This window comes from Aeromicrobium jepli, assembly GCF_047246605.1.
GTDB lineage: Bacteria > Actinomycetota > Actinomycetes > Propionibacteriales > Nocardioidaceae > Aeromicrobium.
Genome location: NZ_JBFOKO010000002.1, coordinates 562,640 through 617,136, shown reverse-complemented (window position 1 = coordinate 617,136; position 54,497 = coordinate 562,640). Strand labels below are relative to the sequence as shown.

Below are 54,497 nucleotides of genomic sequence, written 5' to 3'. Positions count from 1 at the left end.
ACACTGGACGACGCCACACAGCCCTCGAAGGACTACCCCCGATCAGCCGACTGTCATGAACGTCTCAGCCGAGTACACCTAGCAGCTGCAGTCCGATCGCGACGCCCTCGCGCACGCGCCACCGGTCGTCCGCGGCGAGGAGCCGCGTCGTCCGCTCGGACGCCGGGTCGTCCGCCCGGCGACCGGCCGCCGCGGCGGCGCACATCGTCGCGTACTCGCCGCCGTGCGCCAGGAGGGCCTCGACGACCTCCGCGTCTGCGGACTCGGCCGCGGCCTGCACGAGGGAGAGATCGGCCCGGGGCCCGGGCAGGCCGGAGCGCGCGGTCAGGAACGCCGGCCACGCGGCGGGCTCGAGCGCCTCGAGCTCCCTGCGCCAGGCGTCGACGGCCGTCACGTTTCGAACCTACGCCGGGTCCGGGGTCGGCCGCGTGGAGCAGGACCGGGGCACCCGGCTCAGGCCTACGCTGGAGGAACGACCCGCTGAGCAGCGCCCGACCCGGAAGGGACACCATGATCACCGCCACCCGTGACCGTCGAGGCATCGTCCTGCACCTGCTGGCGATCGCCGTCCTCGCGCTGGCGGGATGCGGTGCCGCACCGGACGACGCGGACGAGGGCGCGCCCGGAGGACTGCTCGCCGCGCACGGACTCGCGGGCCTGGACGCGCGTGAGGTGATCGAGCGCCTCGACACGATGGCGGTGGAGGGACGCCCGAAGGACCTCATGGCGTCGGTCCGTCCCGACGAGCTCGTCCTGAGCGACCCCGCCGGCCGGGAGGAGCGCCTCCCGATGCCGCGCGACGAGATCTACGTGGCCGTGGCCCCGTACGTGGAGCAGACGCATGAGTGCCACTTCCACAGCCTCACGACGTGCCTGGGCGAGCTGCGGGGCGCGGCGGTCACCGTGCGACTGACGGGCGCCGACGGGTCGGTGCTGCTGGACGAGACGCGGCGGACGTACGACAACGGGTTCGTCGGCCTGTGGGTGCCGCGGGGCACGCGGGCCACGCTGACGATCGGGCACGAGGACCGGCAGTCCACCGCGGCGATCTCGACGAGCTCGCCCGACGACGCCACGTGCGTCACCACGATGAAGCTGACCTGAGGAGGGGCCATGCCCGCGGACGCCGCTCGGGACGAGGTCGCCGCGCGGATCCGCCGCGCGATCGCCCACCACGACCCGCGCGAGGTCATGATGTTCGGCAGCCTCACGTTCATGGTGGACGGGTCGATCGCGGTGGCGGCGCGGCGCGGCGGCGCCCTGCTGGTGCGCATCGACCCCCGGCGGCGCGCCGAGCTGCTGGCGCGTCCCGGCGTGGGACCGGCGCTCATCGGTCCGACGCGGACGATGGAGGCCAACTGGATCGAGGTCGCGGCCGAGGCGATCGCGGACGACGAGAGCCTGGCGTACTGGCTCGAGATCTCCCTGCAGCGTCACCACCGCTGAGCGGGGCTGTGGACGGCCCGGAACGCTTGTCGGACCCGCCTGTCACGATCGGGGCATGACCGCGATCGCGACCGAGACCGCCCATGACGCCCTGCAGCGACTCCGCGCCCTGACCGGGCGCGAGGACGCTCGGTTCCACGACGGCCAGCTCGAGGCGATCTCCGCGCTCGTCGACGAGGGCCGCCGCGCGCTGGTCGTCCAGCGGACCGGCTGGGGCAAGTCCGCGGTGTACTTCGTCGCGACGGCCCTGCTGCGAGCGCGCGGCGCCGGGCCCACGGTGCTCGTGTCGCCGCTGCTGGCGCTCATGCGCGACCAGGTCGCCGCCGCCGAGCGCGCGGGCGTGCGTGCCGCGGCGATCAACTCCGCCACGGTCGAGGAGTGGGACGACATCGAGGCACGGCTCGCCGCCGACACGGTGGACGTCCTGCTCGTCTCGCCCGAGCGGCTCAACAACCCCACGTTCCGCGAGCAGCAGCTGCCGCGCCTGCTCCAGCGCATGGGCCTGCTCGTCGTCGACGAGGCGCACTGCATCTCGGACTGGGGTCACGACTTCCGTCCCGACTACCGCCGGCTGGCCCACCTGATCGAGTCGCTCGGCCGCGACGTGCCGGTGCTGGCCACCACGGCCACCGCGAACGCGCGCGTGGTCGCGGACGTCGCCGAGCAGCTGGGCGGCGACGTGCTGACGCTGCGCGGGTCGCTGGCCCGCGACTCGCTGCGGCTCGGCAGCCTCACGCTGCCCACCGCCAAGCAGCGTCTCGGCTGGCTCGTGGCGCACCTCACGGACCTGCCCGGCAGCGGCATCGTCTACGCGCTCACCGTCTCGGCGGCCGAGGACACGGCGCGGCTGCTGCGCGAGGCGGGGCACGAGGTGCAGGCGTACACGGGCCGCACCGACCCGGCCGAGCGCGAGCAGCTCGAGCAGGCCCTGAAGGACAACCGGGTCAAGGCGCTCGTCGCCACGAGCGCGCTCGGCATGGGCTTCGACAAGCCCGACCTCGGCTTCGTGGTGCACCTGGGCGCGCCGTCGTCGCCCGTGGCGTACTACCAGCAGGTCGGCCGCGCGGGCCGCGCCACGGACAAGGCCGAGGTGCTGCTGCTGCCCGGCGCCGAGGACCGCGAGATCTGGCGGTACTTCGCGACCGCGTCGATGCCCGACCCGGAGCGCGCGAACCGGGTGATCGGCCAGCTCGGGGCCGAGCCGGTCTCCACGCCGGCGCTCGAGGCGCTCGTCGACATCAAGCGCACCCAGCTCGAGCTGCTGCTCAAGGTGCTGGACGTCGACGGAGCCGTCCAGAAGGTGCGCGGGGGATGGGTCGCCACGGGCCGGCCGTGGACGTACGACGCGGAGCGGTACGCGCGGATCGCCGCCGCCCGCGAGCACGAGCAGCAGGCGATGCTCACCTATCAGGCGGGCGAGACCTGCCGGATGGAGCTGTTGCAGCGCGAGCTGGACGACCCCTCGGCTGCCCCGTGCGGGCGGTGCGACGTGTGCGCCAGCCCCTGGTATCCCACGGACGTCCCCGAGGCGACGGTCGGCGCCGCCACCGAGGCGCTCGATCGCGTCGGCGTCCCGATCGAGCCGCGTGGTCAGTGGCCCACCGGTGCGGACCGGCGCGGAGTCGAGGTCAAGGGACGCATCGCCGTCGAGGAGCGCGCCGAGACCGGCCGCGTGGTCGCGCGCCTGACCGACCTGGGCTGGGGCGGCACGCTGCGCGAGCTGTTCGCGGCCGGAGCGCCCGACCGCGAGATTCCCGAGCCGCTCGTCGGGGCCGTCGTGCGCGCGCTGCGCGACTGGCCGTGGGAGCAGCGGCCCGCGGGGGTCGTGGCGATGCCCTCGGTGACCCGGCCGCTGCTGGTCGCCTCGACCGCCGCGGCGATCGCGCGCCTGGGCCGGCTGCCGATGCTCGGCACGCTCGACCTCGACCCGCACGTGCCGCGCGCCGAGACCGGGGGCAACAGCGCCTTCCGGCTCGCCTCGGTGTGGGGACGGTTCGCGGTCGGCCCCGAGTTGCGGCAGGCGGTGGCCGATGTCGGGGGACCGGTGCTGCTGGTCGACGACCTGGTCGACAGCCGGTGGACGCTCACCGTGGCCGCGCGCGAGCTGCGCCGCGCGGGCGCTCCGGCGGTCCTGCCGTTCGCCCTGGCCTCCGTCGCCTGAGGCTGGGCCTGATGGAGTCCAGGAGCCGCGCCGAGCGCGGCGCGTGGCGGCGCGCCGTCAGCGGACTGTTCCCCGTCTGGGCGTGGGGCTTCCTCGCCGCCGTCGTGTCCGGGCTGCTGCCGCAGGTGCCGTACGCCGTGGCCGGCCCGCTCACGCTCGTGCTCTTCGCGCTGGCGCTCGTGCGCCCGCCACGCCGCGACGACGTCCCGCCGGTCGAGATCGAGAGCCCCGTCCGCGGGCGGTGGACCGTGGTGCACAGTCCCGCGTCCGCGGTCCCCAGCCACGGCGTGCGCGGCTACGGGCAGTCGCACGCCGTCGACATCATCCATCCCCGGCCCGAGGGCACGACGCCGTCGTACCCCCTGCTCGGCGGGTTCGAGCGACCCGAGGGCTTCTCGTCCTTCGGCGAGCCGATCCACGCGGTGGCCGACGGCACGGTCGTCAGCGTTGTCGACGGCCGGCGTGACCATCGCTCGCGCACGTCGTGGCTCGCGTTCGCGTACATGATGGTGATCGACGGGCTGCGCGATCTCGGCGGCCCCGCGGCGGTGGTCGGCAACCACGTCGTGATCGACCACGGCGGCACCCTGTTCTCGCTCTCCGCGCACCTTCGGCGCGGCTCCGCGCGCGTGGCCGTGGGGGACCGGGTCGCCGCGGGCGACGTCATCGGCGAGGTCGGCAACTCGGGCAACACGTCCGAGCCGCACCTGCACGTCCAGCTCATGGACCGGGCCCGCCCGCTGCGCGCGGCGGGACTGCCGTTCCGCCTGCGCGGCATCCGCCAGGCGCCCGGCGACGTCGACCGCGGGTGGTCGGCGAAGGAGCCGGCCGCCGCGGTCGAGCCGGGGCTGCCGGCGAACTTCCAGGTGTTCGAGGCGTGAGCACGACGCGTGCCAGACTCGGGGGCATGCCTGCGTTGCGTGACGTGATCGCCGTCCTCGATGAGCTCTACGACCCGCGCTGGGCCGACGACTGGGACGCCGTCGGCACGGTGGCCGGCGACCCGGACGCCGAGGTCTCCACGATCCTGTTCGCGGTCGACCCCGTGCAGGCGGTCGCCGACGAGGCCGTGCGGATCGGCGCCGACCTCGTCGTGACCCACCACCCGCTCTACCTCAAGGGCACGACGTCGGTCGCCGCCACCACGCCCAAGGGCAGGGTGATCCACACGCTCATCTCCAACGGGATCGCGCTGCACACGTGCCACACCAACGCCGACAGCGCCCCGCGGGGCGTCAGCGAGTCGATGGCGCTCGCCCTCGGGCTGTCCGACCTGCGCCCGCTGGAGACGGACCAGGAGTCGCCGCTGGACAAGTGGATCGTCTACGTCCCGCGCGAGGACGCGGCGAAGGTCGCGGCGGCGATGCACGAGGCGGGTGCCGGCAAGCTCGGCGACTACGACCTCGCGCAGTTCCAGAGCGACGGGCGCGGCTCGTTCCGCCCGCTCGAGGGCGCGGACCCCGCGATCGGCTCGGTCGGTGAGGTCGAGTGGGTCGAGGAGACCGCCGTCGAGGTCATCGCCGACGAGCGCATCCGCGAGCAGGTGCGGGCCGCGATGATCGCGGCGCACCCCTACGAGGAGGTCGCGTACGACCTGTGGCCGCTCGCCGCGCAGCCTAGCGAGCGCGGCACGGGCCGCATCGGACGGCTCAACACGCCCATGGCGCTCTCGGCGTTCGCCGACCACGTCCGCGCCTCGCTGCCGGCGCACCACGGCGCCACGCGCGTCGCCGGCGACCTCGACCGCGTCGTCGAGACCGTCGCGCTGTGCGGCGGGTCCGGCGACTTCCTGCTCGGCACCGCCCAGGCCGAGGGCGCGGACGTGTACGTGACCTCCGACCTGCGCCACCACCCGGTCAGCGAGCACCTCGAGCGACCCGGCGCGTGCGCCGTCGTGGACGTGCCGCACTGGGCCGCCGAGTGGACCTGGCTGCCCACCGTGGCGGCGGCGGTCCGCGACGCGCTGGGCGATACGGTGAAGACCCACGTCTCGCAGATCGTCACCGATCCGTGGAGCCGCACATTGTCATGAGGAGTCACACGTGAAGGCTGACCCGTCCGCGCAGCAGGCCCTGCTCGATCTGCAGGAGCAGGACTCGGTCCTGGCGCAGCTCAACCACCGCCGCGCCCACCTGCCCGAGCTGGCCCAGATCGCCGCCGCCGACGAGCGCATCCGCGCCCTCGACGGTCAGCGCATCGCGGCGCAGACGCGCGTGTCCGACCTCGAGCGGGCGCAGTCCAAGGCCGAGAACGAGGTCGAGCTGGTCAAGGCGCGCCGCACCCGTGACGAGGACCGGATGGCGTCCGGGGCGATCACCAACCCGAAGGAGCTGTCGAGCCTGCAGAGCGAGCTCGAGGCCCTCGCCCGCCGCATCTCGGTCCTCGAGGACGAGGAGATCGAGGTGATGGAGGAGCTCGAGACCGCGCAGGCCGAGCTCGCCCGGGTCCAGTCCGAGCTCGACGCCGAGAACGCCGCCCGCGACGAGCTCGTGGCCGCGCGCGACGAGAAGGTCACCGCGATCGAGGCCGAGGCCGCGCAGGCGTCCGCCGCCCGCGGTGACGTGCTGCCGCGCGTGCCCGAGGACCTGTTCACGCTCTACCAGAAGGTCGCGGGCAGTCACGGCGGCCTGGGTGCCGCCGAGCTGCGCGACCGCCGCTGCGGGGGCTGTCACCTCGAGATCAACGGTGCCGACCTGCGCGAGCTCGCCGCCGAGCCGGCCGACACGGTGCTGCGCTGCCCCGAGTGCAGCCGCATCCTCGTGCGCACGGCCGAGTCCAGCATCTGATGGGCTGGGTCGCCGAGGCCGACGGAGGATCGCGCGGCAACCCGGGGCCGGCCGCCTACGGGTCCGCGCTGCTGCGCGACGGCGTGCTGGTCGCGGACCGTGGCGAGACGATCGGCATCGCCACGAACAACGTCGCGGAGTACCGCGGGCTGATCTGCGCGCTCGAGCTGGCGCGCGAGCACGCCCCCGGCGAGCCGCTCGAGGTCCGCATGGACTCCAAGCTGGTCATCGAGCAGATGGCGGGCCGCTGGCGGATCAAGCACCCCGACATGAAGCCGCTCGCGATGCGGGCGCAGGCGATCGTGCGCGACCTCGGCCCGGTCACGTGGACCTGGGTCCCGCGAGCCCAGAACGCGCGCGCCGACGCGCTGGCCAACAAGGCGCTCGACGCCGAGAAGGCCGGCCGATCGGGGCTGGTGAGCTCGTTCGACTCCGCCGCGCCCGTGCAGCTGGCCGACGAGCCGCCGGAGGCGCCTGCCGCGTTCACCGAGCCGCGCGACCGCAAGGCCGCGACGCCCGGGTGGCGCGGCGCGATGCAGGGCGACCCGACCACCGTGATCCTGCTGCGGCACGGCGTCACCTCGCACACGCAGAAGAAGCTGTTCAGCGGCTCCGGGGGAGCGGACCTGCCGCTCGTCGACGAGGGCGTCGAGCAGGCCCGGCGCGCCGCCGCGTGGATCGCCGAGCGCGGGGGAGCGGACGCGATCGTGGCGTCGCCGCTGCTGCGCACCCGCCAGACCGCGGCGCACGTCGCCGAGCGGCTCGGGCTGCCGGTCGAGGTCGACGAGGGCTTCGCCGAGGCCGCGTTCGGCGAGTGGGACGGCTCCTCGTTCGCCGAGATCATGAAGGCGTTCCCCGCCGAGCTGGACGCCTGGCTGGGCTCGACGGCCGTCGCCCCGCCCGGAGGCGAGTCGTTCGACGCCGTCGCCCAGCGGGTCGCGGCGGCGCGGGACCGGCTGCTCGAGCGTCACGCCGGGCGCACGGTGGTCGTGGTCAGCCATGTCACGCCCATCAAGCTCATGGTGCGCGACGCGCTGCAGGCGGACATGGGCGTCCTGCACCGCATGGAGCTCGCGCCTGCGGCGATCACGACGATCACGTGGTGGCCCGACGGCACGCCCAGCCTGCGCAACTTCTCCGTCGTCCCGTAGCGCTGAGGTCAGCGCAGGATCACGTCGAGGCGCGCGGGGCCCGAGGACTCGATCTCCCAGCCGAGGTCGCGCAAGGCGTCGGCGAGGCCGTCGGCGTCCTTGGCCTCGACGCCCTCGGCCAGCAGCTGGCCGACGATGCGGCCCTTCGTGGCCTTGTTGCTGTGGCTGACGATCGAGCGCCGGCCTTCAGTCTCGGTGATCACGCGCATCGTCACCGAGCCGGCCGGCGCCGCGCCCAGTGCGACGTACGTGCCCGAGCGCAGGTCGACGACGAGCTCACCGGCGGCCAGCTCCTCGATCGCGCGGGGGACGACCGGCTTCCACCGGCTCGCGACGGTGCCCAGGCGCGGCAGCGTGACCGAGCCGCTCATCCGGTACGCGGGGATGAGATCGTGCGGCCGGACGAGCCCGAACAGCGCCGAGGCGATCGCGAGCGTCTCGCGGCCACGCTCCCGCGCGTCGGCGTCGAGGCCGGCCCAGTCGAGCTCGCCGTAGAGGACTCCGGTGTAGACCTCGATGGCCGGGGCGGACGGCTCCTCGCGCAGCCGCGCGTTGCGCTCGATGTCGGCGGCCTGCTGCGGCCCGAGGCCCAGGATCTCGGCCGCGCGCCTTGTCGAGCTGAGCCGCACCAGGGCATTCAGCAGCTGCTCGCGCGTGCGGCGCAGGACGGGCGAGGACAGCGCCTCGAGGTCGAGCGCGGGACCGTTCTCGGGAGCCGTCTTGCCCTCGGACGGCGGCAGCAGGATCAGCACCGAACCACCCTAGTCAGCCGACCAGCATCCAGATGCCGAGGGCCGCGAACAGCACGGCGGCCAAGGCGTGCACCGCGCGCACGGGCATCACCTTGAGGATCTGCTTGCCCAGCAGCACCGCGAGCGTGATCGACACGACCATGCCCGCGGTGCTGCCGATCCAGACCCACCACCACGGGTACTGGGTCGCGAGCGTCATCGTGGCGAACATCGTCTTGTCGCCCAGCTCGGCCAGCGAGAACGCCAGGCCGACCGCGAGCAGCGCCTGGCCGCTGTGGGGGACGATCGCCAGCTCCTCCTCGTGCTCCTCGCCGCGCAGGGACCAGGCGGTCAGCGCGGCGAAGGCCAGGAAGACGACGCCCGCGACGATGCGCAGGGCGTCCTCGGGGATGAAGCGCCCGAGCGCCTCGCCGATCAGCGCGGACGCCAGGTTGATGACGGCGCACGCGATGCCCATGCCGATGATCACCGTCCGCGCGCGGTAGCGCGTCGCGAACGTCATGGCCATGAGCTGGCTCTTGTCGCCGAGCTCGGCGACGAACACCAGGGCGGCAGCGATGAACACTGCTTCCATCAGAAAAGCTCCTCGTCCACCCGGACGAGGAGCCTGGGTGTGCGACGAGCCTCGACCGGGCTCGTCGTACACGAATCCGGTCGAAAGTCTCGTCCGCCAGTGGCCTGGCCCGCTGCACCGGAGCCGGGGCTCAGTGTGTCGATGCAGCGATTGGGGACTACTCCCTTTCGATGCCTCAACCCTAGCGGGCGTGGTGTGACAGCCGTGACCGAGGGTCCGTACGATGGACCCGCGAATGAGTCGGCCGGGCGGCCGCGGCGCCTTCGGGGCGTCGAGGAAAGTCCGGACTCCACAGAGCGACGGTGGTGGCCAACAGCCACCCACGGCGACGTGCGGGACAGTGCCACAGAGAACAGACCGCCAGCGGCCACCCTCGGGTGGTGCGGGTAAGGGTGAAACGGTGAGGTAAGAGCTCACCAGCACGGCGGGTGACCGTCGTGGCTCGGTAAACCCCACCGGGAGCAAGACCAAGATGGCCCTCACGGGCTGTGCCGCAGGGCTGCTCGTCCGACGCGGCAGGTAGGTCGCACCGAGGTGTCCAGCAATGGGCATCCCAGATGGATGGCCGCCCCTGCTCCGGCAGGACAGAATCCGGCTTACAGGCCGGCTCATTCGCCCCTAGGCTCTGGCCGTGCCCTCCCTGACCCTGATGACGCGGATCGCCGCGCCCGTCGCGGCGTGCTTCGAGCTGAGCCTGACCGTCGAGGCGCACACCGCCTCGATGGGGGACTCGGGCGAGCAGGCGATCGGCGGGGTCACGACCGGCGTCATGGGGCCCGGGGACCGGGTCACGTGGCGGGCGCGGCACTTCGGCGTGCCGTTCACGATGACCTCGGCGATCACGGAGTACGACTCGCCACACCGATTCGTGGACGAGCAGGTCCGCGGGCCGTTCCGCTCGTGGCGCCACGAGCACGTCTTCGCGCCGGTGCCGGACGGGACGCTGATGACCGATCGCGTCGAGTTCGCCTCGCCCGCCGGTCCGATCGGCCGGCTCGTGAACCGCCTCGTGCTGACCCGGTACATGACCGGGCTGCTCGAGGAGCGGAACGCGTGGCTCAGGGCCGAGCTCGAGCGCTCGTGACGCCCCTCCGGCCATGCCGACCGGCCTAGACTTCGGGCACCATGACCACACGCCCGCCGGGTCGCGGCACGGACCGCTCGCGCGAGACGCTGCGCATCCTGACCGAGAACATCACGTCGGGTCGGTGGCCGCTGAACAGCCGGATCCCCACGGAGTCGCAGCTCATGGCCGAGCTCGGCGTCGGGCGCAGCACGATCCGTGAGGCCGTCAGCTCGCTCGCCGCGATGGGCATGCTCGAGCCCGCCCGCAGTCGCGGCACGTTCGTCCGCTCGGTCAACCCGGTCAGCTCGGTGCTGTCGGAGTTCCTCGGCCAGCACGACGCGGCCGAGGTCCTCCAGGTGCGGCGCATGCTCGAGGTCGAGGCGACCGGGCTGGCGGCGCTGCTGCGCACCGTCGACCAGCTCGCCCGGCTCAGGGCGGCGCACGAGCGCGACGTCGCCGGCGACGCCTCGCAGGGGATCGTCCGCGGAGAGACGCCCGGCGAGTTCCACGCGATCGTCGTGGAGGCGGCGGGCAACTCGCTGCTCGCGGACCTGTACGCGGGGCTGCTGCGCGGCATCCGCTCCTCGATGCGCCGCGGCGCGTTGCGCTCGTCCATCACGCGGGCCGAGCGGCTCGCCGACCACGCGCGCATCCTCGAGGCCATCGCCGATCGCGACCCGGAGCGAGCCCGGCGGGCCGCGGCCGACCACGCCGATCGCGACCTGACGATCGCATGATGACCGGAGCGACCGCTGACGGCGACCGCCCCGCGCCGTCCGCGGCCCGGTGTGTGCCACCCGACGCCCGCCCGCCGTGCCTCGCGAGGTCGCGGCCCGTAGCGTCGGAGTCATGACCGTTCCCACACTCACGCTCAACAACGGCGTCCAGATCCCGCAGTTCGGCTACGGCACGTGGCAGGTCCCGCCGGAGACGGCCCAGGACCGCGTCGCCGAGGCCCTCGAGATCGGCTACCGCCACATCGACACCGCGCAGATGTACGGCAACGAGGCCGGCGTCGGCGCCGCGATCGCCGCGTCGGGCCTGGCCCGTGACGAGGTATTCGTGACCACCAAGCTCAACAACAACCGCCACGACCCCGCCGTCGTGGCGAAGGCCCTCGACGAGTCGCTGGAGAAGCTGCAGCTCGACCAGGTCGACCTGTTCCTCATCCACTGGCCGCTGCCGACGATCGACATCGACTTCGTCGACACGTGGAAGGCGATGGAGGAGGCCTACTCGGCGGGCAAGGCGCGCGCGATCGGCGTCTCGAACTTCCAGTCCTCGCACCTGCGCCGCGTCGTGCAGGAGGCCACCGTCGTCCCGGCCGTGAACCAGATCGAGGTCCACCCCTACTTCACGCAGGACGACCTGCGCGCCGTCAACGCCGAGCACGGCGTCGCCACCGAGGCGTGGTCGCCGCTCGCGCAGGGCCAGGTCTTCGAGGACCCGGCGCTGCAGGCGATCGCGACCAGCACGGGCCGCAGCGTCTCGCAGGTCGTGCTGCGCTGGCACCTGCAGCGCGGCGACATCGTGTTCCCGAAGGCGTCCTCGGTCGAGCGCCTGAAGCAGAACTTCGACGTGTTCGACTTCGAGCTCTCCGACGCCGACATGGGGGCCATCTCGGCCCTCGACGCCGGCCGCCGGATCGGCCCGGACCCGGACGAGATGGCCTGGGTGCCGCAGGGCTGATCTGCCCCTAGGCTGACGCGCATGAGCTACTTCTTCTGCCTCAAGCACCACACGGTCGAGGGTCAGGACGGGTGCCGTGCGTCGGACCGCCTCGGCCCCTATGAGACGGAGGCCGAGGCGGCCCGAGCCCTCGAGAAGGTCGAGGAGCGCAACGAGGCGTGGGACGACGACCCGAAGTGGAACGACGACCCGGACGCCTGAGCGTCAGCTGTCGAACGTGTGCTCCGGGCCCGGGAACGTGCCCTGCGCGACGTCGTCGATGAACTCGCGGGTGGCCTCGAGCATGATCGAGTGCAGGTCCGCGTAGCGCTTGACGAAGCGCGGGGCGCGTCCCGTGCGCAGGCCCATCATGTCCTGCCACACGAGCACCTGGGCGTCGCAGTCCGGCCCGGCGCCGATGCCGATCGTGGGGATGTGCAGCGTCTGCGTGATCTCCTTGGCGATCGGCGCGGGCACCATCTCCATCACCACGGAGAACGCGCCGGCCTCCTGGACCGCGAGCGCGTCGTCCATGAGCTTGCTCGCCGCGTCGCCGCGCCCCTGGACGCGGTAGCCGCCGAGGTTGTGCTCGGACTGGGGCGTGAAGCCGATGTGCGCCATGACCGGGATGCCGCCGTCGGTCATCTTCTTGATCTGCGGGGCCATCTCGGCGCCGCCCTCGAGCTTGACGGCGTGCGCCAGGCCCTCCTTCATGAACCGCACGGCGGTGTCGTAGCCCTGCTCGGGGGAGCGCTGGTACGAGCCGAACGGCAGGTCCGCCACCACGAGCGCCCGCTTCGCGGTGCGCGTCACGGCCTTCACGAGCGGCAGCATCTCGTCGACCGTGATCGGCAGCGACGACTCGTAGCCGTAGACGTTGTTGGCGGCCGAGTCCCCGATGAACAGGACGGGGACGCCCGCCTCCTCGAAGATCTGGGCGCTGTACTGGTCGTACGTGGTCAGCATGACCCACGGGTGACCCTGCTGCTTCCACTGCTGCAGGTGGTGGGTGCGCACCCGCCGGATCGACGGGTCGGTGGTCGGGCCCGAGCCGTACGGCGACGGCTCCTCGGGCAGGGCGGAATCGGTCGAGGTGGGATCAGCCACGGTGCTCTCCTTGTCATCTCGCGGCCTCGGCGAGGTCCACGGACGCGGCCATGCTAGCGCGCTGGATCAGAGGTGCTCGCGCCACCGGTTGGTGATCGGGACGCGGCGGTCGCGGCCGAAGTTGCGCTTGCTGATCTTGGGTCCCGGCGGGTACTGGCGGCGCTTGTACTCGGCCCGGTCGACCAACGTGATGACCTTCTCGACGATCTCGGTGTCGAAGCCCAGCGCCACGACGTCGTCCGAGCCGAGGTCCTGCTCGACGTAGGCGTCGAGGATGCCGTCCAGCACGGGGTAGGGCGGCAGGCTGTCGGAGTCGCGCTGGCCGGGACGCAGCTCGGCGGACGGCTCCTTCGAGATCGTGTTCGGCGGGATCGGCGGCGTCTCGCCCTGCGACTCGGCCCAGGCGTTGCGCCACTTCGCCAGCTCCCACACGATCGTCTTCGGCACGTCCTTGATGGGGGCGTAGCCGCCCACCGCGTCGCCGTAGATCGTCGAGTAGCCGGTGGCCAGCTCGGACTTGTTGCCGCACGCCAGCACGAGGTGGTTCTCGGCGTTGGACAGGCCCATCCAGATGACGGCGCGGATGCGGGCCTGCAGGTTCTCCTCCGCGACGCCCTCGAGGCTCAGCGCGTCCTGGTAGGCGTCGAAGATCGGCGCGATAGGGACGGTGCGCAGGTCCAGGCCCGTGCGCTTGGCCTGGTCCTCGGCGTCGGTGCGCGAGTGCTCGGTGGACCACTCGCTGGGGTTCGAGACGCCGAAGACGCGGTCGGGGCCGAGGGCGTCCACCGCGATGGCCGCCACGAGCGTGGAGTCGATGCCGCCGGACATGCCCAGCAGGACCGAGGGGAAGCCGTTCTTCTCGACGTAGTCCCGCAGGCCCAGCACGATGGCCTGCCAGCGCTCGCCGAGGTCGTCCCAGCGCTCGGCGACGCTGCCCTCGATCGGCTCGTACGCCGGGAGGGGGTCGCTGCTGATGACGGTGCGCTCGACGAGCAGGCCCTCGAAGCGCGTGCCCGGCTCGGGCATCTGCGCCGTCGCGGCCTGCAGGTCCAGGTCGGCCACGAGCAGCTCGGACTCGAACTGACGCGCGCGGGCGATGACCTCGCCGCGGGAGTCGACGACGATCGAGTCGCCGTCGAAGACCAGCTCGTCCTGGCCGCCGACGAGGTTGGCGTAGGCGACGACGCACTCGCCCTCGCGGGCGCGCCGCGCGCACAGCTCGAACCGGTCGTCGTCCTTGGCGGCCTCGTACGGCGAGCCGTTGAGCACGACGAGCAGGCCGGCCTCGGCCTCCTTGGCGGCCTTCGACGGGCCCTCCTGCCAGATGTCCTCGCAGATGGCGATCGCGATGTCGACGCCGTGGACCTGGATGATCTGGGTGCGGTCGCCGGGCACGAAGTGGCGGAACTCGTCGAACACGCCGTAGTTCGGCAGGTGGTGCTTGTCGTAGCGGGTGACGACCTCGCCGCCGGTGATGACCGAGGCCGCGTTCACGGGGGCGTTCTTGGGGACGCCGAGGCGGTCCGGCACGTCCCGGGAGCGGTCGAGGTGGCCGACGATGACGACGAGCTCGCCGAGGCCCTCCTCGTCGAGCCGAGTCGCGAGCGTCCGCACGGCTGCTTGGGAGCGTTCGATGAACGACTTGCGGTACGCCATGTCCTCGATGGGGTAGCCCGTCAGCACCATCTCGGGCGTGACGAGCACGTGGGCGCCGGCCTCGTGCGCGGCGCGGGCGCTGTCCATGACGAGTTCGAGATTGCCGTCGACGTCCCCGACGACGGCGTTGACCTGGGCGAGTGCGAGACGAAGTTGGGGCACGGTTCCCAGCGTAGGACCAGACGGCCGCTCGCGACTTTCGGAACGCGTTCGGCGTGATCCGCGCGGCAGGGGGTCGATCCCGTTCCAGAAGTTGGGAGGACGGCGGCGTGGGCGCGGGCAAACCTGCGCGGTCGGCGCCCGGGGCCGCCCCTACACTGAGCCGCATGGGTAAGCAGGAGGACTTCGTCCTACGCGCGATCGAGGAGCGGGACGTCCGCTTCGTCCGCCTCTGGTTCACCGACGTGCTGGGCTCGCTGAAGTCCGTGGCGATCGCGCCGACCGAGCTCGAGGGCGCCTTCGAGGAGGGCATCGGCTTCGACGGCTCCGCGATCGAGGGCTTCGCCCGCGTGCACGAGGCCGACATGCTCGCCAAGCCCGATCCCTCGACGTTCCAGATCCTGCCGTGGCGCGGCGAGACGCCCGCCACCGCGCGCATGTTCTGCGACATCGCGATGCCCGACGGCAGCCCCTCGTACGCCGACCCGCGCTACGTCCTCAAGCGGGCGCTGGCCAAGGCCGCCGACGCCGGGTTCACCTTCTACACGCATCCCGAGATCGAGTTCTTCGTCTTCAAGAGCAAGCCCGAGCCCGGCACGCGCCCCGTCGCCGTGGACGACAGCGGCTACTTCGACCACACGGCCCAGGGCGCCAGCCAGGACTTCCGCCGCGAGGTCATCACGATGCTCGAGGCGATGGGCATCTCGGTCGAGTTCAGCCACCACGAGGGCGGCCCGGGCCAGCAGGAGATCGACCTGCGGTACGCCGACGCGCTGTCGATGGCCGACAACATCATGACGTTCCGCACGATCGTGCGCGAGGTCGCGCTGAGCCAGGGCAAGTGGGCCTCGTTCATGCCCAAGCCGTTCACCGACCACCCGGGCTCGGGCATGCACACGCACGTGTCGCTGTTCGAGGGCGACGAGAACGCCTTCTACGAGGCCGGCGCCGAGTACCAGCTCAGCAAGACCGGCCGCGCGTTCATCGCGGGCGTCCTGGAGCACACCCCCGAGATCACGGCCGTGACGAACCAGTGGGTGAACTCGTACAAGCGCCTCGCCTGGGGCGGCGAGGCGCCGAACTACGTGTGCTGGGGCCACAACAACCGCTCGGCGCTCGTGCGCGTGCCGATGTACAAGCCGCACAAGTCGGGCTCGGCCCGCGTCGAGCTGCGCGCCCTGGACTCGGCCTGCAACCCGTACCTGGCGTACGCGCTGATCCTGGCCGCGGGCCTCAAGGGCATCGAGAACGAGTACAAGCTGCCGCCCGAGGCCGAGGACGACGTGTGGTCGCTCAGCGAGAACGAGCGCCGCGCGATGGGCATCGCCCCGCTGCCGCGCAACCTCGACGAGGCGATCCGCACGATGGAGTCCAGCGAGCTCGTCGCCGAGACGCTCGGCGAGCACGTGTTCGACTTCTTCCTGCGCAACAAGCGCGCGGAGTGGCAGGACTACCGCTCGCAGGTGACGCAGTTCGAGATCGACCGGCTGATGCCGGTCCTGTAGGACTGCCCGTGACCCGGACGCGCTTCGCCGACCCCGAGACCGCGGCCGCGAACCTGGCCCGGCTGGGCGAGATCTCCGACGGCCTGCGCGAGCAGATCAGCGCCGTCGCCGATCCCGACACCGCCCTGGCCTCGCTCGTGGCGATCCACGAGACCGACGAGGGCCCGCGCGTCCTGGCCGCGCTGCAGGACGACGCCGTCCTGTGCGAGCGCGTGCTCATCGTCCTGGGCACGAGCCGCGCGATCGGCGAGTTCTGGCGCCGGCACCCGCAGTACGTCTTCGACCTCGCCGAGGACGAGATGCGCCAGCGCGCCGCCACCGAGGACGAGTACCGCGAGTGGATGTCCGACGTGGCCGACGCGGACAGCCTGCGGGTGCGGTACCACCGCGCCCTCGCCGTCATCGCGGCGCGCGACCTGAACGCGTACACGACGTTCGAGCAGTCCTCGGGCGAGCTGTCCGACCTGGCCGTCGCGACACTGGGCGCCGCGCACCGCCTGGCCGCCGCGGCCGAGCACGACGCCGACCTCGTGCGCCTGAGCGTCATCGCGATGGGCAAGACCGGCGGGCACGAGCTGAACTACGTCAGCGACGTCGACGTCATCTTCGTCCACGAGGCCACCGACGGCGCCGACGAGCACAAGGCGTTCTCCGCGGCCACGCGCATGGCCTCGGCGATCATCCGGATCTGCGGCGACCACACGGCCGAGGGCACGATCTGGGAGGTCGACCCCAACCTGCGCCCCGAGGGCAAGCAGGGCCCGCTCAGCCGCACCCTCGGCAGCCACGTCGCGTACTACGACCGCTGGGCCGTCACGTGGGAGTTCCAGGCGCTGCTCAAGGCGCGGTACGCCGCGGGCGACCGCGAGCTGGCCGACCAGTACCTCGCCGCGCTGCAGCCGCTCGTGTGGCAGGCGGCCCGTCGCGAGGACTTCGTGACCGACGTGCGCCGCATGCGCCGCCGCGTCGTGGAGAACATCCCCGCCGCGCACCGCGACCGCGAGCTCAAGCTCGGCAGCGGCGGCCTGCGCGACGTCGAGTTCGCGGTGCAGCTGCTGCAGCTCGTGCACGGCCGCGTCGACGAGCACATCCGCAGCGCCAACACGCTCGAGGCGCTGCGCGAGCTGACCGAGCGCGGCTACGTCGGCCGGCGCGACGGCTCGGCGCTCGAGGACGCCTACGAGTTCCTGCGCGCCCTCGAGCACCGCATCCAGCTGTTCCGCCTGCAGCGCACGCACCTCGTGCCCGAGGACACCGAGGACCTGCGCCGCATCGGCCGCAGCATGGGCTTTCGCACGAATCCGGCCGACAACCTGGTCAAGGAGTGGCAGGCGCACCGGCGGATCGTCAGCCGCCTGCACGAGAAGATCTTCTACCGCCCGCTGCTCGAGGCGGTCGCGGCGCTGCCCGAGGACCGCCTGCGGCTGAGCACCGAGGCGGCGCAGGACCGCCTCGCCGCGCTCGGGTACAGCGACCCGAAGGGCGCGATGGCCCACATCAGCGCGCTCACCTCGGGCGTGCGCCGACGCGCCGCGATCCACCGCTCGCTGCTGCCCGCGATGCTGGACTGGTTCGCCGAGTCGCCCAACCCCGACGCCGCGCTGCTGGCCTTCCGGCAGATCTCCGAGGAGCTCGGCGACTCGCCCTGGTACCTGCGCAAGCTGCGCGACGAGGGCACGGGGGCGCAGCAGTTCGCCCACATGCTCTCGTCCAGCACGTACGTCACCGACCTGATCCGGCGCGCGCCGGACTCGGTGGCGCTGCTCGGCGACGACGAGGCGCTCGTGCCGCGCGACCTCGACCGGCTCGACACCGAGATGCGGCTCGCGGCCTCGCGCCATCCGGTGCCCGACTCGGCCGTCCGCGCGATCCGCCGGATCCGGCGCCGCGAGCTGTCGCGCGTGGCGATGGCCGACGTGCTCGGCCGCCTCGACGTCGTGGCGGTGGGGGAGTCCCTCAGCGCGATCAACACCGCCACGATCGCCGCGACCCTCACGGTCGCGGAGTCGGCGTGGCGCCTCGAGCACGACGACCGGCCGCTGCCGACGCGCAACGCGATCGTCCTCATGGGGCGCCTCGGCGGTCACGAGGCGGGCTACGGCTCGGACGCGGACGTCATGTTCGTGCACGACCCGGTCGAGGGCGCCGACGCCGACGAGGCGAAGGCCTGCGCGCTGTGGATCGCCCAGCTGATCCGCAAGATGCTCGGTGCCGCCGGCGACGACCCGGCGCTCGAGATCGACGCCGACCTGCGCCCCGAGGGCAAGAACGGGCCGCTCGTGCGGACCTTCGCCGCGTACGCGGCCTACTACGAGAAGTGGGCCGACACGTGGGAGGCGCAGGCGCTGCTGCGCGCCGAGGCCGCCGTGGGCGACCGGGACCTGTGCGAGCGCTTCACGGCCCTCATCGACCCGCTGCGCTACCCCGAGGGCGGGCTCACCGAGAAGCAGGTCCGCGAGATCCGCCGCATCAAGGCGCGCGTCGACTCCGAGCGGCTGCCGCGCGGCGCGAACCCGAACACGCACCTCAAGCTCGGCCGCGGTGGGCTGGCGGACGTCGAGTGGACGATCCAGCTGCTGCAGATGCAGCACGCTCACGAGATCCCGGCGCTGCGCACGACGCGCACGATCGAGGCGCTGCGGGCCGCGGGGGAGGCCGAGATCCTGTGCGCCGAGGACGTCGACGCCCTGGTCGACGCGTGGCTCATGGTCGCCCGCATCCGCAACGGCGTGGTCCTGTGGCGCGCCAAGAGCGCCGAGTCGATGGTCGAGACCGCGGCCGACCGGGCCGGGCTGGCGCACCTGCTGGGGATCGGCCAGGACCACACCGAGGAGATGATCAACGACTACCTGCGCGTGACCCGTCGCGCGCGCCAGGTCGTCGAGCGCGTCTTCTACGAGTGAGGCGCCGCGACTAGCCTGAGAGGCATGCTCACCCGACTCCTCGCGACCGTCGTGGTCGCCGGCGCCCTGTCGTTCGCCCCGGCCCGCGCGGCCGAGCCGACGCCGCCGGAGCCCACCGCGGCCGCGCCCACCGAGGCGCCGCTGCAGACGATCACGATGCGCGAGCGACCGCGGGTGAAGGGGACGGCCCGCTACGGCCGGACGCTCAGCCGCACGCTGGGCCGCTACTCGGTCGCCGGCGCCACGTACCGCACACGCTGGCTGCGCGACGGCGAGCCGATCCGCGGCGCCACCGGGGCGCGGTACCGGATCCAGCCCCGCGACGTGGGCCACCGCATCGCCGTCCGGGTGTCGGTCCGCAAGCCGGGGTACCGATCGATCATCCGCTGGTCGCCGTCGCGCCGCGTCAAGCACGTCCGCGACACCCGCCACACCGTGCGGTACACGATCGTGACGAAGGGCGAGATCACCACGAGCGTGGCGACGTTCCGCCGCCAGGTGCAGGAGACGCTCGACGACCCGCGCGGCTGGCGCTCGGCCGGCATCGCGTTCAAGCGCGTCCGGTCCGGCGGCTCGATGACGATCGTGCTGTCGCAGGCGTCGCGGGTGCCCTCGTACTCGAGCGCCTGCTCCAGCCAGTGGAGCTGCCGCGTCGGCCGGTACGTCATCATCAACCAGGAGCGGTGGAAGCACGCCTCGCCGGCCTGGAACGCGAGCCGCCACACGACGCTGCGCGGCTACCGGAACATGGTCGTCAACCACGAGGTCGGGCACTGGCTGGGCTGGCACCACGCCTCGTGCGGCGGCAAGGGCCAGAAGGCGCCCGTCATGATGCAGCAGTCCAAGGGCCGCAACGGGTGCACGTTCAACCCGTGGCCCAAGCCCTCGGAGCGCAACGTGCCCCGGTACCGCTAGGGCACCGGGGCACGTCGGGGGCTGCGCTCGTCAGCTCATGATCGAGACGCACTGCTCGTTGTTCTCGAACGCCTTCTTCAGGTTCGCGTCGCTCGCGCTGAGGTCCGCCAGGGGCCCTTGGTAGCTGGCCGAGCCCGCGAGCGCCTCGCTGACCTGCATGAGGCTCTCCTGCATCGCCGCGGCGTCCTGCGGGTTGGCCTTCTTGAACCGCTTGAGCACGTCCTCGAGGGTCGCCGCGCCGCTGTTGAGCGACGTGCGCGCCTTCTTGTAGGCGGCCGGGTCGACGTCCGGCGGGGCGCCGACGTCCTTGAGCACCGCGCTCTGCGCGTCGAGCCGGTCGTGCAGCGTCTGCAGGAACCCGACGATGGCCTTCTTCGACGCGGCGACGTCGGCGCCGTCGGTGGCGGGCGGGGAGACGGGCGTCGTGGTGGGGGCCAGGCCCTCGCACAGCGACTTCGCCCACTTGTCCTGAGGGGTGGCGGCGGCCTTCGGCTCCTCCTCGGAGCTGCCGGTGCACCCGCCGAGCGCCAGACCGAGGGCCGCGAGGGCCAGCGTCGCCCGGGTCGTCCTGTTCATGGTGTGCCTTCCGTGTCGAACGGAGGAGGGCCCCGCCGCGTCAGCGACGGGACCCTCCCCGGTGTTCAGTTGGTGATGATGATCCCGCGGCTCACGGAGCGAGCGTGGCGGTGATCTTGTTGCCCGACCCGGACGCGAAGATCGACAGCAGGTCGTTCAGCAGACCGCAGCCCTGCAGCTTCGCCACCGAGTAGGTGCCCTCGACGGCGCCACCCTTCAGCGGGTCGAACGCGGCACCGGTGCTCGTCAGCGGGATGGTGGACGGGCTCGACGTCTTGCACTGCGCGCCGCCACCGATCTTCAGGCCGAAGGACTTGACGGACGGGATGAAGATGTCCGTCTTGGACGTCGCCGTCAGCTTGCCGGCGCTGAGCGCGCCGGTGGTCTTGCCGACCGGCTTGAAGGACAGCTGCGCGTCGACGGGCAGGAAGCCCAGGGCCTTCAGCTTCGCGGTGGTGTCGTTCAGCTTCAGGTCCGCGTCGAACGTGCCCTTGTTCAGGTTGAACTGCGCGGCGATCGAGCCCGTGAGGGGCGCGGTGCCGTTGCCGGCCTTGATCGTCGTGCTGCCCTTGAGCTTGAAGTTCACCGGCACGATCGTGTCACCGGGCGTGGTGGGCGCCGTGGTGGGCACGGTCGTCGGCGTCGTCGTCGGCCGGGTGGTCGGCGTCGTCGTCGGCTGCGTGGTCGGGACCGTGGTCGGCGTCGTCGTCGGCACGGTCGTGGGGACCGTGGTCGGCGTCGTCGTCGGGACCGTGGTCGGCTCGGTCGTCGGCTCGGTGGTCGGCTCGGTGGTCGGCTCGGTGGTCGGCTCGGTCGTCGGCTCCGTGGTCGGCTCGGTCGTCGGCTCCGTGGTCGGCTCCGTGGTCGGCTCGGTCGTCGGCTCCGTGGTCGGCTCGGTCGTCGGCTCCGTGGTCGGCTCGGTGGTCGGCTCGGTCACGCCGATCGAGCCCAGCACGCGATCGGCCGGGCCGGTGCACGAGAGGGTCGACGGGATGGTCGAGTTGTCCGCCTTGTAGATCGTCGCCGCGATGTTGAAGCGGGCCGGCAGGCCGATCGAGACCGAGTCGACCGCGTAGTCCGGCGTGGTGATGGGCGGGACCGTGCCGGTCGCGGGGATGACCCACGGGGCGCCGGCGGTCTGCGGGATGGCGGTGCGCGGCGAGGCCAGGCGCGGGATCGCCACCGTGGTCGTCTGGCCACCGGTGGTCAGCTCGACGGCGGAGTCGGTCGACGCGCCCTCGGCCTCGCGGCCACCCAGCAGGAGCGCGGTGGACTGACGCAGCAGCTCCGGCAGCGTGAGGCTGATGTTCACCTGGGTCTCAGGGATCACCTCGCCGGGCGAGACGGAGTCGGGAACGGTCGTCGAGGCCAGGACGCCGATGTCCTGGACACCGAGGTCCAGACCGCCGGCGACCACCTGGCACTGGTAGTTGAAGTTCCTCTCCAACGTGATGGGCGCGGCGTTGGCGCTGCCGGCCCCGATCACACTCAGGGCGCCGGCGCCGAGGCTCACAACAGCCCCGGTCGCCAGGACCCGTCCGGTCTTTGTCATCTTCTTCACAAGGTGTCCTTCGATGGGAGTTGCGCCGCCACCTCAAGAACGCGAGAGGAGCCCTCGGGGTGTTGGCTGTGACAGACACCACACACGCTAGAGCGTGAGTACCCCGGAGTGCAACCAACGTTTACAAGTCAGTGATCACTCCGTTCACAGCCGTCCCAGTGCCCCGTGGCCACCCCCGGAAATGCCACGAAGCGCACGGAAATCGGGTGATCTCCGTGCGCTCCGCGCACATCTCGGTCCGTGGACCGTGGGTCAGGCCGCCTGGTAGGCCTTCTTGGCCTCGCGCTTGGCGCGGCGCAGGGCCTTCGACTCGGGCGAGTTGCCCACCTTGTACGGGTCGGACGGCTTCTTGCTGTACATCGCCAGCTGCCGCGCGACGCTCATCAGCTGCTTGGGCAGCGGACCGGTGTTGTAGCGCAGGCCGTACTTCTCGACGAGGCGCTTCACGTCGACGCTGACCTCGGCGTAGCGGCGGGCGGGGATGTCGGGGAACAGGTGGTGCTCGATCTGGTGCGACAGGTTGCCCGACATCAGGTGCATGAGCTTGGAGCCGGAGATGTTGGCCGAGCCCAGCAGCTGGCGCAGGTACCACTGGCCGCGGGTCTCGTTCTGGGCCGCCTCCTCGGGGAACGTCTCGGCGCCGGCGGGGAAGTGGCCGCAGAAGATGATCAGGAACGTCCAGATGTTGCGGATCAGGTTCGCGACGAAGTTCGCGCCCAGGACCCACAGGGGAGCGGACCAGCCCATGACCGGGACGAGCGCCAGGGCGAGCCCCGGGTAGACGACGTAGTCCTTGAACACCTGGCGACGCACCTTCTTCAGCGCGCGAGCCTTGTGCTCCTTGAACTCCTCCTTGCTCATGCGGCCGTTGATGTAGTCCGAGACCTCGAGGCCGTGGTACATCACGCCCCACTCGAAGAAGAGCATCAGCACGAACGACAGCGGCAGGTTGAACCGGTGGCTGGGGTACCACGGCTGGTCCTCGTCGATGCGCAGCAGCCCGTAGCCGATGTCGCGGTCCATGCCGTGGATGTTCGTGTACGTGTGGTGGATGTAGTTGTGCCCGTGCTTCCAGTCGTGGGCCGGGGCGACGTTGTCCCACTCGTAGCGCTTGCCGTCGATCATCGGGTCGTTCATCCAGTCGTACTGACCGTGCATGATGTTGTGCCCGATCTCCATGTTCTCGAGGATCTTGGAGATGCCCAGGCAGATGACGCCGGCGATGAAGGCGGGCGGGAAGATCGGCAGGAAGATCCCGATGCGGCCGACGACCTCGAACCACTTCTGCGCACGCAGGACGCGGCGGATGTAGTCGGCGTCCTCCTGGCCCAGGTCGTCGAGGACGCGCTGGCGCACGGCGTCGAGCTCACGGCCGAACTCGTCGAGCTGCTCGTACGTCATGAGGTCCAGTCCGACGGTGGACCGGCGGTGCGGGTCGTACTCGTCGACGAGCGGCACGGGGGCCTGGTTGTGCCCGGAGGCGCTCAACGGCGCGATCGGCGCGTGCTTCGTGCGTCGGAACAGGTTCATCGGTTCTCCTTCACAGGTCCACCGCGACATCGCCCACGGGGACGTTGACGCAGACCTTGATGGTTTCGTCGGTGTCGGCACAGACCTCACCGCTGATCACGTGGCGCACCGCGCCGTGAAGCTTCTTGACCGCGCACGTGTTGCACACGCCCATGCGGCAGCCGTAGGCCGGCTTGAGGCCGGCGGCCTCGGCCTGCTCGAGGATCGTGGCGCCGGAGTTGGGGGACTCCACGCCACTCGCCTCGTAGCTGACCGTGCCCGTCGCGTCCTCGGCGTCGAGGTTCACGGACGGGACCTTGAAGTACTCGGCCGTGAGCTGGTCGCTCGCGCCGAGGTCGTCGTACATCTGCGTCACGCCGGCGATGAGGCCGGCCGGTCCGCACACCCACGTGGGCGTGGTGGCCGGGTCGACGCCCAGGTGGCGCAGGTGGTCGAGGGTGATGCGGCCGGCCAGCGCGGCGCCGGGCTCCGGCACGCGCGTGTAGACGCGCACCAGGTCCACGAACGGCAGGTCGGCCAGGGTGTCGAGCTCGGTGGAGAACATCTCGTCCTCGCGCGAGCGCGCGTAGTGCAGGAACGTCACGCGGCCCGTGTGACCGCGGTCGGCGAGCGTGCGCAGCATGCTCATGACGGGCGTGATGCCCGAGCCGCCACTGATGAGCGCGATGTGCGCGGGCACGCGGCGCGGCAGCACGAAGTCGCCCGAGGCGGGGGAGAGGTACACGACCGTGCCGGGCTGCAGCTGGCCCGCGTGCAGGAACTGCGACACGTAGCCGTCGGGGTGCGCCTTGACCGAGACGCTGAACAGCCCGTCCTTGCGCTCGGCGGAGCTGGAGACGCTGAAGACGCGCACGCGGCGGGTGCCCTCGACCTCGACGCCGAACTCGACGTGCTGGCCCGGGACGAAGCCCGACCAGCTGCCGTTGGGGCGCAGCATGACGGTGCTCGCGGAGCCGGTCTCGCGAATCACGTCGACGACGCGGCCGCGCACGGCCTCGACGGTCATCATGGGGTGGATGAGCGTCAGGTAGTCGTCGAGGTGGTGCGGGGACGTCACCTTGGCGATGGCGGGCGAGGCCAGCGCCTTGCGGATCAGTCCCATGGTGCTCCTGTCGGAATCGGCGGCGTCAATCAGTGAACACCTGTTCACCAAAGCATCTCAGGCGTCTCCGTCATCGGTCAAGACGACTCACCGTGTCGTGGAACACGTGTTCACCGAAGAGGTGACGCCCCCGTCCCTGCGGCGGGGGCGGTTCATCCGCGTCGGATGAGCCCCTCGCGACCGTGCTGGGGCACCGTCGGGCCATGGACAGTTTCTGGGAGTTCTTCTGGTGGACCGTGTCGGTCTTCTTCCTCATGGCCTACCTGATCGTGTTGTTCAACGTCATCGTCGACCTGTTCCGGGACCGGGAGCTGTCGGGGTGGTTGAAGGCCGTGTGGGTGTTCTTCCTCATCGTGCTGCCGGTGCTGACGTCGCTCGTCTACCTCATCGCGCGCGGTGGCGGCATGGCCCGTCGCTCGGCGGAGCAGATGCAGCAGCACAAGGCGCAGACCGACGCGTACATCCGCGAGGTGGCCAGGTCGCCCGCCGACGAGATCGCCTCCGCGCGGGCGCTGCTCGACAGCGGGGCGATCACGGCCGACGAGTACGAGCGGCTCAAGGCCCGCGCGCTGGCATGACGAGAGCCACCGCCGCCACGTCCCGCCGGTGGGCGTCGCTCGCCGGCGCCTGCCTCGCGGCGGGCATCGTCTGGCTGGCCTTCGCGGACCTGGGCGTCGCGACCCCGGCGATCGCGGACGACTTGCACGCCGACCTCGGCGTCCTGCAGTGGGCGAACAACGCCTTCAGCCTGGTCACGGGCGCGCTCGTCATCGCGGCCGGCCGCTTCGCGGACGTCCTCGGCCGGCGGCGCATGCTGCTGCTCGGCATCGCGACGTTCGGCGCCTGCTCGATCGTGGCGGCGCTCGCGGACGGCCTGGCGATGCTCATCGTCGGCCGAGGCCTGATGGGCGTCGGCGCCGCGCTCATCCTGCCCGCGACGCTCGCTCTCATCCCACCGCAGTTCTCGGGGCGCGAGCAGCTCACGGCGTTCGGCGCCTGGCAGGCGGTCGCGTGGGGCGGGCAGGCCGTCGGCCCGGCGATCGGCGGGCTGCTCACCGATGCGCTGGGCTGGTCATGGCTGTTCTGGGTCAACGTCCCGCTGGCCGCCGTGGCGTTCGTCGTCGTCCTGCGGTTCACGCCCGAGTCCAAGGACGACCGTGCGTCGAGCCACGTCGACTGGCCGGGGCTGCTCACGATCGCGACCGCCGTGTTCGCGCTGCTGTACGCGCTGACGGCGGCGCCGGACGACGGCTGGGGCTCCCCGGTCGTGCTCGCGATGTTCGCGGCAGCGGTCGTGCTCGCCGTGGCGTGGTGCCTGATCGAGCTGCGCGTCGCCGACCCGCTCGTGGACTTCGGCCTGTTCAGGCTGCGGACGTTCGACGGCGCACTCACGGCGAACCTCATGATGAACCTCGCGTTCGGCGGCCTGAGCTACCTGCTCGTGCTCTGGCTGCAGAGCGTCCGCGGGTTCAGCGCGGTCGAGGCGGGAATGCTCATGCTGCCCTCGACGGTCGGCATCTTCTGCACGATCTCGGCCGGCGGCCGGCTGTCGGCCCGTCACGGCGCCCGGCTGCCCGTGCTGGTCGGACTCACGGTGATGAGCGTGGGCCTGCTGGCCCTGGGCACGACCTCGCGGACCTCGCCGCTGTGGCTCATGGCCGCGGGCCTGGTGATCGTCGGCCTGGGCCTCGGACTGTTGTCGACGCCCATCTCCACGACGGCCGTCGGGGACGTCCCGGGCAACCTCGCCGGCACGGCGGCGGGCGTGTTCAAGATGTCCAGCATGGTGGGCGGTGCGGTCGGCGTCGCGCTCCTCACCGCGATGGGCCGGGCCTTCGCCGCCGCCGAATGGAAGGACGTGGCCGTCGCCGCCGGCGTGGACGACGACATGCTCGCGGATCTGCGCGCGGCGCTGGTCAACTCGTCCTCGTTCGCCGACGCGGTCGCGACGCTGCCCGGCGCAGCGGCCGCGCGGGTGACCGACGCCGTCATGACGACGTTCTCCGACGGCGTGCGGGACGCGCTCGTGGCGACCGGCGCCCTGAGCCTGCTCGTCGTCGCGGGCGTCTGGGCGCTGTGGCCTCGCACAGCCGACGGCGACGAGCCCCGCCCGTGACCGAGCGCCCGGACGCGGCCGTCGCTGGCCCGCGCGGCGAGCCCCTAGGCTGGGGCCGTGTCCGAAGCCGTCAACGCGCGCCAGATCCAGAAGGAGCGCACGCGCGAGGCGCTGATGGGCGCGGCCCTGGAGCTCAGCCAGGAGCAGGGCTTCGCCCAGACGAGCCTGCGCCAGGTGGCCAAGCGCGCGGGCGTCGTCCCGGCGGCGTTCTACCGGCACTTCGAGTCGATGGACGAGCTCGGCCTGGCCCTCGTGGAGCGGTGCTTCGGCACGCTGCGGACCATGATCCGCAACGCACAGCGCCAACCGAACGTCTTCGAGCAGATCATCGACGCGTCGGCCGAGATCCTCGTCGACGCCGTCAAGCAGAACAAGGCCGACTTCGCGTTCGTGGCGCGCGAGCGCGTCGGCGGCACCGAGGTCGTGCGCGACGCGATCCGCCACGAGCTCGACCTGTTCGTCTCGGAGCTGGCGGTCGTGCTGGCCCGGCTGCCCAACATCGAGAACTGGAGCGCCGACGACGTCCAGATGGTCTCGCGCCTGTTCGTGCGCAACATGGTCGCGAACGCCGAGGAGGTCGTCGAGATGCCCGAGGGCCGGCCCGATCTCGAGGAGCGCATCCGCGAGGGCGCCCGCCGCCAGATGCGCCTCATCGTGCTGGGGTTCAGGGACTGGCGCAGCTGATCTCCCAGCCTGCGCTCAGGCGGCTTTGACACGATGGCCCCATGGCGAGCACCGAGCTGTCCGACTCCTTCGACCTCGACGTCCTGCGCGAGCTGTCCGGGGCGGACGCGGGGGTCAGCGATCCGCGGGTCCTGCTGCGCGAGGTCCAGCTGCGGCTGAGCACGTTCCTCATGGAGTACAAGTTCGCCCTGGACGAGGTCGAGACCAAGATCGCGATCCTGCGCGAGGAGTCCGAGCTGACGCACGACTACAGCCCCATCGAACACGTGAAGTCCCGCCTCAAGTCGGTCGAGAGCCTCGCGGCCAAGATGCAGCGCACGGGCTGCCCGCCCGACCTGGCCGTGGTCCGCGAGAGGATCCGCGACATCGCCGGCATCCGCGTGTCGTGCGCGTTCGTCGAGGACACGTACCGGTTCGCACGCATGCTGACGCAGCAGCGTGACCTCACGGTGCTGGAGACCAAGGACTACATCGCCAACCCGAAGCCGAACGGCTACCGGAGCCTGCACCTCATCGTCCAGGTGCCCGTGTTCCTGTCCGATCGCACAGTGCACGTGCCGGTCGAGGTGCAGATCCGCACGATCGCGATGGACTTCTGGGCCAGCGTCGAGCACCAGATCTACTACAAGTACGAGAAGCGGGTCCCCGAGCACCTCAGCGGCACGCTGCGCGACGTCGCCATCACGGCCGCGGACCTCGACGCGCAGATGGGACGGCTGCGCGAGGAGATCCGCTCGCTCGCCTGAGTGGTCTACAGTCGTGACTAAGCAAGCGCTTAGTCAGGAGATCCCATGTCCACCGTGCTGTCCCGTCGCGACGTCGACTTCCTCCTCTTCGACTGGCTGGGCGCCGAGCGCCTGACCGAGCGCGAGCGCTACGGCGAGCACTCGCGCGAGACGTTCGACGCGGTGCTCGACCTGTGCGAGACGATCGCCACCGAGCGCTTCGCGCCGATCAACCGGCTGCTCGACACGCACGAGCCCGTCGTCGGCGAGGACGGCCGCGTCGTCCTGCCGGCCGAGCTCTCCGACGCGCTCAAGGTCTACGCCGAGTCCGGCATGCCGCTGGCGACGTTCGGCCACGACGTGGGCGGCATGCAGCTGCCGTTCACCGTCGGGCAGGCCGGCTTCGCGTTCTTCCAGGCCGCCAGCGCGGCCGCCGCCTCCTATCCGTTCCTGTCGACGGGCAACGCGAACCTGCTCGTCGCGCACGGCTCACCGGAGCAGGTCGAGCGCTTCGCGCAGCCGGTCATCGAGGGCCGCTGGTTCGGCACGATGTGCCTGTCCGAGCCGCAGGCCGGCTCGTCCCTGGGCGACATCACGACCCGCGCCGTCCGCCAGGACGACGGCACCTACCGCCTGTTCGGCACCAAGATGTGGATCTCCGGCGGCGACCACGAGCTGACCGAGAACATCGTCCACCTCGTGCTGGCGAAGGTCGAGGGCGCGCCCCCGGGCGTCAAGGGCATCTCGCTGTTCATCGTGCCGAAGGTCCTCGTCGAGGAGGACGGCTCGCTCGGCGAGCGCAACGACGTCGCGCTCGTCGGCCTCAACCACAAGATGGGCTGGCGCGGCACGACGAACACGCTGCTCAACTTCGGCGAGGGCCTGGCCACCCCGGGCGGGCGTCCCGGTGCCGTCGGCCACCTCGTCGGCGCCGAGGGCCAGGGCCTCGCGCAGATGTTCCACATGATGAACGAGGCGCGGATCTCGGTCGGCATGGGCGCGGTCGCGCTGGGCTACACGGGGTACCTGCACGCCCTGGAGTACGCGAAGCAGCGCACGCAGGGCCGGCCCGCCGGGCACAAGGACCCGAAGGCGCCCATGGTGCCGCTCACCGAGCACCCGGACGTCCGGCGCATGCTGCTGGCGCAGAAGTCGTACGTCGAGGGCGGCCTCGGGCTGCTGCTGTACTGCGCGCGGCTGATCGACGAGGAGCTCACGGGCGCCGACGAGCAGGCCCGCCGCGACGCCCACGCGCTCATCGAGGTGCTCACGCCGATCGCCAAGTCGTGGCCCTCGCAGTGGTGCCTCGCGGCGAATGACCTGGCCATCCAGGTGCACGGCGGCTACGGCTACACGCGCGACTACGCGGTCGAGCAGTTCTACCGCGACAACCGGCTCAACCCGATCCACGAGGGCACGCACGGCATCCAGGGCCTCGACCTGCTCGGCCGCAAGGTCGTCGCGGGCGGCGGCGCCGGGCTGGCGACGCTCGTAAGCGCGATCCGCCGGACCACGGAGCGGGCCGCCGGCGTGCCGGACCTGGCCGACATGACGGCCCGGCTGGAGGCGCGCGTCGACCGGCTCGTCGAGGTCACCGGGGTCCTGTGGGCCGACGGCGACGCCGAGGTGGCGCTGGCGAACTCGTCGGTCTACCTCGAGGCGGCCGGGCACGTCGTGGTCGCGTGGATCTGGCTCGAGCAGCTGCTCGCGGTGGGGGAGCGCACCGGGGCGTTCTTCGACGGCAAGCGGGCCGCGGCGCGCTACTTCTTCGGCTTCGAGCTGCCCAAGGTGGACCCGCAGCTGGACCTGCTCGCGTCGCGGGACCGCACCGTGCTGGACGTCGATCCGGCGGTCCTCTGAGGCGTCCCGTCCGTTTGTGGCCCTCGCCGACCCCACGTAGACTGGGACAATTAAGTTGTAGATGCAACTAATGTCGCGAAAGGGAAGCACCATGGCCGAGGCCCAGGCGTCGCACGGACGGAAGGACATGGACGTCCGCGCGACCGATCAGACGGCGAACCAGCGCAAGACCGACCAGTGGGAGGGCCACGAGGGGGAGCCGACGAAGCGCGCGGGCAAGGTGCTGACGGCCCTGCTCGTCATCGTGGCGATCGGCTGGATCGTCGCGATGGTCCAGATCCTGCGCCTGCCGGTGCAGGAGGTCCGCGTGACCGCCGAGAGCGCGATCTGGATGGCCGTCGCGCTGTCCTGCGGCGTCAGCACCTTCATCCTCGGGATCTGGAAGCTGCACCGCGTCTAGTCCTGTGACGGGGTGGGCGGCCGGGACAGGCCCGGCCGCCCACCCGTCGCCCGGCGCGTCTGCGCCAGGACCTCGCTCGCGGGGTCCAGCACGGCCAGCAGCCGCTGGCCGATCCGCTCCAGCTGCTTGAGCTGCGTGCGCGACAGCGGTGCCACGAACAGCTCCTGCACGAGGTCGATGTGGCCCGGCGCGGCCTCGCCCAGCCGGCGCCAGCCCGCCTCGGTGAGCGCCGCGTGCCGCGTGCGGCCGTCCTGCGCGTCGGCCTCCCGCGCGACGAGCCCATCGGCCTCGAGCCGCGCGACCACGCGTGAGAGGCGCGGCAGGCTCGTGTGCGTCGCCGCCGCGAGGTCCGAGAGCCGCAACCGGTGCCCCGGCGCCTCGGCGAGCTGCACCAGCACGAGGAACTCGAAGAACGTCAGGTCGGCGTCGCGCGTGAGCTGGGAGTCCAGCGCCGCGGGCAGGACCTCGAGGATCGAGACGAGCGCCAGCCAGGCCTCGGCCTGCTCGTCGTCCAGCCAGCGCGGCTCCGCCGATGTCATGGCGCGAGGCTAACAGCGGGCACTTGGCCCACGCCGTGTAGCACATTTCGCGCAGCCCCGCTGGGGAAACGCACCTTCTTTCGTCCCAGGAGTTTGACTCCGTCTCTCTGGTCACCTAATTTGAACTCAAGTTCAGTATGAAGCAGATCACATACCGGGGGAGACTGACGATGACTCAGTGGTTGTCCAAGCGCGCATTCAAGGCGGCCGCGGCCGTGGCCGGTGCGGGCATGCTCGCGGCGGTGTCCGCGTGCGGTGGTTCGAGCTCCGACGACGGGACCATCGTCATCGGCTACTCCGCGGGCCTCAGTGGCGGCGCGGCGGAGTACGGCGTGAACGTGCAGAACGGCCTGAAGATGGCCATCGACGAGGTCAACGAGAAGGGCGTCGAGATCGACGGCAAGAAGTACACCGTCAAGCTCGAGTCCCTCGACGACCAGTACCAGCCCGGCACGACGGGCACCAACGTGCAGCGCCTCGTGGAGAAGGAGGGCGCGTCGGTCGTCTTCGTGCCCCACGCGGGCGGCATCAAGGCCGCGCAGGAGCTGAACTCGGGACGCACCGAGTTCCTCATCGGCGCGTACTCCTCGGATCCGGCGATCCTCGACAGCGGCAACGAGCTCACGGTCATGATCCCGCCGAGCTTCGACAGCTACGTCGATCCGTTCATCGCCAAGGTCAAGAAGAAGGACGGCGCGAAGCTCGGCCTGATGGCCACGGCGAGCGAGTTCGGCCAGGAGTGGACCAAGACGGCCGTCGAGAAGTGGGAGGCCGCCGGCGGCGAGGTCCTGGCGAAGAACAACATCGACTACGGCACGGTCTCGGACTTCGCCGGCCCGGTCGCCAAGACGCTCGCCGGCAAGCCCGACGTGATCCTGGTCGGCGGCCCGTCGCAGCCGACGGCGCTGCTGATCGAGGAGGCCCGCGAGCAGGGCTACAAGGGCGCCTTCATGATCATCGACCAGGCCAAGTTCGAGGAGCTCGAGGAGTTCACCGACCCGAAGAACCTCAACAACTCGGTCGGCATCATGCCGCTGCCGCTGTTCGAGGGCACGGACCAGTTCATCGCGGACTACAAGGAGAAGTACTCCTCCGACAAGCCGGTCAACGCCGACATCGCGCTGAACTACCAGGCGCTGCCCATCTTCATCGAGGCCATGAAGATCGCCGGCACGACCGACGACCCGAAGGCCATTCGCAAGGCGATGCCCGAGGCCGTCAAGGCCGTCAAGGGCGTGTTCTTCGTGCCGGACTCGATCACCGAGAAGGGCCACCTGCAGGCGGACGGCCTCCAGGCCGCCTACCGCAACGCGCAGGGCGAGTACGAGCCGTTCGCGATCGAGCAGCCCAAGGAGTGACCGGGCCGGGGTCCCGCCGTCCGTCAGCGTGACGGCGGGGCCCCGCCACGCCCTCGCACCCCAGCACCGACTCCCACTGAAGGTGACTCATGACCCTCTTCATTCAGCAGCTGGCCAACGGGCTGGCTCTGGGCGGCATCTACTGCCTCGCCGCCATCGGCCTGACGCTCGTCTTCGGCGTCCTGGGCTTCCCCAACCTGGCGCACGGCGCCCTCTACATGCTCGGCGCGTACCTGACGTTCTTCTTCCTGACGGACGCGGGCCTGCCGTACGTGGTCGCGATCCTGGCCGCGGCCGCCGTCCTCGCGCTCCTGGGCGTCCTGCTCGAGCGCCTGATCTTCCACCCCTTGCGGAACGCACCACACACGCACCACATGATCGCGACCGTCGGCGTGATGTTCTTCCTCGTCGCGCTCGTGCAGGAGATCTGGGGGACCGGCTTCCTGCGGATGGAGTCGCCCGTCGAGGGCCAGCTCAGCGTCCTGGGCGCCCAGGTCTCGTGGCAGCGGATCATCATCATCGTCACGGCCGTCGTCGTGCTGCTGCTGCTCACGTGGTTCCTCAAGCGCTCGCCCCACGGGCAGGCGATCGAGGCCATCGAGCAGGACCGCACCGGCGCCGCGCTCGTGGGCATCAACCCGTCGATGGTGTCGATGGTGACGTTCGCCGTCTCGCTCGCCCTCGTGGCGATCGCGGCCGGGCTCGTCGCGCCCATCAACCTGCTGTCGCCCGGCATGGGCGACGCGCTCGGCCTGACGGTCTTCGCGATCATCATCCTCGGCGGCCTCGGCTCGCTGCCGGGGGCGATCATCGGCGGCTTCGCGATCGCGATCGCCGAGGTCATGGCCTCGACCTACATCTCCGTCGCGGCGGGCGAGGCGGCGATCTTCGTCATCCTCATCGCCGTCCTGGCGATCAAGCCCACGGGAATCTTCGGAACGGTGACGCAGCGATGACGAACACTCTCAACCCCCGCACCCTCGGCGTCGCGCTCGTCGCCGTCGCGATGCTGCTCGCGCCCGTCGTGTTCAGCCAGCAGCAGTACCTGCTGCGCGTCGTGACGACGGCCGCGATCTACGCGATCGCCGCCTACGGCCTGAACATCATCCTGGGTCTGACGGGCCAGCTGTCCCTCGCCCACGGCGCGTTCTTCGGCGTCGGGGCCTACATCGTCGGCCTGCTCACGACCGACCGCGACTGGCCGTTCTGGACGGCCTTCCTGCTCGCGATCGCCGCGACGACGGTGCTGGGCTACGTCTCGGGCCTCATCGCGCTGAGGACGCAGGGCGCCTACTTCGCCATCTTCACGATGGCGCTGGGCTTCCTGATCTTCATCACGATCGTGCGCTGGGAGTCCCTGACGCACGCCCACTCCGGCGTCAGCGGCGTGAAGTTCCCCGAGAACATCGGCCCGATCGACTTCACCGAGCCCGCCGTCATGTACTACTTCGTCCTGCTGTTCCTGGCGGGCGCGGCGTACACGACCCACGCGCTGCTGCGCTCCAACGCGGGCCGCTCGCTCGTCGCGATCCGCACCTCGGAGGACCTGGCCAAGTCCATCGGCGTCAACGTGGCCGTCAGCAAGCAGCTGGCGTTCACGGCGTCGGCGACGATCGCCGGCCTCGCCGGGGCGCTGTTCGCCTCGCTGAACGGGTTCATCGGACCGGACTCGGCGGGCATCGACCGCACGTTCGAGCTGCTGCTGTTCCTGCTGATCGGCGGCATGGGCACGGTCATGGGGCCCCTCATCGGCAGCCTGCTGGTCGCCTTCCTGTTCGAGATGCTGCAGGACCTCGAGACGTACCGGTTCATCGTGCTGGGACCGATCATCGTGCTGCTGGTCATCTTCGCCCCCCGCGGCCTGATCGGGTACCTCAACGACCTGGTCCCCGCGCGGTTCAGTCGCCGCGGCCGCACGACACGCTCCGCCGAGCCCGCGCCCGCGCTGGCCGGCTCCACCACCACGAAGGGCGAGGTGCACTGATGCAGCTCCAGGTACGAGGTCTGGGCAAGACCTTCGGCGGCCTGCACGCCGTCAAGGACGTCGACCTCGACGTCCCGCAGGGCCAGATCACCGCGATCATCGGCCCGAACGGCGCCGGCAAGTCCACGCTGTTCAACCTGCTCGCGGGCTTCTACCGTCCCACCTCGGGCACGGTGACGTTCGAGGGCAAGGACATCACGGGGATGAAGCCGCACCGCACGGTGCGCGAGGGCATCGCCCGGACGTTCCAGACGACGCACCTGTTCCAGGACGCGACCGTCCTGGACAACGTGCTCGCCGGCTGCGTCGTCCGGTCCCGGTCGAACGCGCTCGACGCGGTCCTGCGCACGCCGCGGCACCGTCGCGACGAGAAGGCGAGCCGGGAGAAGGCGCTCGAGGTGCTCGAGTTCGTCGGCGCCGCCCACCTGCAGGACGAGATCGCCTCGAAGCTGCCGCAGGAGGCCCAGAAGCGGGTCTCGGTCGCGCTGGCCCTGGCCACCGAGCCACGGCTGCTGCTGCTCGACGAGCCCGCGGCGGGAACGAACGACGAGGAGACCGAGGCGTTCGGCGAGCTGATCCGCCAGATCGTGGCGCGCGGCATCACCGTGTGCCTCGTCGAGCACAAGATGTCGATGGTCATGAACCTCGCCGACCAGATCGTGGTGCTCGACCACGGCCAGCGGATCGCCGCCGGCACCCCCGCCGAGATCAAGCGCGACCCGCTCGTGATCGAGGCGTACCTGGGTGCCCACCACGACAAGGCAGGAGCACGCCCGTGATCACCATCAGTGGAGTCAGCGCCCGGTACGAGGCCGTCGACGTCCTGCACTCGGTCGACATCACCGCGAACGACGGCGAGCTGACCGTCATCCTCGGCGCGAACGGGTCGGGCAAGTCGACGCTGTTCAAGGCGATGAGCGGCGTGCTGCGCCCGCGGACCGGGACGATCGAGTTCAACGGCGACGACATCACGCGGACCAGCCCGGCCGGGATCGTCCGCAAGGGCCTCGCGCACTGCCCCGAGGGCCGGCACCTGTTCCCGCTCATGCCCGTCGAGAAGAACCTCATGCTCGGCGCCTACGTGCGACGCCGGGACAAGGCCCGCGTGAGGAGCCTGCTCGAGCGCACGTACGAGCTGTTCCCCGTGCTGCACGAGAAGCGCCGGCAGCCCGCCGGGTCGCTCTCGGGCGGCCAGCAGCAGATGGTGGCGATCGGCCGCGCACTCATGTCCGACCCGTCGATGCTGATCCTCGACGAGCCGTCCATGGGCCTGGCCCCGCTCATCACGGAGCAGGTCTTCGAGACGATCGTCGAGATCAACCGCGAGGGGATCGGCGTGCTGCTCGCCGAGCAGAACGCCAACTCGGCGCTGCAGATCGCGACCTCGGGCTACGTGCTGGCCGAGGGCCGGGTCGTGCTGTCGGGCACGGCGCAGGAGCTGCAGCGCGACGAGCGCGTGCAGCGCGCGTACCTGGGCGTCTGACGCCCCGCTCCGGGAGGCCGCCGCGCCTCCCGGAGCGGCGGTCGTCGCTCAGGGGCGGACGAACAGGCCGTTCAGCAGGACGCCGGTGAGCTGGGTGGCGACCTCGTCGAGGTCGATCTCGGTCTCGCGCAGGTGGGCGTCCATGACGACGCCCCACGACATGCCCAGGCTCATCGGGACGGTGACGCGGGGGTCGTAGAGCTGGGGCCACAGGTCGCCCGCGGAGTCGATCCTCTCGGCGAGGCTGTCGACGAACGGCTGCATCCGGGTCTGGTAGAACTCGTGGCCGCCCGCCCGATCGCTGAACAGCACGATGGTCAGCAGCTCGAAGACGTCGTCGAAGATCCCGAGCATCGTGCGGAAGTAACGGCACACGATGACGCGCGCCTCCTCGGCGTCGATGTTGCCGTCCAGGTCGTCCAGCAGTTGCGTCAGCGCATCCTCGAGCGGCTCGATGACGGCCGCCTCGAACATCGCCTCCTTGGAGTCGAAGAAGCGGTAGAGCAGCGCCTGGTTGACGCCGGCGTGCTCGGCGATCTGGCTGATCCGCGCGCCCTCGAGTCCGGAGTCGAGGAACACCTCCCGGGCAGCCGCGAGCAGCTGTCGGCGTCGCTCCTCGGCGCGCATTCTGGTCACGATGTCCTCCCACCCCGAGGCTAGGCGAGATCCACGCTCCCGGCGGGTTTCCGCCGAATCCGGGCGAACTTTCTCGAATCCGGGTTCAGGTCAGCCGCAGGTAGCCGCTCAGCAGCCGGCGCAGGCGGCTCAGGGCCTGCCCGCAGATGAGGCGACGCTCGTCGTCGGGCAGGTCGCCCAGCTCGTGCGAGGCGTGCATGATGAGCGCGTCGACCGCCTGGGCCATGGCCTCCGGCTCGGGCTCGCCCAGCTGCGCGAGCGCCTCGCGCAGCGGAGCCTGCAGCTCGTGGTGGAAGCGCCGCATCGGCGGCTGCAGGACGTGCGGGTCGACGATCCGCGTCAGGGCGCCCGCGACCGCCTGCTCCTCGCTCGCGAACAGCCGCACGTTCGCCTCGACGTAGGCCCAGACGCGAGCGCCGGGGGAGTCGGCGGCCTCGACGTGGTCGAGCACGCGCCGCGCCCAGTCGGGGAAGACGTCGCCGACGAGCGCCGCGAGCAGGTCGTCCGCCGAGGCGAAGTACTGGTAGACGCTGCTGCGCGCCAGGCCCGCCCGGCGGCCGACCTCGCCCATCGCCGGGGCGCGCCCGGTCTCGGCGAGGATCGCCCGCGCGGCGTCGAGCAGGGCACGCCGCTGCTGGGCGCGGTGCTCGGCGACGGTCGGTGCGTCGATGCGGGGCATGCGTCCTCCGGGATCGGGACCGGCCCGTGCCGGCTCCGGTCACATCATGCCGTGTGGCCCCAGCCGACCGTCCACCATCTCCAGCACGCGGTCGCAGTGGTGCAGGACGTCGTGGTCGTGCGTGACCATGACGGTCGCGACGCCGCGCTCGTGCGCCTCGTGGGCGAGCAGGCCGACGATGTCCTGGCTGCGCTGGCGGTCGAGCGCCGCGGTGGGCTCATCGACCAGCAGCACGTCGGGCCGCGTGACCAGGGCCCGGGCGATGCCGACGCGCTGGCGCTCGCCGCCGGAGAGCTCGTGCGGGCGGCGACGTGCCTTGTGCTCCATGCCCACGGCCGTCAGCAGCTCCAGCGGGTCGCGCCCCGTGTCCGCGCGGCCGAAGGCGAGCGGCAGGCGCACCTGGTCGAGGCTCGTCAGGGCGGGCACGAGGTTGCCGCTCTGGAAGACGAAGCCGAGGCGCTCGCGGCGGATCCGGGTGAGCTCGCGCGCGGACGCGGCGGTCAGGTCGGTCTCGCCGAGCCGGGCGCTGCCGCTCGTCGGCTTCGTCAGCGCGCCGGCGACTGCCAGCAGGCTCGACTTGCCCGAGCCGGACGGTCCGACGATCGCGACGAGCTCGCCGGGCCGGACCTCGAGGTCGACCTCGTCGAGGGCCCGCACGGTCTCGTCGCCGTCGCCGTGCAGCAGCGTGACGTCGGTGAGGGTGAGCGCGGCGTTCATCGGCTGCCTCCGAGGGCGTTGAGGGGATCGACGCGCGTGATGCGCAGGACGGCGACCGCGGCGCCCGCGAGGCCCAGGGTCAGCAGCAGTGCCGTGGCGCCGGCGATCGGGCCGGCCTCGAGCGCGAACGGCATCGGCGTGGAGGCGATCAGGGCGCCGCCCGCCAGTCCGATCGCGATGCCCGTGCCCGCCGACAGGACGAGCAGGATGAGCGACTGGACGAGGCTGTCGCGCAGCAGCCATCCGGTGCCGGCGCCCATGGCGCGCAGGACCGCGATCTCCTGGCGGCGCTGGATCGTCAGGACGGTGAAGAAGGCGCCGACGACGAGCGCGGAGATGGCGTAGAGGAACCACTGGATGAGCGACAGCGTGCTGGTCTCGGCGGTGTAGCCGGGCGAGGCGCCGTACGAGGTCTCGCGCGTCATCGACGTCGTGCCCGCGGCCTCGTCGCCGGCCGCGAGGTCGATCCCGTCGCCGGCGGCCTGCAGCGCGACGGCGGTGAACTCCTCGTAGACGCGCGGCGGGACCTCGTCGCCGGGGCGGACCCCCGCGCGGATCTCCTGCCACGAGCGCAACGGCAGGTAGCCGATGTCGACGTGACCGAACGTGTGCTGGTCCGCCAGGACGCCCACGACCGTGAGCTCCGTCCCGGCCGGCTCGACCGTGATCGTGTCGCCGGGCTCGATGCCCTGCTCGGCGGCGGTCGCGCTGATGACGACCTCGCCCTCGCGGGCCAGGCGCGTGCCGGACTCGACCTCGGGGTCGACGAACGAGCCGCGCTCCACGCCGAACAGCGCCAGATCGATCTCGACGTCGCGGTCGGTGCGGGCGTTCACGAGCGTGTTGCCCAGGGCGGTCGCGTCGGCGACGTCGTCACGATCGCGCCAGGCGTCGACGGCGTCGGGGCCGACGACGCTGCGCGAGAAGGCGGAGTCCTTCGAGACGTCCTTCTGGAAGGCGAAGGCGTCGACGGGGATGCGCTGCAGGCCGGAGACGCCGTCGTTCGCGAGGCCGACGGACAGGCCGCTGAGCAGCACCATGAGGATCGAGATGAGGGCCACGACGGCGCCCATGAGCGCGAAGCGGCCGCGGGCGAAGACGAGCTCTCGGCGGGCGAGGAACATCAGGCACGTCCGGAGTGGGAGGGCAGTGGTGGCATGCCCGCATCATACCGACACCCTGTCGCCAACCTGTCGGCATGGGCCTTCCGGGTCCGCGGGAACCCTCCCAACGGACGGGTTCCACCGCGCCCCGGGACATGGTTACGTGGGCGGGGTCCACGTCTCGGGAACCGTCCAACTCACTGTGGGGGAGTGCCCAGATGCGCACGCTCAGGACCATCACCGCCATCACCGTCGCGACCGGGGTCGCGCTCAGCTTCGCGCCGTCGGCCTCGGCGCACGGGAAGCACCATCCGCGCCCGCAGGCGCCCATCACCGTCCTCGCCCGGGGACTCGAGGGGCCGTACCAGGTCTCCGCCTCCGGCCGGTCGCTCATCGTGACCGAGGCCGATGCCGGCCGGGTCGTCGCGATCGACCGCCACGGTCGCCACCGGGTGCGGACGCTCGTCAGCGGGCTGGGCGCGAACGCCGCGGCCGGCGCCGTCAAGGTCGGCCACCGCGTCTACATCGCGACCGGCGAGGCCGGCGGAGCGCCCGACGGGCCGCCGCCCCCGCCGCCGCCGTACCCGGGCTCGTCGGTGCTCGTGGCCTCGAAGGGCCGGGTCACCCAGCTCGCGGACCTGCTGAAGTACGAGCTCGCGAAGAATCCCGACGGCCAGACGCAGTTCGATCCCGAGGGCAACCCGCTCGACGCCCTGTCGAACCCGTTCAGCCTGCTCGCCGCACGCGGTCACCGCGGCGGCGTGCTCGTCGCCGACGGCGGGGCCAACGACGTCCTGCGCGTCGACCGCTGGGGCCGTGTCTCGACCTTCTTCGTCCCGCCGACGATCAACACGGGCGCGTGCGCCGGCCGGCCGAACAACGATCCCGCCTCCACGGGCTGCGACGCGGTCCCGACGGGCCTGGCGTACGGACCGCGGAACACGATCTACGTCTCCACCCTGACCGGCGAGGCGCCCGGTGAGGGCCGCGTCTACGTGCTCGACGCGCGACGCGGCACGGTCAGGAAGGTCGTCTCCGGGTTCACGGCGCCGACCGGCGTGGCGGTGCGTCCCGACGGCACGTTCTACGTCTCCGAGGCGCTCGAGGGCGCTCCGCAGGCCGAGCCCGGACCCGGCTTCGACCCCTCCACGGTCGGCCGGATCGTCAAGGTCTCGCCGAGCGGCAAGCGGACGTACGCCCAGGTGACGATGCCGACCGGACTGGTCTGGAAGGCCGGGACGCTGTACTCCAGCGCCTGGTCCATCGCGAGCTTCTTCGGGGCACCCGGGACGGGCCAGGTCGTGGCCGTCTCCGACCGCGCCTTCAAGCCCGCGTCCTGAGCCGGGGAACCGGGGTCGGGCGCGGAGCCTAGACTCGGCACCGACCGTCGGAGCTCGCGCGTCCGACCCCGAACCCCCCGAAGCAGGAGCAATGCACCAGCACGACCAGCGCCCGTGGACCGTCCACTACGAGGCGGGCGTGCCGCCGGTGCTCGAGATCCCCGACGAGCCGGTCACCGCCGGGCTGCGCCGCTCGGCGCAGCGCTGGCCCGACCGGATCGCCACCGACTTCATGGGCGCCACCGCGACGTACGCCCAGACCGAGCAGGCGATCCGCCGGGCGATGGTCGTCCTGGCCGGGCTCGGCGTCGCGCCGGGCTCGCGGGTCGCGCTCGTCCTGCCGAACTGCCCGTCGCACCTCGTGGCCTACCACGCGGCGCTGCGCCTCGGGGCCGTCGTGATCGACCTCAACCCGACCTACACCCGGGCCGAGCTCGAGCACCTGGTCGCCGACAGCGGCGCCACCCACGCTCTCGTCTGGCACAAGGCGGTCGAGCGGGTCCTGCCGTCGCGCGACCGTCTGCAGGCGCTGGTCAGCGTCGACGTGAGCCGTGACCTGCCGGCGACGGCCCGGCTGCTGCTGCGGCTTCCCGTCAAGCCCGCGCGCGAGAAGCGCGAGGCCCTGCTGGGCACCGTCCCGGCGGACGTGCCGGACTGGCACACCCTCCTGCGCGGCGCCTCGGGCGAGGTCGCCGAGGCCGAGGTCCACGGCGACGACCTCGCGCTGCTGCAGTACACCGGCGGCACGACCGGCGTCCCCAAGGCCGCGAGGCTGACGCACCGCAACCTCGTCGCGAACCTCGTCCACGGCCAGGCCTGGGCCGGGTTCCGCGAGGGCGAGGAGACGGTCTACGGCGTGCTGCCGTTCTTCCACGCGTTCGGGCTGACGTTCTGTCTCAACCTGCCGGGCCACATCGGCGCGACCCTCGTGATGTTCCCCAACTTCGACCCCGCCGCCGTGGTGCAGGCGTTCGGCCGCCGGCCCGCGACCTTCATGGCCGGCGTCGCGCCGATGTTCGACCGGATCGCGGCCGCGGCCGAGTCTGCGGGGAAGCGGGCCCGCGACGGCTTCCGGCAGGCACGCCTGGGCTTCGCGGGCGCCATGCCGATCCCGCCGGCCACCGTCGAGCGCTGGGAGCGGCTCACCGGCGGCCTGCTGATCGAGGGCTACGGCATGACCGAGTGCGCCCCGATCGCGCTCGGCAACCCGTGCGCCCCGACACGGCGTCCGGGCACGCTCGGCGTCCCGTTCCCCAACACCGAGATGCGGATCGTCGACATCGACGACCACACGCGCGAGGTCGAGCCCGACGAGCGCGGGCACCGCCGCGGCGAGCTGCTCGTGCGCGGGCCGCAGGTCTTCGCGGGCTACCTCAATCGCCCCGACGAGACCGACCACCAGCTCGTCGAGGACGGCTGGCTGCGCACGGGCGACGTGGTCGAGGTCGACGAGACCGGCTGGGTCACCCTCGTCGACCGGGTCAAGGAGATGATCATCGTCGGCGGGTTCAAGGTGTACCCCTCGACGGTCGAGGACCACCTGCGCGAGCTGCCCGGCGTCGCCGACGTCGCGGTCGTGGGCGTCTGCCAGCCCGGCGGTGACGACGAGGTGCTCGCCGCTCTCGTCCTCGAGGACGGCGCGTCCGCCCCGTCCGTGGCCGAGGTCCGCGCGCACGGCGAGAAGCGCCTCGCGCGCTACGCCCTGCCGCGCCGCGTCGAGGTCGTCGAGGACCTGCCGCGCTCGCAGATCGGCAAGGTCATGCGCCGCCAGGTGCGCGACATGTTCGACCACCGGGGGTAGCGGCCGCGGGCGCGTGAGGCGTGCCGCCATGGGTACCAACGTGACATGACCACGGTGGTGGCGAACCACTTCGGCGGGCGGCACGTGCTCGTCACCGGGGGAGCGGGCTTCCTGGGCTCGCACCTGTGCGAGGCGCTGCTCGGCCGCGGCGCGCGCGTCACGTGCTGGGACAACGAGAGCACGGGGTCCGAGGAGAACGTCGCCCATCTGGCGGTGCACCCCGGGTTCACGTACCGCCCGTGCGACGTCACGGGCCCGCTGCCGTCCGTCGAGCACGCCGACGTGGTGATGCACCTGGCCTCGATCGCGTCGCCGCTGGCGTACGCGCGGCTGCCGATCGACACGCTGCGCAGCGGCAGCGCCGGGACGCTGCAGATGCTCGAGCTGGCCGCGAAGCACGACGCGCGCTTCGTGGTCTCGTCGACGTCGGAGGTCTACGGCGACCCCGAGGTGCACCCGCAGCACGAGGGCTACTGGGGGCACGTCAACCCGGTGGGACCGCGCGCGGTCTACGACGAGTCCAAGCGGTTCGCGGAGGCCGCCGTCGTCGGCGCGCGGCGCGAGTGGGGCGTCGACGCGGGGATCGTCCGCATCTTCAACACGTACGGCCCGCGCATGGCGGTCGACGACGGCCGCGTCGTGCCGACGTTCCTCGACCAGGCCGTCCGGGGGCTGCCGCTCACGGTCGCCGGGGACGGGAGCCAGACGCGCTCGCTGTGCTACGTCGACGACACCGTGGAGGCGCTCGTCCGGATGGCCGCGTGCGACGTGCCCGGCCCGGTGAACGTCGGCAACCCGGACGAGCACACGATCCTCGAGCTGGCGCAGGTGGTCGTGGCGCTGACCGGCTCGTCCTCGCCCATCGAGCACGTCCCCATGCCCGAGGACGATCCCCAGCGGCGCCGGCCGGACATCACCCGGGCGCGCACCGAGCTGGGCTGGGAGCCGACGGTGCCGCTGCGGGACGGGCTGCGGCGGACGCTCGACTGGTACCTGGCGCGGTCGCCGGTGCGCTGAGCTAGTCGCCGAGCGTGTGGATCCGGGCGAGGACGTCCGGCGGCAGCGGCCGCCGCTCCCGGAGCGCGGCGGGCAGGTCGAGGAGGGCGGCCGCCACCCCGGCGCGATCGGCGGGCGAGGCCAGCAGGCCCCGCACGGCGATGCGTGCCACGTCCGTCCACGGCCGGCGCAGGACGGCGGCGGTCAGTGCCGCGCGGCGCAACGACCTCGTCCGCCGGGATCCGCGGGAGGGTGACGGGCGTGGCTCGTGGTGGGCGACGAGGGACGGCTCGTACCGCAGGTGGAGGCCGCGCGCCGCGAGGTCCCACGCCAGCACCTGCTCCTCGCCGCCGATGCCGAGCAGCCGCGAGAAGCCGCCGGCGGCGAGGAAGGCGTCCCGGCGCACGACCGACGCACATGCCATGAAGCCGAGCACGGGGACGCCGGGCAGGTCCGGCGCGTCCGTCAGCGGCGAGTCCGCCAGCACGGCGTTGAACGGGTCCTCGCGAGCACCCGGCTCGACGAGCACCCGCGCGGCCAGCACGGCGATCCCGGGGTGGCCGGACAGCACGTCGGCGGCGCGGTCGAGCGCGCCGGGCTCCCACCACGAGTCGTCGTCCGCGAACGCCACGAACGGGGTCGCGGCGGCCCGGACGCCGAGCGTGCGCGCGGCCCCGGCGAGGTTCTCGGCCAGGGCGACGACGCGGACGCCGGGATGGTGCTCGCGGACGTACTCGACCGTGCCGTCCCGCGAGCCGTTGTCGACCACGACGACGGGCGCGCGGTGGCGGGGCAGGGTCGCCCTCAGCTGGTCGAGGCGGTCCCGGGTGATGACGACCGTCGTGACCGCGGAGGTCATCGCGCCACCTGCTCCAGCACGGCGTCCCAGTCCGCAAGGAACCGCTCGAGGCCGAAGCGCTCGAGGGCGTGCGCGCGGCCCCGCCGGCCGAGGTCCGCCGCGAGGCCGGGGTCGTGCACGAGCTTGCGCACGTGCTGCCCCAGCAGCTCCAGGTCGGCCGTCACGAGGCCCGTGCCCGGGGGAACGGCCGTCGGGACCTCCGTCATCGCCAGTGCGACGACGGGCACGCCGAGCTGCATGGCCTCGATGAGCGAGAGCCCCAGCGAGGTCCAGCGCGCCGTGTGCACGTAGAGGCGCCGCCGGGCGAGCTCGGCGTGCATCCGGTCCTGGGGCAGGTCCTCGTGGGCCCGGATCCCGCGTCCCGGGTCCGCGACGCCCGTGACGTTCATGCCGAAGACGTCCACGGGCGCCTGAGCCGCCAGCAGCGGCAGCAGGTCGGCGCCCACCGCACGGCCGCGCCGGACGGGATCGTTCATCGCGACGGCCGCGTGGGGCAGCTCGCCCGTGTAGCGGTGCCCGGGGTCGCAGATGCCGTGCTCGATGACGGTCGTCCGCGCGGTGCCGGTGTCCCACAGGAGGCGGTTCACGTGCGTGACGTGGACGACCGGGATGCGCGACTGGTCCGCCATCGGGTGCCGCGTGAACGGCACCTCGCCGCCGGGAGTGTTGTGCTCGAGGTGGACCGCGGGCACGTCGACGCCCGGTCGCAGGCCCGTCCACCGCTCGACGAGCCCCGCCTCGTGCGGGCGCTGCAGCAGAACGACGTCGAACCGCTCGCCGGACAGCTCCTCGGCGGTGCGCTCCACGACCGACGCGGGCCAGTCCCACGTGCGGGCCCGGCCACGGCCGTCCGGGCCGCGGCCGGCGTCCACGGGGACCACGTAGTCGTGTCGTCCCTGCACGAACGCGGTGGTCCACGAGCCGTGGACGTGCCACAGCAGGATCCTCATGTCACACCAGTACCCGGGGTGGACCGTGGCGAAACGAGGGGGAGAAGCGGTTCTCCGTGATCGGCGTTTCAGTGCCGGAACTATGGGCACTTCTCGGCCATGAAGGTGCTGGGCGTCAACGCCCTGTTCCATGACTCGGCGGCCGCCGTGGTGAGCGACGGCCGACTGGTCGCCGCCGCCGAGGAGGAGCGGTTCAGCCGCCGCAAGCACGCGAAGCGGCCGGTCCCGTGGGCCGCCTGGGAGCTGCCCGAGCTGGCGATCGGCTGGTGCCTGCGCGAGGCCGGCATCCGGCCCGACGAGCTCGACGCCGTGACGTACTCCTACGACCCGGCCCTGGCCGCGCCGGCCGAGGACCTCGGCCTGCACGACCCGTGGGACCACGTCCGCCAGCTGTACGCCCAGCGGGCTCCGGGCTTCCTCGCCGAGCTGCTCGGCATCGACGCGTCGATCGTCCGGTTCGTGCCGCACCACGTCGCGCACGCCGCGTCCGCGACCCTCGCCGGGCCGTTCGCCGAGGGGGACGTGCTGGTCCTCGACGGCCGCGGCGAGAGCGCGAGCCACCTCGCGGGCCACTTCCGCGGCGCGGACCTCGACGTGCACCGCATCCAGCGGCTGCCGCACTCCATCGGCCTGCTGTACGAGGACGCGACGCAGCACCTCGGGTTCCTGCGCAGCAGCGACGAGTACAAGGTCATGGCGCTCGCGTCCTACGGCACGCCGCGATTCCTGCCGCAGCTCAAGGAGTCCGTCGGGACGGACGGCTCGGGCGGCTTCTTCGCCGAGCCGTTCGCGTGGTCCGACCTCGTCCCTCCGCGCCGCGCCGACGAGCCGTGGACGCAGGACCACGCCGACCTCGCCAGCAGCGTCCAACGCGCCGTCGAGGACGTGTGCCTCGAGCTGGTCGACTGGCTGCACGCCCGCACGGGCGCCGAGCACCTCGTGCTGGCCGGGGGAGTGGCGCTCAACTGCGTCGCCAACACGCGGCTGTTCGACGAGGGACCGTACCGGGACGTGTGGGTGCAGCCCGCCGCGGGCGACGCCGGCACCGCCATCGGCGGCGCGATGACGGTCGCGGCCGAGCAGGACGAGATCGAGCCCATGACGACGATGGCGATGGGACCGTGCTGGTCCGACGACGAGATCGAGGCCGCGCTCCGGACCGCGAAGGTCCCGTACGAGCGCGTCGACGACATCGCCACCGAGGTCGCGCAGGCGCTCGCCGAGGACCGGATCGTCGCGTGGTTCCAAGGGCGCAGCGAGTTCGGGCCGCGCGCACTCGGCCACCGCTCCCTGCTCGCGAACCCCGCGTCCGCGGCCAACCTCGAGCGGCTCAACGACGTCAAGGGCCGCGAGCAGTTCCGGCCCGTCGCGCCCATGGTCCGGCTCGAGCGGGCGGCCGAGATCTTCTCGCGCGGCCCCCTGCCGTCGCCCCACATGCTCTTCGTCCACGACGTCGCCCCCGCGTGGCGCGACCGCATCCCCGCGGTCGTCCACGTCGACGGCACCGCGCGCGTGCAGACCGTCGGCCCGGACGAGCCGCTCGTGGCCGCCATGCTCGCCGCGTTCGAGGAGCGCACGGGGCTCCCGGTCGTGGTCAACACGAGCCTCAACACCGCGGGCCGGCCCATGGTCGACTCACCGAGGGACGCCCTGGAGTGCTTCGGGTCGGCGCCCGTCGACCTGCTGGCGATCGGCGGCTTCGCCGTGAGGAGGGCCTGGCCGTCATGACCACGACCGTCGTCGTCCCCACCATCGGCCGCCCGTCGCTGGGCCGCCTGCTCGCCTCGCTCGAGGCGGCGGAGGGGACGACGCCGGCGATCATCGTGGTCGACGACCGTCCCGGCGGCGAGCCGCTCGAGCTCGCCCGCCCCGGCGTGGTCGTCCTGCGCTCGGGCGGCCGCGGCCCCGCGGCGGCACGCAACCGCGGCTGGCGGGCCGCGACGACCGAGTGGGTGAGCTTCCTCGACGACGACGTCGTGGTCGAGCCCGACTGGCTGCGCCACCTGGAGGAGGACCTCGCGGACGCCGGTCCGGACGTCGTCGCCGTGCAGGGCCGGCTGCGGGTGCCTCGTCCATCGCGACCGCTGACGGACGCCGAGCGCAGCACCGCGAGCCTCGAGACGGCTCGGTGGATCACGGCCGACCTGACCGTCCGCCGGGCGGCGCTGCGCGAGGTCGGCGGCCTCGACGAGCGCTTCCGGCGGGCCTACCGCGAGGACGCCGACCTCGGCCTGCGCCTGCAGCCGCTGGGCCGGATCGTCCCGGGACGGCGGGGGATCGTCCACCCGTTCCGCGCCGACGGCACGTGGTTCAGCGTGCGGCAGCAGCGTGGCAACGCCGACGACGTGCTGATGGACCGGCTGCACGGGCGCGGCTGGCGCGATCGCGCCGGTGCGCCGGCCGGCGCCCTGCGCCGGCACCGGGTGACGGTGGCCGCCGCGTGCGGCGCCGTGCTGTGGGCTGTCTCGGGGCGGCGCAGGGCAGCAGCGTGCTGCGCCGCGGCCTGGGCAGCGCTGACCGCGCGGTTCGCGCGGTCGCGCATCGCTCCCGGTCCCCGTGACCTCGAGGAGGTCCGGCGCATGGTGCTGACGAGCGTTGCGATCCCGTTCGCGGCGGTCGGCTGGCGGCTCGCCGGTCGGTGGCGGCACCGCGGAGCCGTGCCGCGGCGGATGCTGCCCGAGGCGGTGCTGTTCGACCGCGACGGAACCCTGGTCCACGACGTCCCCTACAACCGCGATCCCGATCTCGTCGCGCCCGTGGACGGCGCCCGCGAGGCCCTCGCGCGACTGCGCGACGCCGGGGTGGCGGTCGGCGTCGTCAGCAACCAGTCGGGTGTCGCGCGCGGGCTCATCGCGCCGCACGAGCTGGAGGCCGTGAACCGCCGGGTCGAGGAGCTGCTCGGCCCCTTCGCGACGTGGCAGGTGTGCCGCCACGGTCCGGACGACGGCTGCGGATGCCGCAAGCCCCGGCCCGGCCTCGTCCGGCAGGCGTGCGACGAGCTGGGCGTCGACGCCGCGCGGTGCGTCGTGGTGGGCGACATCGGCGCGGACGTGCTGGCGGCGTCCGCGGCGGGTGCGGCGGGCGTCCTCGTGCCCACGCCGCAGACCCGCGCCGAGGAGGTCGCCGCGGCACCCCGCGTGGAGGCCGACGTCCCGGCCGCGGTCCGCTCGATCCTGCGGGGGGACTGGTGAGCGCGGGCGCCCCGGACGGCCCCGTGCTGGCCGTCCGCCTCGACAGCGTCGGCGACGTCCTGGTCACCGGCCCGGCGATCCGCGCCCTCGCCTCGGCCGGCCGCGTCGTCGTGCTGCTCGCCGGGCCGCAGGGCGCCCCGGCCGCCGAGCTGCTGCCCGGCGTCGACGAGGTCATCACGTGGACGTGCCCGTGGATCGTCGCCGATCCGCCGGCGCTCGACCCCGCCGACGTCCACGCCCTCGTCGACCGGCTCCGTGACCGACGCTTCGCCGAGGCGGTCGTGTTCACCTCGTTCCACCAGTCGCCGCTGCCGACGGCACTGGCGCTGCAGCTCGCCGGCGTCACGACGATCACCGCGATGAGCGAGGACTACCCGGGCAGCCTGCTCTCGACCCGCGTCCGGCCCACGGGCGACATCCCCGAGCCCGAGCGCGCCATGCTCACGGCGGCCGCGGCCGGCTTCTCGCTGCCGCCGGGGGACGACGGGCGACTGCTCGTGCGCGCCGACCTGCTCGACGCCGAGGTCCCGCTCGGCGGCGAGCCCTACGTCGTGGTGCACCCCGGTGCCGCCGCGCCGGCCCGGGCCTGGACCGCCGAGCGCTGGCGCGAGACGGTCGACGCGCTGGTCCACCACGGCGTGCGCGTCGTCGTCACGGGCGGTCCGGCCGAGCGCGAGCTGGGCGCGGACCTGGCCCGGCGCGGCGCGATCGACCTGTCCGGCGGGACGACCCTCGTCCGGCTGGCGCGGGTCCTGGCCGACGCGATCGCCGTGGTGGTCGGCAACACCGGCCCCGCCCACCTCGCCGCCGCCGTCGGCACCCCCGTGGTCTCGCTGTTCTCGCCCGTCGTCCCGGCCTCGCGCTGGGCGCCCTACGCCGTGCCGTGCGTCGTGCTCGGCGACCAGGCGGCGCCGTGCCGCGGGTCCCGTGCGCGCGAGTGCCCCGTGCCGGGCCATCCGTGCCTGGCCGGCGTCACCGCGGACGACGTGCTGCGGGCGCTGGAGCGACTCGCGCCCCGGGCCCTGCACGAGGTGGCGGGACAGCGGGCCGAAGGAGGGATCGCATGAAGATCGCGATGGTGTCGGAGCACGCCAACCCGCTCGCCGTGGTCGGCAGCGTCGACGCGGGAGGGCAGAACGTCCACGTCGACGCGCTCGCGACGGGGCTCGTCGCCCGGGGGCACGAGGTCACGGTGTTCACCCGGCGGGACTCGCCGGGCGCCCCCGAGCGGGTCGTCGGGCCCGGTGGCTACGTGGTGCACCACGTGACGGCCGGTCCGCCGGCGGACGTGCCCAAGGACGACCTGTGGCGCCACATGCCCGAGTTCAGCGCCCGGCTCGCCGACCTGTGGCGCCGCGGCGGCTTCGACATCGCGCACGCGCACTTCTGGATGAGCGGCTGGGCGACCCGCGCGGCCGCCCGCCGCGTGGGGATCCCGTGGGCCATGACGTTCCACGCGCTCGGCTCGGTCAAGCGGCGCCACCAGGCGGAGCGGGACACGAGCCCGCCGGGCCGCATCGAGGTCGAGCGCGGGCTGTGCGCGACCGCCGACCTCGTCATCGCCACGTGCCGCGACGAGGTCCGCGAGCTCACCGAGCTGGGCATGGCGCGATCCCGCGCGCGGATCATCCCGTGCGGCGTGGACGTCGAGCACTTCACGGCCGTGCCCCCTGAGGCGCCCGGCGGGCGGCTGCTGGCCGTGGGGCGCCTCGTCGAGCGCAAGGGGCTCGGCGACACGCTCCGGGCGCTCGCGCGGGTTCCCGACGCGACGCTCACGATCGCCGGCGGGCCCACCCCCGACGCCCTGCCGCTGGACCCCGAGTACCGGCGGCTCCGGGCGATCGCCCGCGGGGCCGGCTGCCTCGACCGGGTGCGGTTCCTCGGGGCCGTCGCCCGCGACCGGCTCCCGGGCGTCATCGCCGCCGCGGACGTCGTCGTGGTCGCGCCCTGGTACGAGCCGTTCGGGATCGTCCCGCTCGAGGCCATGGCGTGCGGCCGGCCCGTCGTCGGGACCGCCGTCGGCGGGCTGCTCGACACGGTCGTGCCGGGCCGGACGGGCGAGCTCGTGCCGCCCCGCGATCCGGACGCGCTCGCCGCGGCGCTGGACGGCCTGCTCGCCGACCCGGCCCGCCTGCGCCGCTACGGAGCCGCGGGGGCTCGCCGGGCCCGCTCCCTCTACACGTGGGGTCACGTCGCCGCCGCGACCGAGACCGCGCTCCAGTCCCTGCTCACGCGCGTCCCGCAGGAGGTCACGCCATGACGACCCTCGACCACCCCCACCTCGCTCCGCTCGTCGGCGCGCTGTCCACGCTCGGCGGCTGCCTCGACGAGGTCGCCGCGATGGGCCGGGACCTCTACGCGCGCCTCGACGCGGGCCACCGGCTGCTGGCCGTGGGCAACGGCGGCAGCGCGGCGCAGGCCCAGCACCTCACGGCCGAGCTGGTCGGGCGCTATCGCGAGGACCGGCCGCCGTACTCGGCGATCTGCCTCAGCGCCGAGACCTCGAGCCTCACGGCGATCGCCAACGACTACCCGCCCGAGGAGCTGTTCGCCCGCCAGGTCGCGGCGCACGGACGGCCCGGCGACGTGCTGGTCGTCCCTCTCGACGAGCGGCAGCAGCCGCAACGCCGTCGAGGCGGCCCAGCGCGGCGTGGCCTCGGGTCTGGACGTCTGGGCCATCACCGGCGCGGCGCCCAACCCGCTGTCGCGCGTCGCGCACCGCACGCTCGCCGTCGACAGCCCCAGCACGGCGACGGTGCAGGAGGTGCACCTCGTCCTGCTGCACCTGCTGTGCGAGCACTTCGACGAGGCCTGCTTCGCCGCGACGGGAGCGCAGGTGACCGTCCGATGAGCCGCATCGTCGTGGTGGGCGAGGCGATGCTCGACGTCGACCTCGAGGGCACGGCGCACCGGCTGAGCCCGGAGGCGCCCGTCCCGGTGCTCGACGACCTGTCCGAGCGGCGCCGCCCGGGCGGTGCGGCGCTGGCGGCCGCGATGGCGGCGGCGGACGGGCACGAGGTCGTCCTGGTGACGCCGTGGGCGGGTGACGAGGCGGCCGGGCGCCTGCGCGAGGTCCTGACGGAGCGGGTCGAGGTGGTGCCGCTCCCCGCGCACGGCGGAACGCCCGTGAAGCGGCGCGTGCGCGCGGACGGCCACAACCTCGTGCGGCTCGACGAGGGCGGGGGAGCGGCCCCCTGCGGCGACCTCGGGCCCGTCGAGCGCGCGCTCGCCGGTGCGGACGCCGTGCTGGTCGCCGACTACGGACGTGGCCTGACCCGCGACGAGGGCCTGCGGGCGCTGCTCCTGGAGGCGGGCCGGCGCGTCCCGCTCGTGTGGGACCCCCACCCCCGCGGGGCCCCGCCGGTCGGGTCGACCCTCGTCATGACGCCGAACGCCGCCGAGCTCGAGGGCATCGTCGACGAGGACTGCGACGCCACGGGGAGCGCCGTGCGCGAGGCGGCCGTCCGTGCCGCGTGCGCGACCCGCCGGCTCGGCGTCCGCGCCGTCGCGGTGACGCTCGGCTCCCGCGGTGCGCTGCTGAGCTTCGGCGACGGGCCGCCCGAGGTGTTCGCCGCGCGTGCGGTCACGGGCGACCCGTGCGGTGCCGGCGACCGCTTCGCCTCGACCGTCGCGTCGGCGCTGGCGTCCGGGTTCCTGCTCTCGGAGGCGGTGGGCCGCGCCGTCGGCGCGGCGACCGAGCACGTCGCCCTCGGCGGTGCCGCGGCCTTCGGCCGGAGCGACCCCGAGCCGGAGGCGCCGCTGGACGCGCTCGCGCTGGCCGAGGCGACGCGGGCGCGCGGCGGCACGGTCGTCGCCACGGGCGGCTGCTTCGACCTGCTGCACGCCGGCCACGTCGCGATGCTCGAGTCCGCCCGCGCCCTCGGCGACCGGCTGGTCGTGCTGCTCAACTCCGACGACTCCGTGCGCCGGCTCAAGGGCGAGGGCCGGCCCATCGTCTCCGCCCCCGACCGGGCCCGGGTGCTGCTCTCGCTCGCGTGCGTGGACGCGGTGCTCGTCTTCGACGAGGACACCCCCAGCGAGGCGATCGAGGCGCTGCGCCCCGACGTCTGGGTCAAGGGCGGCGACTACGCCGGCCGCCGGCTGCCCGAGGAGGAGGTGCTCGGCCGCTGGGGTGGGCAGGCGGTCGTCGTGCCCTACCTGCGCGGCCGCTCCACCTCGGCCATGGTCAGCGCCATGGCCACCGAACGACCGACCGCGAAGGAGACATCGTGAGCCGCACCGTACTGATCACCGGAGGATCGTCCGGCCTGGGCGCCGCCCTCGCCCAGGCGTGCCTGACCGCCGGCGACCGCCCGTTCGTCCTCGACCTGCGGCCGCCGGCGGAGGGCGTCGACCACCTCGTCGTCGACCTCGCGCACCCAGAGAAGACCGAGCACGCCGTCCGCGAGGCGATCGACCTGACGGGCGGCCTCGACGCGGTGGTCACGTGCGCCGGCACGGACGCGTGCGGCCGGCTGGAGGACGTCGCGACGACGGACTGGAACCGGGTGGTCGAGGTCAACCTGATCGGCACGGCCGCGACCGTCCGGGCCGCGCTGCCGTCCCTGCGCGAGCGGCGCGGACGCGTCGTCACGGTGGCCTCGACGCTGGGGATCAAGGCGCTGTCGGACGCGACGGCCTACTGCGCCTCGAAGTTCGGCGTGGTCGGCTTCACGCGGGCGCTCGCGGCCGAGCTGGCGGGCGAGGTGGGCGTGACGCTCCTCGAGCCCGGGGGCATGCAGACCGCCTTCTTCGACGGGCGCCCCGACCAGTACAAGCCCGGGCCCGACGCCGTCCTCAACCCGCCGTCCGAGGTCGCGCGCACCATCATGTTCGTGCTGGACCTGCCGTTCGGGCACGAGATCCGCGAGCTCGTCGTCACCGCGTCGACCGAGCCGTCCTGGCCGTGACCGCGCGTGCCGGCTGACGTCCTCGTCCTGCGGGCCCTGGGGCTGGGGGACACCCTCGCGGCCGTGCCGGCGCTGCGGGCCCTGCGCCGGGCGGGGCTCGGGCGCATCACGCTCGCCGGGCCCGCCGGTCCCGGCGGACTGCTGCGCCGGCACGGCCTCGTGGACGAGGTCGTCCCCGCCGCCGGGCTGGGCCCCCTGCGCGTCCCGCCTGCGCGCGTGGCCGTCAACCTGCACGGGCGCGGGCCGCAGAGCCACCGGCTGCTGCTGGCCGGCGGCCACGACGAGGTCGTCGCGTTCGCCTGTGCCGAGGCCGGGGTCGAGGGCCCGCCCTGGCGGCAGGACGAGGGCGAGCGGGCGCGCTGGTGCCGGCTCGTGACCTCGCGGTGGGACGTGGACGCCGCGCCGGACGACGTGCTGCTCGCCGATGACCACCCACGCGACGGTCAGGTCGTGGTCCATCCCGGCGCCGCGTCCGGCGCGCGCCGCTGGCCCGTCGAACGCTGGGCCGAGGTCGTGCGGGCGCTCGACCCGCCCGGCGTGCGCATCACCGGCGGCGAGGACGAGCGGGACCTCGCGCTGCGGCTCGCCGACCTCGCCGGGCTGCCGGAGTCCTCGGTGCTCGCCGGGCGGACGAGCCTGGACGACCTCGCCGACTGCGTCGCCCGCGCCGGCCTCGTGCTCAGCGGCGACACGGGCATCGCGCACGTCGCCTACGCGTTCGGGACGCCCTCGGTCACGCTGTTCGGGCCGACGCCGCCCCGCTGGTGGGGGCCGCCCGCGACCGGGCCGCACGTGGCGCTGTGGCACGGCGACGGTGCCGGAGACCCGCACGCCGACGCGCCCGACCCGGCGCTGCTGCGGATCGGGACGGACGAGGTGGTCGCTGCGGCTCGCGCCGCTCAGTCCTGACCGCGCGGCAGAGCGATGTGCACGACCGTCGTCTGGGTCATCTCGTCGAGCAGCTCGGGCCCGTAGCCGTAGCCGTGGCCGCTCGCGCCGCGCGGCTCGGCGGCCCCGCCCGGCGCCCCGCCGAAGACGGCGTTGACCTTCACGGTGCCGACGGGCAGGACGGCGGCGGCGCGCTGGGCGTGCGCCATCGAGCTCGTCAGGACCGTCGCGGCGAGACCGTACGGCCCGGCCGCCGCGCGCCGCAGGCCGTCCTCGAAGTCCTCGACGACGCACACCGGCGCGACCGGGCCGAACGTCTCCTCGCGCATGACCGTCATGGAGTCGTCGACGCCGGTCAGGACCGTCGCCGGGTAGTGCGCGCCGGGGCCGTCCGGGATCTCGCCACCGGTCTCGGCACGGGCACCGTGGGTCAGCGCGTCCTCGACCTGGGCGTGGACGGCGTCGCGCATCGCCGTGTCGACGAGCGGGGGCAGCTCGCCGGACTCGTTGCGCTGCGTCGTCACCTTCACGAGCTCGGCGACGAAGGCGTCGGCGAGGTCGCGGTGGACGTAGATGCGCTCGACGGAGGTGCAGATCTGGCCGCCGTTGGCGTAGGCGCCGAGCGCGGCCTGCTCGGCGGCCCAGGCGGGGTCGACCCCG

Annotated in this window: 52 protein-coding genes and 1 other RNA gene (1 of these 53 cut by a window edge); 36 read left to right on the top strand and 17 right to left on the bottom strand. The window is 72.7% G+C overall.

All coding sequences use genetic code 11. The annotated features are described in order from the left end of the window. Nucleotides 1–64: 64 nt before the first annotated feature. The gene (locus AB3M81_RS06640; RefSeq protein ID WP_412903116.1) at nt 65–394 is read right to left on the bottom strand and encodes a hypothetical protein; all 330 of its coding nucleotides are present in this window, start codon (nt 392–394) and stop codon (nt 65–67) included. Nucleotides 395–510: 116 nt separating this feature from the next. Between AB3M81_RS06640 and AB3M81_RS06635 the strand changes: the two genes are divergently transcribed. The 7 genes from AB3M81_RS06635 to AB3M81_RS06605 are packed head-to-tail and all read left to right on the top strand — an operon-like array spanning nt 511 to nt 7,544. Continuing rightward, entirely contained in the window at nt 511–1,104 is a 594-nt protein-coding gene (locus tag AB3M81_RS06635) for a CueP family metal-binding protein (RefSeq protein ID WP_412903115.1), read from the top strand. Between the two features lie 9 nt (nt 1,105–1,113). Further along, nucleotides 1,114–1,446 (top strand): TfoX/Sxy family protein, encoded by a 333-nt coding sequence (locus AB3M81_RS06630; protein ID WP_412903114.1) that lies wholly within the window; start codon nt 1,114–1,116, stop codon nt 1,444–1,446. Between the two features lie 55 nt (nt 1,447–1,501). Then, entirely contained in the window at nt 1,502–3,607 is a 2,106-nt protein-coding gene (locus AB3M81_RS06625) for a RecQ family ATP-dependent DNA helicase (RefSeq protein ID WP_412903113.1), read from the top strand. Nucleotides 3,608–3,618: 11 nt separating this feature from the next. Continuing rightward, entirely contained in the window at nt 3,619–4,488 is an 870-nt protein-coding gene (locus AB3M81_RS06620) for a murein hydrolase activator EnvC family protein (protein WP_412903112.1), read from the top strand. Between the two features lie 26 nt (nt 4,489–4,514). Then, nucleotides 4,515–5,639, top strand: a complete 1,125-nt coding sequence (locus AB3M81_RS06615) for a Nif3-like dinuclear metal center hexameric protein (RefSeq protein WP_412903111.1) — start codon at nt 4,515–4,517, stop codon at nt 5,637–5,639. Between the two features lie 10 nt (nt 5,640–5,649). After that, nucleotides 5,650–6,393: a zinc ribbon domain-containing protein gene (locus tag AB3M81_RS06610; protein ID WP_412903110.1), complete on the top strand. Its 744-nt coding sequence runs from the start codon at nt 5,650–5,652 to the stop codon at nt 6,391–6,393. After that, nucleotides 6,393–7,544 carry a bifunctional RNase H/acid phosphatase gene (locus AB3M81_RS06605; RefSeq protein WP_412903109.1) on the top strand — a complete coding sequence of 384 codons (1,152 nt, stop codon included), beginning with the start codon at nt 6,393–6,395 and terminating at the stop codon, nt 7,542–7,544. Before AB3M81_RS06610 ends, AB3M81_RS06605 begins: the two co-directional genes overlap by 1 nt. An 8-nt stretch (nt 7,545–7,552) precedes the next feature. Here the strand turns inward: AB3M81_RS06605 and AB3M81_RS06600 are convergent, their stop codons facing one another. Both AB3M81_RS06600 and AB3M81_RS06595 read right to left on the bottom strand, forming a co-directional pair. After that, complete coding sequence (locus tag AB3M81_RS06600; RefSeq protein WP_412903108.1) at nt 7,553–8,296, bottom strand: YaaA family protein; 744 nt, start codon at nt 8,294–8,296, stop codon at nt 7,553–7,555. Nucleotides 8,297–8,309: 13 nt separating this feature from the next. Beyond that, nucleotides 8,310–8,870 carry a TMEM165/GDT1 family protein gene (locus tag AB3M81_RS06595; RefSeq protein ID WP_412903107.1) on the bottom strand — a complete coding sequence of 187 codons (561 nt, stop codon included), beginning with the start codon at nt 8,868–8,870 and terminating at the stop codon, nt 8,310–8,312. 236 nt (nt 8,871–9,106) lie between these two features. On the opposite strand from AB3M81_RS06595, the gene rnpB reads away from it, so the two are divergent. The 5 genes from rnpB (at nt 9,107) to AB3M81_RS06570 (ending at nt 11,826) form a co-directional block, all read left to right on the top strand. Next, an RNA gene (gene rnpB / locus AB3M81_RS06590) (RNase P RNA component class A) lies at nt 9,107–9,485 on the top strand. 16 nt (nt 9,486–9,501) lie between these two features. Continuing rightward, the gene (locus AB3M81_RS06585; RefSeq protein ID WP_412903106.1) at nt 9,502–9,954 is read left to right on the top strand and encodes an SRPBCC family protein; all 453 of its coding nucleotides are present in this window, start codon (nt 9,502–9,504) and stop codon (nt 9,952–9,954) included. A 41-nt stretch (nt 9,955–9,995) separates the two neighbouring features. After that, on the top strand, nt 9,996–10,673 hold the full coding sequence (locus AB3M81_RS06580; RefSeq protein WP_412903105.1) for a FadR/GntR family transcriptional regulator: 678 nt from the start codon (nt 9,996–9,998) through the stop codon (nt 10,671–10,673). A gap of 112 nt (nt 10,674–10,785) precedes the next feature. After that, nucleotides 10,786–11,625 (top strand): aldo/keto reductase, encoded by an 840-nt coding sequence (locus tag AB3M81_RS06575; RefSeq protein WP_412903104.1) that lies wholly within the window; start codon nt 10,786–10,788, stop codon nt 11,623–11,625. 21 nt (nt 11,626–11,646) lie between these two features. Continuing rightward, entirely contained in the window at nt 11,647–11,826 is a 180-nt protein-coding gene (locus AB3M81_RS06570) for a hypothetical protein (protein WP_412903103.1), read from the top strand. A 3-nt stretch (nt 11,827–11,829) separates the two neighbouring features. On the opposite strand, the gene panB is transcribed toward AB3M81_RS06570, so the two are convergent. Both panB and AB3M81_RS06560 read right to left on the bottom strand, forming a co-directional pair. After that, nucleotides 11,830–12,711: a 3-methyl-2-oxobutanoate hydroxymethyltransferase gene (panB, locus tag AB3M81_RS06565; RefSeq protein ID WP_412903102.1), complete on the bottom strand. Its 882-nt coding sequence runs from the start codon at nt 12,709–12,711 to the stop codon at nt 11,830–11,832. 66 nt (nt 12,712–12,777) lie between these two features. Beyond that, nucleotides 12,778–14,529, bottom strand: coding sequence for an NAD+ synthase (locus AB3M81_RS06560; RefSeq protein ID WP_412903101.1), 1,752 nt, complete (start codon nt 14,527–14,529; stop codon nt 12,778–12,780). A gap of 164 nt (nt 14,530–14,693) precedes the next feature. Between AB3M81_RS06560 and AB3M81_RS06555 the strand changes: the two genes are divergently transcribed. Genes AB3M81_RS06555 through AB3M81_RS06545 form a run of 3 tightly spaced genes read left to right on the top strand, consistent with a single transcriptional unit; the run spans nt 14,694 to nt 19,849 of the window. Continuing rightward, nucleotides 14,694–16,031, top strand: a complete 1,338-nt coding sequence (locus tag AB3M81_RS06555; protein WP_412903100.1) for a glutamine synthetase family protein — start codon at nt 14,694–14,696, stop codon at nt 16,029–16,031. A gap of 8 nt (nt 16,032–16,039) precedes the next feature. Continuing rightward, nucleotides 16,040–18,934 (top strand): bifunctional [glutamine synthetase] adenylyltransferase/[glutamine synthetase]-adenylyl-L-tyrosine phosphorylase, encoded by a 2,895-nt coding sequence (locus AB3M81_RS06550; protein WP_412903099.1) that lies wholly within the window; start codon nt 16,040–16,042, stop codon nt 18,932–18,934. Between the two features lie 24 nt (nt 18,935–18,958). Continuing rightward, the gene (locus tag AB3M81_RS06545) at nt 18,959–19,849 is read left to right on the top strand and encodes a DUF3152 domain-containing protein (RefSeq protein WP_412903098.1); all 891 of its coding nucleotides are present in this window, start codon (nt 18,959–18,961) and stop codon (nt 19,847–19,849) included. 30 nt (nt 19,850–19,879) lie between these two features. On the opposite strand, the gene AB3M81_RS06540 is transcribed toward AB3M81_RS06545, so the two are convergent. The 4 genes from AB3M81_RS06540 to AB3M81_RS06525 form a co-directional block, all read right to left on the bottom strand. Beyond that, nucleotides 19,880–20,425 (bottom strand): hypothetical protein, encoded by a 546-nt coding sequence (locus AB3M81_RS06540; RefSeq protein ID WP_412903097.1) that lies wholly within the window; start codon nt 20,423–20,425, stop codon nt 19,880–19,882. Between the two features lie 91 nt (nt 20,426–20,516). Continuing rightward, nucleotides 20,517–21,977, bottom strand: a complete 1,461-nt coding sequence (locus AB3M81_RS06535; RefSeq protein ID WP_412903140.1) for a DUF6801 domain-containing protein — start codon at nt 21,975–21,977, stop codon at nt 20,517–20,519. A 261-nt stretch (nt 21,978–22,238) separates the two neighbouring features. After that, the gene (locus tag AB3M81_RS06530) at nt 22,239–23,516 is read right to left on the bottom strand and encodes a fatty acid desaturase family protein (RefSeq protein ID WP_412903096.1); all 1,278 of its coding nucleotides are present in this window, start codon (nt 23,514–23,516) and stop codon (nt 22,239–22,241) included. A gap of 10 nt (nt 23,517–23,526) precedes the next feature. Continuing rightward, complete coding sequence (locus AB3M81_RS06525) at nt 23,527–24,618, bottom strand: ferredoxin reductase (protein ID WP_412903095.1); 1,092 nt, start codon at nt 24,616–24,618, stop codon at nt 23,527–23,529. Between the two features lie 203 nt (nt 24,619–24,821). On the opposite strand from AB3M81_RS06525, the gene AB3M81_RS06520 reads away from it, so the two are divergent. The 6 genes from AB3M81_RS06520 to AB3M81_RS06495 all read left to right on the top strand — a co-directional run bounded on the left by AB3M81_RS06520 (nt 24,822) and on the right by AB3M81_RS06495 (nt 30,403). Beyond that, a complete protein-coding gene (locus AB3M81_RS06520) occupies nt 24,822–25,196 on the top strand; it encodes an SHOCT domain-containing protein (RefSeq protein WP_412903094.1) in 375 nt (124 codons plus the stop codon). Continuing rightward, entirely contained in the window at nt 25,193–26,734 is a 1,542-nt protein-coding gene (locus AB3M81_RS06515) for an MFS transporter (protein ID WP_412903093.1), read from the top strand. The genes AB3M81_RS06520 and AB3M81_RS06515 overlap by 4 nt, the downstream gene beginning before the upstream one ends. Nucleotides 26,735–26,791: 57 nt before the next feature. Further along, on the top strand, nt 26,792–27,418 hold the full coding sequence (locus tag AB3M81_RS06510) for a TetR family transcriptional regulator (protein WP_412903092.1): 627 nt from the start codon (nt 26,792–26,794) through the stop codon (nt 27,416–27,418). A gap of 41 nt (nt 27,419–27,459) precedes the next feature. After that, the gene (locus AB3M81_RS06505; RefSeq protein ID WP_412903091.1) at nt 27,460–28,164 is read left to right on the top strand and encodes a GTP pyrophosphokinase; all 705 of its coding nucleotides are present in this window, start codon (nt 27,460–27,462) and stop codon (nt 28,162–28,164) included. Nucleotides 28,165–28,209: 45 nt separating this feature from the next. Continuing rightward, nucleotides 28,210–30,003: an acyl-CoA dehydrogenase gene (locus AB3M81_RS06500; RefSeq protein ID WP_412903090.1), complete on the top strand. Its 1,794-nt coding sequence runs from the start codon at nt 28,210–28,212 to the stop codon at nt 30,001–30,003. Nucleotides 30,004–30,094: 91 nt separating this feature from the next. Beyond that, nucleotides 30,095–30,403, top strand: coding sequence for a G protein-coupled receptor family protein (locus AB3M81_RS06495; RefSeq protein ID WP_412903089.1), 309 nt, complete (start codon nt 30,095–30,097; stop codon nt 30,401–30,403). Here the strand turns inward: AB3M81_RS06495 and AB3M81_RS06490 are convergent. Further along, nucleotides 30,400–30,942, bottom strand: a complete 543-nt coding sequence (locus tag AB3M81_RS06490; protein WP_412903088.1) for a MarR family winged helix-turn-helix transcriptional regulator — start codon at nt 30,940–30,942, stop codon at nt 30,400–30,402. The two genes, AB3M81_RS06495 and AB3M81_RS06490, sit on opposite strands and share 4 nt — an antisense overlap. Before the next feature lie 170 nt (nt 30,943–31,112). Between AB3M81_RS06490 and AB3M81_RS06485 the strand changes: the two genes are divergently transcribed. The 5 genes from AB3M81_RS06485 to AB3M81_RS06465 all read left to right on the top strand — a co-directional run bounded on the left by AB3M81_RS06485 (nt 31,113) and on the right by AB3M81_RS06465 (nt 35,767). Continuing rightward, nucleotides 31,113–32,300 carry an ABC transporter substrate-binding protein gene (locus AB3M81_RS06485; RefSeq protein WP_412903087.1) on the top strand — a complete coding sequence of 396 codons (1,188 nt, stop codon included), beginning with the start codon at nt 31,113–31,115 and terminating at the stop codon, nt 32,298–32,300. Between the two features lie 89 nt (nt 32,301–32,389). After that, nucleotides 32,390–33,256: a branched-chain amino acid ABC transporter permease gene (locus AB3M81_RS06480; RefSeq protein ID WP_412903086.1), complete on the top strand. Its 867-nt coding sequence runs from the start codon at nt 32,390–32,392 to the stop codon at nt 33,254–33,256. Beyond that, nucleotides 33,253–34,284, top strand: coding sequence for a branched-chain amino acid ABC transporter permease (locus tag AB3M81_RS06475; RefSeq protein WP_412903085.1), 1,032 nt, complete (start codon nt 33,253–33,255; stop codon nt 34,282–34,284). Before AB3M81_RS06480 ends, AB3M81_RS06475 begins: the two co-directional genes overlap by 4 nt. After that, a complete protein-coding gene (locus tag AB3M81_RS06470) occupies nt 34,284–35,063 on the top strand; it encodes an ABC transporter ATP-binding protein (protein WP_412903084.1) in 780 nt (259 codons plus the stop codon). Before AB3M81_RS06475 ends, AB3M81_RS06470 begins: the two co-directional genes overlap by 1 nt. Next, nucleotides 35,060–35,767: an ABC transporter ATP-binding protein gene (locus AB3M81_RS06465; protein ID WP_412903083.1), complete on the top strand. Its 708-nt coding sequence runs from the start codon at nt 35,060–35,062 to the stop codon at nt 35,765–35,767. The genes AB3M81_RS06470 and AB3M81_RS06465 overlap by 4 nt, the downstream gene beginning before the upstream one ends. 48 nt (nt 35,768–35,815) lie before the next feature. Here AB3M81_RS06465 and AB3M81_RS06460 read toward each other — a convergent pair whose 3' ends face one another. The 4 genes from AB3M81_RS06460 to AB3M81_RS06445 all read right to left on the bottom strand — a co-directional run bounded on the left by AB3M81_RS06460 (nt 35,816) and on the right by AB3M81_RS06445 (nt 38,923). Further along, nucleotides 35,816–36,394 carry a TetR/AcrR family transcriptional regulator gene (locus AB3M81_RS06460; protein WP_412903139.1) on the bottom strand — a complete coding sequence of 193 codons (579 nt, stop codon included), beginning with the start codon at nt 36,392–36,394 and terminating at the stop codon, nt 35,816–35,818. 94 nt (nt 36,395–36,488) lie between these two features. Continuing rightward, nucleotides 36,489–37,082, bottom strand: coding sequence for a TetR/AcrR family transcriptional regulator (locus tag AB3M81_RS06455; RefSeq protein WP_412903082.1), 594 nt, complete (start codon nt 37,080–37,082; stop codon nt 36,489–36,491). 39 nt (nt 37,083–37,121) lie between these two features. Then, complete coding sequence (locus tag AB3M81_RS06450) at nt 37,122–37,799, bottom strand: ABC transporter ATP-binding protein (protein WP_412903081.1); 678 nt, start codon at nt 37,797–37,799, stop codon at nt 37,122–37,124. After that, complete coding sequence (locus AB3M81_RS06445; RefSeq protein WP_412903080.1) at nt 37,796–38,923, bottom strand: ABC transporter permease; 1,128 nt, start codon at nt 38,921–38,923, stop codon at nt 37,796–37,798. Before AB3M81_RS06445 ends, AB3M81_RS06450 begins: the two co-directional genes overlap by 4 nt. A gap of 197 nt (nt 38,924–39,120) precedes the next feature. Here AB3M81_RS06445 and AB3M81_RS06440 point away from each other — a divergent pair, with 197 nt between their 5' ends. From AB3M81_RS06440 to AB3M81_RS06430, 3 genes are all read left to right on the top strand, one after another. Further along, complete coding sequence (locus AB3M81_RS06440; RefSeq protein ID WP_412903079.1) at nt 39,121–40,242, top strand: ScyD/ScyE family protein; 1,122 nt, start codon at nt 39,121–39,123, stop codon at nt 40,240–40,242. Nucleotides 40,243–40,333: 91 nt separating this feature from the next. After that, the gene (locus AB3M81_RS06435; protein ID WP_412903078.1) at nt 40,334–42,043 is read left to right on the top strand and encodes an AMP-binding protein; all 1,710 of its coding nucleotides are present in this window, start codon (nt 40,334–40,336) and stop codon (nt 42,041–42,043) included. A 45-nt stretch (nt 42,044–42,088) separates the two neighbouring features. After that, on the top strand, nt 42,089–43,060 hold the full coding sequence (locus AB3M81_RS06430; RefSeq protein ID WP_412903077.1) for a UDP-glucuronic acid decarboxylase family protein: 972 nt from the start codon (nt 42,089–42,091) through the stop codon (nt 43,058–43,060). Nucleotide 43,061: 1 nt separating this feature from the next. On the opposite strand, the gene AB3M81_RS06425 is transcribed toward AB3M81_RS06430, so the two are convergent. Together AB3M81_RS06425 and AB3M81_RS06420 are read right to left on the bottom strand one after the other, a co-directional pair. Then, entirely contained in the window at nt 43,062–43,898 is an 837-nt protein-coding gene (locus AB3M81_RS06425; protein WP_412903076.1) for a glycosyltransferase family 2 protein, read from the bottom strand. Next, entirely contained in the window at nt 43,895–44,848 is a 954-nt protein-coding gene (locus tag AB3M81_RS06420; RefSeq protein ID WP_412903075.1) for a glycosyltransferase, read from the bottom strand. The genes AB3M81_RS06425 and AB3M81_RS06420 overlap by 4 nt, the downstream gene beginning before the upstream one ends. 99 nt (nt 44,849–44,947) lie before the next feature. Between AB3M81_RS06420 and AB3M81_RS06415 the strand changes: the two genes are divergently transcribed. The 7 genes from AB3M81_RS06415 to AB3M81_RS06385 are packed head-to-tail and all read left to right on the top strand — an operon-like array spanning nt 44,948 to nt 53,858. Next, nucleotides 44,948–46,576: a carbamoyltransferase family protein gene (locus tag AB3M81_RS06415; RefSeq protein WP_412903074.1), complete on the top strand. Its 1,629-nt coding sequence runs from the start codon at nt 44,948–44,950 to the stop codon at nt 46,574–46,576. Beyond that, the gene (locus AB3M81_RS06410) at nt 46,573–48,039 is read left to right on the top strand and encodes an HAD-IIIA family hydrolase (protein WP_412903073.1); all 1,467 of its coding nucleotides are present in this window, start codon (nt 46,573–46,575) and stop codon (nt 48,037–48,039) included. The genes AB3M81_RS06415 and AB3M81_RS06410 overlap by 4 nt, the downstream gene beginning before the upstream one ends. Continuing rightward, nucleotides 48,036–49,106, top strand: coding sequence for a glycosyltransferase family 9 protein (locus AB3M81_RS06405; protein ID WP_412903072.1), 1,071 nt, complete (start codon nt 48,036–48,038; stop codon nt 49,104–49,106). The genes AB3M81_RS06410 and AB3M81_RS06405 overlap by 4 nt, the downstream gene beginning before the upstream one ends. Further along, nucleotides 49,103–50,299 carry a glycosyltransferase gene (locus tag AB3M81_RS06400; protein ID WP_412903071.1) on the top strand — a complete coding sequence of 399 codons (1,197 nt, stop codon included), beginning with the start codon at nt 49,103–49,105 and terminating at the stop codon, nt 50,297–50,299. Before AB3M81_RS06405 ends, AB3M81_RS06400 begins: the two co-directional genes overlap by 4 nt. After that, the gene (locus AB3M81_RS06395; protein ID WP_412903070.1) at nt 50,296–52,272 is read left to right on the top strand and encodes a PfkB family carbohydrate kinase; all 1,977 of its coding nucleotides are present in this window, start codon (nt 50,296–50,298) and stop codon (nt 52,270–52,272) included. The genes AB3M81_RS06400 and AB3M81_RS06395 overlap by 4 nt, the downstream gene beginning before the upstream one ends. Next, complete coding sequence (locus AB3M81_RS06390) at nt 52,269–52,949, top strand: SDR family oxidoreductase (protein WP_412903069.1); 681 nt, start codon at nt 52,269–52,271, stop codon at nt 52,947–52,949. The genes AB3M81_RS06395 and AB3M81_RS06390 overlap by 4 nt, the downstream gene beginning before the upstream one ends. Before the next feature lie 6 nt (nt 52,950–52,955). Then, nucleotides 52,956–53,858, top strand: a complete 903-nt coding sequence (locus tag AB3M81_RS06385; protein ID WP_412903068.1) for a glycosyltransferase family 9 protein — start codon at nt 52,956–52,958, stop codon at nt 53,856–53,858. Here AB3M81_RS06385 and AB3M81_RS06380 read toward each other — a convergent pair. Continuing rightward, on the bottom strand, nt 53,849–54,497 hold the 3' portion of the coding sequence (locus tag AB3M81_RS06380) for an aldehyde dehydrogenase family protein (RefSeq protein WP_412903067.1). Its footprint extends 713 nt past the window's final position; 649 of the gene's 1,362 nt are visible here — the last part of the coding sequence; the start codon falls outside the window, past its right edge — the gene reads right to left on this strand; it ends in the stop codon at nt 53,849–53,851. The two genes, AB3M81_RS06385 and AB3M81_RS06380, sit on opposite strands and share 10 nt — an antisense overlap.

Excerpts from the sequence above, each read along its gene's own strand:
- AB3M81_RS06635 (WP_412903115.1), top strand. The coding sequence starts at position 511 with ATGATCACCGCCACCCGTGACCGTCGAGGCATCGTCCTGCACCTGCTG.
- AB3M81_RS06630 (WP_412903114.1), top strand. The coding sequence starts at position 1,114 with ATGCCCGCGGACGCCGCTCGGGACGAGGTCGCCGCGCGGATCCGCCGC.
- AB3M81_RS06625 (WP_412903113.1), top strand. The coding sequence starts at position 1,502 with ATGACCGCGATCGCGACCGAGACCGCCCATGACGCCCTGCAGCGACTC.
- AB3M81_RS06620 (WP_412903112.1), top strand. The coding sequence starts at position 3,619 with ATGGAGTCCAGGAGCCGCGCCGAGCGCGGCGCGTGGCGGCGCGCCGTC.
- AB3M81_RS06615 (WP_412903111.1), top strand. The coding sequence starts at position 4,515 with ATGCCTGCGTTGCGTGACGTGATCGCCGTCCTCGATGAGCTCTACGAC.
- AB3M81_RS06605 (WP_412903109.1), top strand. The coding sequence starts at position 6,393 with ATGGGCTGGGTCGCCGAGGCCGACGGAGGATCGCGCGGCAACCCGGGG.
- AB3M81_RS06595 (WP_412903107.1), bottom strand. The coding sequence starts at position 8,870 with ATGGAAGCAGTGTTCATCGCTGCCGCCCTGGTGTTCGTCGCCGAGCTC.
- AB3M81_RS06580 (WP_412903105.1), top strand. The coding sequence starts at position 9,996 with ATGACCACACGCCCGCCGGGTCGCGGCACGGACCGCTCGCGCGAGACG.
- AB3M81_RS06575 (WP_412903104.1), top strand. The coding sequence starts at position 10,786 with ATGACCGTTCCCACACTCACGCTCAACAACGGCGTCCAGATCCCGCAG.
- AB3M81_RS06570 (WP_412903103.1), top strand. The coding sequence starts at position 11,647 with ATGAGCTACTTCTTCTGCCTCAAGCACCACACGGTCGAGGGTCAGGAC.
- AB3M81_RS06555 (WP_412903100.1), top strand. The coding sequence starts at position 14,694 with ATGGGTAAGCAGGAGGACTTCGTCCTACGCGCGATCGAGGAGCGGGAC.
- AB3M81_RS06545 (WP_412903098.1), top strand. The coding sequence starts at position 18,959 with ATGCTCACCCGACTCCTCGCGACCGTCGTGGTCGCCGGCGCCCTGTCG.
- AB3M81_RS06540 (WP_412903097.1), bottom strand. The coding sequence starts at position 20,425 with ATGAACAGGACGACCCGGGCGACGCTGGCCCTCGCGGCCCTCGGTCTG.
- AB3M81_RS06535 (WP_412903140.1), bottom strand. The coding sequence starts at position 21,977 with ATGACAAAGACCGGACGGGTCCTGGCGACCGGGGCTGTTGTGAGCCTC.
- AB3M81_RS06530 (WP_412903096.1), bottom strand. The coding sequence starts at position 23,516 with ATGAACCTGTTCCGACGCACGAAGCACGCGCCGATCGCGCCGTTGAGC.
- AB3M81_RS06525 (WP_412903095.1), bottom strand. The coding sequence starts at position 24,618 with ATGGGACTGATCCGCAAGGCGCTGGCCTCGCCCGCCATCGCCAAGGTG.
- AB3M81_RS06520 (WP_412903094.1), top strand. The coding sequence starts at position 24,822 with ATGGACAGTTTCTGGGAGTTCTTCTGGTGGACCGTGTCGGTCTTCTTC.
- AB3M81_RS06515 (WP_412903093.1), top strand. The coding sequence starts at position 25,193 with ATGACGAGAGCCACCGCCGCCACGTCCCGCCGGTGGGCGTCGCTCGCC.
- AB3M81_RS06505 (WP_412903091.1), top strand. The coding sequence starts at position 27,460 with ATGGCGAGCACCGAGCTGTCCGACTCCTTCGACCTCGACGTCCTGCGC.
- AB3M81_RS06500 (WP_412903090.1), top strand. The coding sequence starts at position 28,210 with ATGTCCACCGTGCTGTCCCGTCGCGACGTCGACTTCCTCCTCTTCGAC.
- AB3M81_RS06495 (WP_412903089.1), top strand. The coding sequence starts at position 30,095 with ATGGCCGAGGCCCAGGCGTCGCACGGACGGAAGGACATGGACGTCCGC.
- AB3M81_RS06490 (WP_412903088.1), bottom strand. The coding sequence starts at position 30,942 with ATGACATCGGCGGAGCCGCGCTGGCTGGACGACGAGCAGGCCGAGGCC.
- AB3M81_RS06485 (WP_412903087.1), top strand. The coding sequence starts at position 31,113 with ATGACTCAGTGGTTGTCCAAGCGCGCATTCAAGGCGGCCGCGGCCGTG.
- AB3M81_RS06480 (WP_412903086.1), top strand. The coding sequence starts at position 32,390 with ATGACCCTCTTCATTCAGCAGCTGGCCAACGGGCTGGCTCTGGGCGGC.
- AB3M81_RS06475 (WP_412903085.1), top strand. The coding sequence starts at position 33,253 with ATGACGAACACTCTCAACCCCCGCACCCTCGGCGTCGCGCTCGTCGCC.
- AB3M81_RS06470 (WP_412903084.1), top strand. The coding sequence starts at position 34,284 with ATGCAGCTCCAGGTACGAGGTCTGGGCAAGACCTTCGGCGGCCTGCAC.
- AB3M81_RS06460 (WP_412903139.1), bottom strand. The coding sequence starts at position 36,394 with ATGCGCGCCGAGGAGCGACGCCGACAGCTGCTCGCGGCTGCCCGGGAG.
- AB3M81_RS06455 (WP_412903082.1), bottom strand. The coding sequence starts at position 37,082 with ATGCCCCGCATCGACGCACCGACCGTCGCCGAGCACCGCGCCCAGCAG.
- AB3M81_RS06450 (WP_412903081.1), bottom strand. The coding sequence starts at position 37,799 with ATGAACGCCGCGCTCACCCTCACCGACGTCACGCTGCTGCACGGCGAC.
- AB3M81_RS06445 (WP_412903080.1), bottom strand. The coding sequence starts at position 38,923 with ATGTTCCTCGCCCGCCGAGAGCTCGTCTTCGCCCGCGGCCGCTTCGCG.
- AB3M81_RS06440 (WP_412903079.1), top strand. The coding sequence starts at position 39,121 with ATGCGCACGCTCAGGACCATCACCGCCATCACCGTCGCGACCGGGGTC.
- AB3M81_RS06435 (WP_412903078.1), top strand. The coding sequence starts at position 40,334 with ATGCACCAGCACGACCAGCGCCCGTGGACCGTCCACTACGAGGCGGGC.
- AB3M81_RS06430 (WP_412903077.1), top strand. The coding sequence starts at position 42,089 with ATGACCACGGTGGTGGCGAACCACTTCGGCGGGCGGCACGTGCTCGTC.
- AB3M81_RS06425 (WP_412903076.1), bottom strand. The coding sequence starts at position 43,898 with ATGACCTCCGCGGTCACGACGGTCGTCATCACCCGGGACCGCCTCGAC.
- AB3M81_RS06420 (WP_412903075.1), bottom strand. The coding sequence starts at position 44,848 with ATGAGGATCCTGCTGTGGCACGTCCACGGCTCGTGGACCACCGCGTTC.
- AB3M81_RS06415 (WP_412903074.1), top strand. The coding sequence starts at position 44,948 with ATGAAGGTGCTGGGCGTCAACGCCCTGTTCCATGACTCGGCGGCCGCC.
- AB3M81_RS06410 (WP_412903073.1), top strand. The coding sequence starts at position 46,573 with ATGACCACGACCGTCGTCGTCCCCACCATCGGCCGCCCGTCGCTGGGC.
- AB3M81_RS06400 (WP_412903071.1), top strand. The coding sequence starts at position 49,103 with ATGAAGATCGCGATGGTGTCGGAGCACGCCAACCCGCTCGCCGTGGTC.
- AB3M81_RS06395 (WP_412903070.1), top strand. The coding sequence starts at position 50,296 with ATGACGACCCTCGACCACCCCCACCTCGCTCCGCTCGTCGGCGCGCTG.